The sequence below is a fragment of the Streptomyces sp. NPDC054786 genome, from assembly GCF_053611685.1.
Map to the genome: position 1 here is coordinate 1 of NZ_JBSHAW010000037.1, position 56127 is coordinate 56127.

Annotated in this window: 54 protein-coding genes and 1 pseudogene (1 of these 55 only partly in view); 38 read left to right on the top strand and 17 right to left on the bottom strand. The window is 72.8% G+C overall.

From position 1 onward, the window contains the following. Positions 1–44 precede the first annotated feature (44 nt). Positions 45–1646: an oxidoreductase gene (locus tag ACWGI6_RS27875; protein ID WP_453270070.1), complete on the bottom strand. Its 1602-nt coding sequence runs from the start codon at positions 1644–1646 to the stop codon at positions 45–47. Positions 1647–1909: 263 nt separating this feature from the next. On the opposite strand from ACWGI6_RS27875, the gene hisD reads away from it, so the two are divergent. Genes hisD through ACWGI6_RS27930 form a run of 11 tightly spaced genes read left to right on the top strand, consistent with a single transcriptional unit; the run spans position 1910 to position 8838 of the window. After that, complete coding sequence (gene hisD, locus ACWGI6_RS27880) at positions 1910–3232, top strand: histidinol dehydrogenase (protein ID WP_453270071.1); 1323 nt, start codon at positions 1910–1912, stop codon at positions 3230–3232. Positions 3233–3240: 8 nt separating this feature from the next. Then, the gene (locus tag ACWGI6_RS27885; RefSeq protein WP_453270126.1) at positions 3241–4359 is read left to right on the top strand and encodes a histidinol-phosphate transaminase; all 1119 of its coding nucleotides are present in this window, start codon (positions 3241–3243) and stop codon (positions 4357–4359) included. Beyond that, entirely contained in the window at positions 4356–4949 is a 594-nt protein-coding gene (gene hisB, locus ACWGI6_RS27890) for an imidazoleglycerol-phosphate dehydratase HisB (protein ID WP_393909661.1), read from the top strand. The genes ACWGI6_RS27885 and hisB overlap by 4 nt, the downstream gene beginning before the upstream one ends. After that, the gene (locus ACWGI6_RS27895; RefSeq protein WP_388194714.1) at positions 4946–5110 is read left to right on the top strand and encodes a hypothetical protein; all 165 of its coding nucleotides are present in this window, start codon (positions 4946–4948) and stop codon (positions 5108–5110) included. The genes hisB and ACWGI6_RS27895 overlap by 4 nt, the downstream gene beginning before the upstream one ends. After that, positions 5101–5757, top strand: a complete 657-nt coding sequence (gene hisH, locus ACWGI6_RS27900) for an imidazole glycerol phosphate synthase subunit HisH (RefSeq protein WP_453270072.1) — start codon at positions 5101–5103, stop codon at positions 5755–5757. Before ACWGI6_RS27895 ends, hisH begins: the two co-directional genes overlap by 10 nt. Then, entirely contained in the window at positions 5757–6488 is a 732-nt protein-coding gene (gene priA / locus ACWGI6_RS27905) for a bifunctional 1-(5-phosphoribosyl)-5-((5-phosphoribosylamino)methylideneamino)imidazole-4-carboxamide isomerase/phosphoribosylanthranilate isomerase PriA (RefSeq protein ID WP_393909659.1), read from the top strand. Before hisH ends, priA begins: the two co-directional genes overlap by 1 nt. A gap of 21 nt (positions 6489–6509) precedes the next feature. Continuing rightward, a complete protein-coding gene (locus ACWGI6_RS27910; RefSeq protein WP_393909706.1) occupies positions 6510–6917 on the top strand; it encodes a RidA family protein in 408 nt (135 codons plus the stop codon). Further along, entirely contained in the window at positions 6914–7678 is a 765-nt protein-coding gene (hisF, locus tag ACWGI6_RS27915) for an imidazole glycerol phosphate synthase subunit HisF (protein WP_393909658.1), read from the top strand. Before ACWGI6_RS27910 ends, hisF begins: the two co-directional genes overlap by 4 nt. A gap of 26 nt (positions 7679–7704) precedes the next feature. After that, entirely contained in the window at positions 7705–7974 is a 270-nt protein-coding gene (locus tag ACWGI6_RS27920) for a hypothetical protein (protein ID WP_393909657.1), read from the top strand. Next, positions 7967–8251: an SH3-like domain-containing protein gene (locus tag ACWGI6_RS27925; protein ID WP_030988647.1), complete on the top strand. Its 285-nt coding sequence runs from the start codon at positions 7967–7969 to the stop codon at positions 8249–8251. Before ACWGI6_RS27920 ends, ACWGI6_RS27925 begins: the two co-directional genes overlap by 8 nt. Further along, complete coding sequence (locus tag ACWGI6_RS27930) at positions 8248–8838, top strand: nitrile hydratase subunit alpha (RefSeq protein WP_453270073.1); 591 nt, start codon at positions 8248–8250, stop codon at positions 8836–8838. The genes ACWGI6_RS27925 and ACWGI6_RS27930 overlap by 4 nt, the downstream gene beginning before the upstream one ends. Before the next feature lies 1 nt (position 8839). Here the strand turns inward: ACWGI6_RS27930 and ACWGI6_RS27935 are convergent, their stop codons facing one another. From ACWGI6_RS27935 to ACWGI6_RS27945, 3 genes are read right to left on the bottom strand one after another with little or no spacing between them, the layout of a single operon-like run. Further along, positions 8840–9622 (bottom strand): succinate dehydrogenase/fumarate reductase iron-sulfur subunit, encoded by a 783-nt coding sequence (locus ACWGI6_RS27935; RefSeq protein ID WP_453270074.1) that lies wholly within the window; start codon positions 9620–9622, stop codon positions 8840–8842. Then, positions 9619–11595, bottom strand: coding sequence for a fumarate reductase/succinate dehydrogenase flavoprotein subunit (locus ACWGI6_RS27940; protein ID WP_453270075.1), 1977 nt, complete (start codon positions 11593–11595; stop codon positions 9619–9621). Before ACWGI6_RS27940 ends, ACWGI6_RS27935 begins: the two co-directional genes overlap by 4 nt. Position 11596: 1 nt before the next feature. Further along, complete coding sequence (locus ACWGI6_RS27945; protein ID WP_453270076.1) at positions 11597–12334, bottom strand: succinate dehydrogenase; 738 nt, start codon at positions 12332–12334, stop codon at positions 11597–11599. Between the two features lie 95 nt (positions 12335–12429). Between ACWGI6_RS27945 and ACWGI6_RS27950 the strand changes: the two genes are divergently transcribed. Beyond that, positions 12430–13326, top strand: coding sequence for a LysR family transcriptional regulator (locus ACWGI6_RS27950; protein ID WP_453270077.1), 897 nt, complete (start codon positions 12430–12432; stop codon positions 13324–13326). 85 nt (positions 13327–13411) lie between these two features. Continuing rightward, positions 13412–14044, top strand: coding sequence for a TIGR03085 family metal-binding protein (locus tag ACWGI6_RS27955; protein WP_453270078.1), 633 nt, complete (start codon positions 13412–13414; stop codon positions 14042–14044). Between the two features lie 28 nt (positions 14045–14072). Here ACWGI6_RS27955 and ACWGI6_RS27960 read toward each other — a convergent pair whose 3' ends face one another. Then, positions 14073–14216, bottom strand: a complete 144-nt coding sequence (locus tag ACWGI6_RS27960) for a hypothetical protein (protein ID WP_393909649.1) — start codon at positions 14214–14216, stop codon at positions 14073–14075. A gap of 33 nt (positions 14217–14249) precedes the next feature. On the opposite strand from ACWGI6_RS27960, the gene hisI reads away from it, so the two are divergent. The 11 genes from hisI to lgt all read left to right on the top strand — a co-directional run bounded on the left by hisI (position 14250) and on the right by lgt (position 23753). Beyond that, positions 14250–14639 (top strand): phosphoribosyl-AMP cyclohydrolase, encoded by a 390-nt coding sequence (gene hisI / locus ACWGI6_RS27965; RefSeq protein ID WP_453270079.1) that lies wholly within the window; start codon positions 14250–14252, stop codon positions 14637–14639. An 11-nt stretch (positions 14640–14650) separates the two neighbouring features. Beyond that, the gene (locus ACWGI6_RS27970) at positions 14651–16195 is read left to right on the top strand and encodes an anthranilate synthase component I (protein ID WP_453270080.1); all 1545 of its coding nucleotides are present in this window, start codon (positions 14651–14653) and stop codon (positions 16193–16195) included. Positions 16196–16250: 55 nt separating this feature from the next. Beyond that, a complete protein-coding gene (locus ACWGI6_RS27975; protein ID WP_453270081.1) occupies positions 16251–16916 on the top strand; it encodes a TIGR02234 family membrane protein in 666 nt (221 codons plus the stop codon). An 84-nt stretch (positions 16917–17000) separates the two neighbouring features. Further along, complete coding sequence (locus ACWGI6_RS27980) at positions 17001–17246, top strand: HGxxPAAW family protein (protein WP_393909646.1); 246 nt, start codon at positions 17001–17003, stop codon at positions 17244–17246. A 159-nt stretch (positions 17247–17405) separates the two neighbouring features. Then, positions 17406–17852, top strand: a complete 447-nt coding sequence (locus ACWGI6_RS27985) for a DUF2752 domain-containing protein (RefSeq protein ID WP_453270082.1) — start codon at positions 17406–17408, stop codon at positions 17850–17852. Between the two features lie 183 nt (positions 17853–18035). Then, positions 18036–18845, top strand: coding sequence for an indole-3-glycerol phosphate synthase TrpC (gene trpC / locus ACWGI6_RS27990; protein WP_393909644.1), 810 nt, complete (start codon positions 18036–18038; stop codon positions 18843–18845). 115 nt (positions 18846–18960) lie between these two features. Continuing rightward, positions 18961–19146: a tryptophan biosynthesis modulator TrpM gene (trpM, locus tag ACWGI6_RS27995; protein ID WP_453270127.1), complete on the top strand. Its 186-nt coding sequence runs from the start codon at positions 18961–18963 to the stop codon at positions 19144–19146. A 241-nt stretch (positions 19147–19387) separates the two neighbouring features. Then, positions 19388–20674, top strand: a complete 1287-nt coding sequence (gene trpB / locus ACWGI6_RS28000; protein WP_453270083.1) for a tryptophan synthase subunit beta — start codon at positions 19388–19390, stop codon at positions 20672–20674. Then, the gene (gene trpA, locus ACWGI6_RS28005; protein WP_453270084.1) at positions 20671–21489 is read left to right on the top strand and encodes a tryptophan synthase subunit alpha; all 819 of its coding nucleotides are present in this window, start codon (positions 20671–20673) and stop codon (positions 21487–21489) included. The genes trpB and trpA overlap by 4 nt, the downstream gene beginning before the upstream one ends. Before the next feature lie 115 nt (positions 21490–21604). Beyond that, positions 21605–22522 carry a DsbA family protein gene (locus tag ACWGI6_RS28010; protein WP_453270085.1) on the top strand — a complete coding sequence of 306 codons (918 nt, stop codon included), beginning with the start codon at positions 21605–21607 and terminating at the stop codon, positions 22520–22522. Between the two features lie 130 nt (positions 22523–22652). Next, positions 22653–23753, top strand: a complete 1101-nt coding sequence (gene lgt / locus ACWGI6_RS28015) for a prolipoprotein diacylglyceryl transferase (protein WP_453270086.1) — start codon at positions 22653–22655, stop codon at positions 23751–23753. Between the two features lie 109 nt (positions 23754–23862). On the opposite strand, the gene ACWGI6_RS28020 is transcribed toward lgt, so the two are convergent. The 6 genes from ACWGI6_RS28020 to ACWGI6_RS28045 all read right to left on the bottom strand — a co-directional run bounded on the left by ACWGI6_RS28020 (position 23863) and on the right by ACWGI6_RS28045 (position 31363). Beyond that, positions 23863–24885, bottom strand: a complete 1023-nt coding sequence (locus tag ACWGI6_RS28020) for an HpcH/HpaI aldolase/citrate lyase family protein (RefSeq protein WP_453270087.1) — start codon at positions 24883–24885, stop codon at positions 23863–23865. After that, entirely contained in the window at positions 24882–26114 is a 1233-nt protein-coding gene (locus ACWGI6_RS28025; protein ID WP_453270128.1) for a CaiB/BaiF CoA transferase family protein, read from the bottom strand. Before ACWGI6_RS28025 ends, ACWGI6_RS28020 begins: the two co-directional genes overlap by 4 nt. A gap of 20 nt (positions 26115–26134) precedes the next feature. Beyond that, positions 26135–27586, bottom strand: a complete 1452-nt coding sequence (locus tag ACWGI6_RS28030) for an ADP-ribosylglycohydrolase family protein (protein ID WP_453270088.1) — start codon at positions 27584–27586, stop codon at positions 26135–26137. Then, the gene (locus ACWGI6_RS28035; protein WP_453270129.1) at positions 27583–28779 is read right to left on the bottom strand and encodes an ADP-ribosylglycohydrolase family protein; all 1197 of its coding nucleotides are present in this window, start codon (positions 28777–28779) and stop codon (positions 27583–27585) included. Before ACWGI6_RS28035 ends, ACWGI6_RS28030 begins: the two co-directional genes overlap by 4 nt. A 125-nt stretch (positions 28780–28904) precedes the next feature. After that, positions 28905–30209, bottom strand: a complete 1305-nt coding sequence (locus ACWGI6_RS28040) for an ADP-ribosylglycohydrolase family protein (protein ID WP_453270089.1) — start codon at positions 30207–30209, stop codon at positions 28905–28907. Continuing rightward, complete coding sequence (locus ACWGI6_RS28045; protein ID WP_453270090.1) at positions 30206–31363, bottom strand: ADP-ribosylglycohydrolase family protein; 1158 nt, start codon at positions 31361–31363, stop codon at positions 30206–30208. Before ACWGI6_RS28045 ends, ACWGI6_RS28040 begins: the two co-directional genes overlap by 4 nt. Positions 31364–31729: 366 nt before the next feature. Between ACWGI6_RS28045 and ACWGI6_RS28050 the strand changes: the two genes are divergently transcribed. From ACWGI6_RS28050 to ACWGI6_RS28060, 3 genes are all read left to right on the top strand, one after another. Next, positions 31730–32461, top strand: a complete 732-nt coding sequence (locus ACWGI6_RS28050) for a VIT1/CCC1 transporter family protein (protein WP_453270130.1) — start codon at positions 31730–31732, stop codon at positions 32459–32461. A 289-nt stretch (positions 32462–32750) separates the two neighbouring features. Beyond that, positions 32751–37355 carry a glutamate synthase large subunit gene (gene gltB / locus ACWGI6_RS28055; RefSeq protein ID WP_453270091.1) on the top strand — a complete coding sequence of 1535 codons (4605 nt, stop codon included), beginning with the start codon at positions 32751–32753 and terminating at the stop codon, positions 37353–37355. Further along, positions 37348–38808: a glutamate synthase subunit beta gene (locus ACWGI6_RS28060; protein WP_453270092.1), complete on the top strand. Its 1461-nt coding sequence runs from the start codon at positions 37348–37350 to the stop codon at positions 38806–38808. The genes gltB and ACWGI6_RS28060 overlap by 8 nt, the downstream gene beginning before the upstream one ends. A 123-nt stretch (positions 38809–38931) precedes the next feature. On the opposite strand, the gene ACWGI6_RS28065 is transcribed toward ACWGI6_RS28060, so the two are convergent. Then, on the bottom strand, positions 38932–39504 hold the full coding sequence (locus tag ACWGI6_RS28065; protein ID WP_453270093.1) for a hypothetical protein: 573 nt from the start codon (positions 39502–39504) through the stop codon (positions 38932–38934). Positions 39505–39571: 67 nt separating this feature from the next. On the opposite strand from ACWGI6_RS28065, the gene ACWGI6_RS28070 reads away from it, so the two are divergent. Continuing rightward, complete coding sequence (locus ACWGI6_RS28070; RefSeq protein ID WP_393909633.1) at positions 39572–40333, top strand: winged helix-turn-helix domain-containing protein; 762 nt, start codon at positions 39572–39574, stop codon at positions 40331–40333. 209 nt (positions 40334–40542) lie between these two features. Further along, positions 40543–40754 (top strand): annotated as a pseudogene (locus ACWGI6_RS28075) (SDR family oxidoreductase); the annotation flags it as partial. A 40-nt stretch (positions 40755–40794) separates the two neighbouring features. Here the strand turns inward: ACWGI6_RS28075 and ACWGI6_RS28080 are convergent. After that, the gene (locus ACWGI6_RS28080) at positions 40795–41271 is read right to left on the bottom strand and encodes a PPOX class F420-dependent oxidoreductase (protein WP_453270094.1); all 477 of its coding nucleotides are present in this window, start codon (positions 41269–41271) and stop codon (positions 40795–40797) included. Between the two features lie 77 nt (positions 41272–41348). Then, positions 41349–41837, bottom strand: coding sequence for a hypothetical protein (locus ACWGI6_RS28085; protein ID WP_453270095.1), 489 nt, complete (start codon positions 41835–41837; stop codon positions 41349–41351). A gap of 162 nt (positions 41838–41999) precedes the next feature. Here ACWGI6_RS28085 and ACWGI6_RS28090 point away from each other — a divergent pair, with 162 nt between their 5' ends. Then, positions 42000–42734: an MBL fold metallo-hydrolase gene (locus ACWGI6_RS28090; RefSeq protein WP_453270096.1), complete on the top strand. Its 735-nt coding sequence runs from the start codon at positions 42000–42002 to the stop codon at positions 42732–42734. 114 nt (positions 42735–42848) lie between these two features. Here the strand turns inward: ACWGI6_RS28090 and ACWGI6_RS28095 are convergent, their stop codons facing one another. Beyond that, a complete protein-coding gene (locus ACWGI6_RS28095) occupies positions 42849–43895 on the bottom strand; it encodes a LacI family DNA-binding transcriptional regulator (RefSeq protein ID WP_453270097.1) in 1047 nt (348 codons plus the stop codon). Positions 43896–44063: 168 nt separating this feature from the next. On the opposite strand from ACWGI6_RS28095, the gene ACWGI6_RS28100 reads away from it, so the two are divergent. Beyond that, positions 44064–44759: an alpha/beta fold hydrolase gene (locus ACWGI6_RS28100; RefSeq protein WP_453270098.1), complete on the top strand. Its 696-nt coding sequence runs from the start codon at positions 44064–44066 to the stop codon at positions 44757–44759. A gap of 48 nt (positions 44760–44807) precedes the next feature. Here the strand turns inward: ACWGI6_RS28100 and ACWGI6_RS28105 are convergent, their stop codons facing one another. Beyond that, entirely contained in the window at positions 44808–45704 is an 897-nt protein-coding gene (locus ACWGI6_RS28105; protein WP_453270099.1) for a hypothetical protein, read from the bottom strand. A 264-nt stretch (positions 45705–45968) separates the two neighbouring features. Between ACWGI6_RS28105 and ACWGI6_RS28110 the strand changes: the two genes are divergently transcribed. From ACWGI6_RS28110 to ACWGI6_RS28130, 5 genes are all read left to right on the top strand, one after another. Further along, the gene (locus ACWGI6_RS28110; protein WP_453270100.1) at positions 45969–46778 is read left to right on the top strand and encodes a S1 family peptidase; all 810 of its coding nucleotides are present in this window, start codon (positions 45969–45971) and stop codon (positions 46776–46778) included. 217 nt (positions 46779–46995) lie between these two features. Continuing rightward, on the top strand, positions 46996–47172 hold the full coding sequence (locus ACWGI6_RS28115) for a hypothetical protein (RefSeq protein ID WP_453270101.1): 177 nt from the start codon (positions 46996–46998) through the stop codon (positions 47170–47172). A 116-nt stretch (positions 47173–47288) separates the two neighbouring features. Next, the gene (locus ACWGI6_RS28120; protein WP_453270102.1) at positions 47289–47969 is read left to right on the top strand and encodes a response regulator; all 681 of its coding nucleotides are present in this window, start codon (positions 47289–47291) and stop codon (positions 47967–47969) included. Next, complete coding sequence (locus ACWGI6_RS28125; protein ID WP_453270103.1) at positions 47966–49198, top strand: sensor histidine kinase; 1233 nt, start codon at positions 47966–47968, stop codon at positions 49196–49198. Before ACWGI6_RS28120 ends, ACWGI6_RS28125 begins: the two co-directional genes overlap by 4 nt. Positions 49199–49349: 151 nt before the next feature. Beyond that, positions 49350–52433 carry an endo-alpha-N-acetylgalactosaminidase family protein gene (locus tag ACWGI6_RS28130; protein ID WP_453270104.1) on the top strand — a complete coding sequence of 1028 codons (3084 nt, stop codon included), beginning with the start codon at positions 49350–49352 and terminating at the stop codon, positions 52431–52433. Between the two features lie 39 nt (positions 52434–52472). Here the strand turns inward: ACWGI6_RS28130 and ACWGI6_RS28135 are convergent, their stop codons facing one another. Beyond that, positions 52473–54260 carry a glycoside hydrolase family 35 protein gene (locus ACWGI6_RS28135; protein ID WP_453270105.1) on the bottom strand — a complete coding sequence of 596 codons (1788 nt, stop codon included), beginning with the start codon at positions 54258–54260 and terminating at the stop codon, positions 52473–52475. 165 nt (positions 54261–54425) lie between these two features. On the opposite strand from ACWGI6_RS28135, the gene ACWGI6_RS28140 reads away from it, so the two are divergent. Together ACWGI6_RS28140 and pepN are read left to right on the top strand one after the other, a co-directional pair. After that, positions 54426–55313, top strand: a complete 888-nt coding sequence (locus tag ACWGI6_RS28140; protein WP_453270106.1) for a helix-turn-helix domain-containing protein — start codon at positions 54426–54428, stop codon at positions 55311–55313. A gap of 94 nt (positions 55314–55407) precedes the next feature. Continuing rightward, a protein-coding gene (pepN, locus tag ACWGI6_RS28145) for an aminopeptidase N (RefSeq protein ID WP_453270107.1) crosses the window boundary here: on the top strand, positions 55408–56127 show its start. The gene runs 1851 nt beyond the window's last position; the window shows 720 of its 2571 coding nt (coding positions 1–720); it begins with the start codon at positions 55408–55410; its stop codon lies beyond the right edge, outside the window.

The window sequence follows — 56127 nt, forward strand, 5'->3', positions numbered from 1 at the left end:
CCGCCGTGGCGCGGGCGCGGCGGGACGGCCGGCAACGGGGACAGCTACTGCCTTCGCAGCAGCCGGGACGCGCCCGCCGCGACCGTCGTGGCGAGCACCCAGCCCGCCAGGATCAGGACGGCGGCCACCCACTGCGCACCGCCGCCCGGCTTCCAGGCGGCGCCCTGATTCAGGTCGATCACCGGCAGCAGCAGGTCCAGGGAGTAGAGATACGGATTCCAGGGCGGCGCCTCGTCCCCCTTGAGGGGCGGCGGCGGGGACATCGAGAAGTAGAGCGTGCCGATCGCCCACAGGATGGCCATCCACACCGCGGCCCGCCCCGGGCGGTAGCCGTAGGCCACCGTCCAGTCCTGCAGGAACCCCCAGGCCTTGGCCGCCAGCGGCAGCGTCTCGCGGCGCCGCCGCTGCTTGGCCAGCAGCACCTCGCGCGCGTCGGAGTCCTCACCGGTGGTGCGCAGCGAGGCCGCGAGCATCTCGTACGGTTCGGGCGCGTACTCGGGGGTCGCCGCCGCCACCCACTGCAGCCGCAGCGCCAGCGGGAAGTGACCGCGCGGGATCAGCGTCTCGTAGGCGAAGCCGGCCATCCACAGCCCGCCCAGCCCCGGCCAGCTCGCCGACTTGTCGATGAGATTGACGACCCGGGCGCCCGAGAGGATCACCCGGCCGCGCTGCGGCCGCTCGCCGAGGAACCGCAGCTCGGGCGTCTGGATACGGCGCAGCGACAGCTCCTGGTCGGACTCCATGATGAAGCGGGCGTGCTCGAAGTCGACCGCGTCGCCGAACCGCCCGTCGTCCAGCCGCATCCCGCCCTCGCACTCGAAGCGCTGCATCCGGGTGCCGCGCGAGGGGGTGTGCGCGATGCCGTACGGGGGCGTGGCGCTGCTGGAGAAGGGGGAGTTGGCCAGGCCGGCCGCGGTCAGATAGAGGGTGCGCTCGACGGTCAGCTGCGGGGCGTTCAGTGCCCGGCGGCCGAAGGGGTTGCTCAGCCGGCTGCCGCGCAGGCTCAGCGACACGCCGATGGTCGCGCCGCGCAGCGACAGCTCGCCGTACGACTCCATCATCTCGGCCTGCAGGTCCTGGGCGACGGTCATCCCGTCCGCCATGATCGACCGGCCCTGCCGGTCCTTGTGCACCACGGTCTGGTTGAGCATCAGGTCCGTGCCGATGTGCGCGTCGGTGAGCCGGATGCCGGAGTGCACCACACAGCGCGGCAGATGGAGATCGCCCTCGGTGTGCAGTCGGGCCGCCTCCAGCCGGGGTATCGCACAGTTCACCAGCCGCAGCGTGGTGAACCGGCTCTCCGGCAGCACCACCTCGGCCTCGAAGCGGCAGTCCCGCAGCTCGATGAATGGCTTGATCGTGCCGCCCGCAAGGTCGAGAGTGTCCGTGATGTAGGCGCCGGTGAGCTGGAGCGCGGAGACCCGGCCCGGCTGCGCGGGCGGCCCGTCGAGCAGCAGGAGTGCCACGACCCGGGCCCGCACCCGGCGCTCCGGGCCCCACAGATGCTGCCCGTGCGGATCGTCGCGGGCCGGGTCGCCGATGTGCAGATCGCAGGTGCTGCCGTTGCGGAAGGCCTGCCACATGCTCCATTCCGCCGATGTCAGCTGCAGGTCGGCGGGCGCGTCGCCGTCCCCGGGCTCGGTCACAGTGGATCCCCCTTGCTCTCCCGTGGTGTGTCGCAACCTGTTCGGACGCATTTCGTGCACCGGTCGTGATGCGTCCCACAGATGTCCCCGTACGCCGTTACGTGGCCCTTGCCCGCCCCGTGACTGCTTGAACACGCGTGGTCAGGGCCAACTCCGGTCAACTTCCGGCGGCCGCGTCACGGGCTGTTCAGGGCGTGTGCCGCTGTGTATCACTGAGTGATACGGCCGCTCGGGCGCAAGAGCAGGTCTGAGACACTGGGAGGGTGATCTCCCGAATCGATCTGCGCGGTGACGCCCTCCCCGAGGGCGGCGCCCTGCGCGACCTGCTGCCCCGTGCCGAGTTCGACGTGGAAGCCGCCCTGGAGAAGGTGCGGCCCATCTGCGAGGACGTACGCCATCGTGGCACCGCGGCGCTGATCGATTATGCGCGGCGGTTCGACGGCGTCGAGATCGAGCGCGTACGGGTGCCCGCGGAGGCCCTGCACAGCGCCCTCGACGAGCTGGACCCGGCCGTACGGGCCGCCCTGGAGGAGTCCATCCGGCGCGCCCGGATCGTCCACCGCGAACAGCGCCGCACCGACATCACGACCAAGGTCGTCCCCGGTGGCACGGTCACCGAACGCTGGGTCCCCGTCGAGCGGGTGGGCCTCTACGTCCCCGGCGGTCTGGCGGTCTACCCGTCCTCCGTGGTCATGAACGTCGTCCCGGCACAGGAGGCCGGCGTCACGGGCATCGCCGTCACCTCCCCGCCGCAGAAGGAGTTCGGCGGCCGGCCGCACCCGACCATCCTCGCCGCCTGCGCCCTGCTCGGCGTCGACGAGGTCTACGCCGCCGGCGGCGCCCAGGCCATCGCGATGTTCGCGTACGGCACCGAGGAGTGCCTGCCGGTCAACCTCGTCACGGGCCCCGGCAACATCTTCGTCGCCTCCGCCAAGCGCCTCCTCAAGGGCCGTATCGGCATCGATGCCGAGGCCGGACCCACCGAGATCGCGGTGCTCGCGGACGCCACCGCCGACCCCGAGCACGTCGCCGCCGACCTGATCAGCCAGGCCGAGCACGACACCCTCGCCGCCGCCGTCCTGGTCACCGACTCCACCGAGCTCGCCGACGCCGTCGAGGACGCGCTCAAGCAGCAGGTCGCGGCCACCAAGCACATCGAGCGGATCACCGAGGCGCTGGCCGGACGGCAGTCCGCCGTCGTCCTCGTCGACGGGATCGACGAGGGCCTCAGGGTGGTGGACGCCTACGGCGCCGAACACCTGGAGATCCAGACCGCCGACGCCTCGGCCGTCGCCGCCCGGGTCCGCAACGCGGGCGCCGTCTTCGTCGGCCCCTACGCCCCGGTCTCGCTCGGCGACTACTGCGCCGGCTCCAACCACGTCCTGCCCACCGGCGGCTGCGCCTGCCACTCCTCGGGGCTGTCCGTGCAGTCGTTCCTGCGCGGCATCCATGTCGTGGACTACTCGCGTGACGCGCTGGCCGAGGTCACCCACCATGTGGTGACCCTCGCCGAGGCCGAGGATCTCCCGGCACACGGCGCCGCGCTGAAGGCCAGGTTCGACTGGAAGGTCCCGCAGAGCAAGTGAGCAGGCACGTGACCCGTATCGACGATCTCCCCATCCGGGACGAGCTGCGCGGCAAGTCCCCCTACGGCGCACCGCAGCTGGACGTCCCGGTGCGCCTGAACACCAACGAGAACCCCTACCCGCTGCCCGAGCCGCTGGTCCGGCGGATCGCCGAGCGGGTGACCGAGGCCGCCCGGCGGCTCAACCGCTACCCCGACCGGGACGCGGTCGAGCTGCGCGCCGAGTTGGCCCGCTACCTCACCCGCACCGCCGGCCACGAGGTCACCGGCACCCAGGTCTGGGCCGCCAACGGCTCCAACGAGGTCATCCAGCAGCTGCTGCAGACCTTCGGCGGCCCCGGCCGCAGCGCCATCGGCTTCGAGCCGTCGTACTCGATGCACGGGCTGATCTCCCGCGGCACGGGCACCGGCTGGATCTCCGGCCCGCGCAACGAGGACTTCACCATCGACGTCGAGGCCGCGGTGGCAGCCATCGCCGAGCGGCGGCCCGACGTGGTCTTCATCTGCTCGCCGAACAACCCCACCGGCACCGCCGTCGGGGAAGCCACGGTGCTCGCGCTGTACGAGGCGGCGCAGGCGGCCCGGGCCGACGGCGCCGGCGCCCTGGTGGTGGTCGACGAGGCCTACGGCGAGTTCAGCCACCAGCCCTCGCTGCTGCCGCTGATCGAGGGCCGGCCGAATCTGGTCGTCTCCCGGACCATGTCCAAGGCCTTCGGCGCCGCCGGACTGCGGCTGGGCTACCTTGCCGCCGACCCCGCCGTGGTCGACGCGGTGCAGCTGGTCCGGCTCCCGTACCACCTCTCGTCCGTCACCCAGGCCACCGCGCTGGCCGCGCTGGAGCACACCGACACGCTCCTGAAGTACGTCGAGCAGCTCAAGACCGAGCGGGACCGCCTGGTCACCGAGCTGCGGGCGGCGGGCTGCCAGGTCGTCGCCTCCGACGCCAACTTCGTGCAGTTCGGCCTCTTCGACGATGCGCACGCCACCTGGCAGGCGATCCTCGACCACGGCGTGCTGGTCCGTGACAACGGCGTACCGGGCTGGCTGCGGGTCACCGCCGGCACCCCGGCCGAGAACGACGCGTTCCTCGACGCGGTTCGCGCAGTACTGAAGGAGAGCAAGCGATGACCCGCGTAGGACGCGTGGAGCGCACAACCAAGGAAACGTCCGTGCTCGTCGAGATCGACCTCGACGGCAGGGGCGAGGTGGACGTGTCGACCGGTGTGGGCTTCTACGACCACATGCTCGACCAGCTCGGCCGGCACGGCCTGTTCGACCTCAAGGTCAAGACCGACGGCGATCTGCACATCGACACCCACCACACCATCGAGGACACCGCCCTCGCCCTGGGTGCCGCCTTCAAGCAGGCCCTCGGTGACAAGTCCGGGATCTACCGCTTCGGCAACTGCACCGTCCCGCTGGACGAGTCGCTCGCCCAGGTGACCGTGGACCTCTCCGGCCGCCCGTATCTGGTGCACACCGAGCCGGAGAGCATGGCGCCGATGATCGGCTCCTACGACACGACGATGACCCGGCACATCTTCGAGTCCTTCGTCGCCCAGGCCCAGATAGCGCTGCACATCCACGTCCCGTACGGCCGCAATGCCCACCACATCGTGGAGTGCCAGTTCAAGGCGCTGGCCCGCGCCCTGCGCTACGCCAGCGAACGCGACCCGCGCGCAACCGGGATCATCCCCTCCACCAAGGGAGCCCTGTGAACGGTCTGTCCACCGTCTTCATCCTTCTCGGGCTCTTTCTCCTGGGCGGTGTCTACTCGTTCTGGAAGCAGCAGCTGCCCAAGGGGCTGATCGTGCTGCTGTCCCTCGGTTCGGCGCTGTGTCTGCTCGCCGGCGTGCTGCGGCTGGAGGTATGGAATTGACCGCCCCGGCTTCCCGCAAGAAAGTCGTCGTCTTCGACTACGGCTTCGGCAATGTCCGCTCCGCCGAGCGCGCCCTGGCGCACGTCGGCGCCGATGTGGAGATCACCCGTGACTTCGACCGGGCGATGAACGCCGAGGGCCTGCTGGTCCCCGGCGTCGGCGCGTTCGCCGCCTGCATGGCCGGTCTCAAGGAGGCACGCGGCGACTGGCTGGTCGGGCGCCGGCTGTCCGGCGGGCGCCCCGTCCTGGGCATCTGCGTCGGCATGCAGATCCTCTTCGGCCGCGGCATCGAGCACGGAGTGGAGACCGAGGGCCTGGACGAGTGGCCCGGCACGGTCGGCCCGCTCAAGGCCGAGGTCGTCCCGCACATGGGCTGGAACACCGTCGAGGCCCCCGAGGGCAGCCAGCTCTTCGCCGGGCTGCCCGCCGACGCCCGCTACTACTTCGTGCACTCCTACGCGGTGCACGACTGGGAGCTGGAGGTCGGCAACCCGCACCTCGCGGTGCCGAAGGTCACCTGGGCCACGCACGGCGAGCGGTTCGTGGCCGCGGTCGAGAACGGCCCGCTGTGGGCCACCCAGTTCCACCCCGAGAAGTCCGGCGACGCCGGTGCCCAGCTCCTGACCAATTGGATCGAGACCCTGTAATGCCGAACGCATCGAAGCTCGAACTGCTCCCCGCCGTCGATGTCCGCGACGGCCAGGCCGTCCGCCTCGTGCACGGCGAGTCCGGCTCCGAGACCTCCTACGGCGACCCGCTGGAGGCGGCCCACGCCTGGCAGCGGGCGGGCGCCGAGTGGCTGCACCTCGTCGACCTCGACGCGGCCTTCGGCACCGGTGACAACCGGGCGCAGATCGCCGAGGTCGCCCGGTCCATGGACATCAAGGTCGAGCTGTCCGGCGGCATCCGCGACGACGACACGCTCGCCGCGGCCCTGGCCACCGGCTGCCGCCGGGTCAACCTCGGCACCGCCGCGCTGGAGACCCCCGAGTGGGTCGCCAAGGTCATCGCCGAGCACGGCGACAAGATCGCGGTCGGTCTGGACGTGCGCGGTACGACGCTGCGGGGCCGCGGCTGGACCCGCGACGGCGGCGACCTCTACGAGACGCTGGCCCGTCTCGACGCCGAGGGCTGTGCCCGCTACGTCGTCACCGACATCAACAAGGACGGCACCCTCCAGGGCCCCAACGTCGAGCTGCTCAGGAACGTCTGCGCGGCCACCGACCGGCCCGTGGTCGCCTCCGGCGGTGTCTCCTCGCTCGACGACCTGCGGGTACTGGCCTCGCTGGTACCGGAAGGTGTCGAGGGCGCGATCGTCGGCAAGGCGCTCTATGCGAAGGCGTTCACCCTCGAAGAGGCGCTGGCAGCAGTGTCGTAACGGCGAACGAAAGGCCGCATGATGACCATCGAGCGCGTACGGACCGACAGTCCCTGGGAAGAGAAGATCGGATTCGCACGTGCCGTGGCGGCCGGCGACCGGGTCCTGGTCGCCGGCACGATGCCACTGGTCGACGGCGTCCTGCAGGGTGAGGGTGACCCCTACGAGCAGACCAGGGCCGCCTTCACCAACGCGCTGGCGGCGCTCAAGCCCTTCGGCCTCGGCGCCGACGCGGTCCTGCGCACCCGTATGTACCTCACCCACCTGCGCGATGTGGACGCGGCCGGCCGCGCCCACCGGGAGCTCTTCGAGGCCGAGCCGCCCGCCTCGACCCTGGTCGTGGTCTCCGGCTTCGTCGACTCGCGCGTCCTGGTGGAAGTAGAACTGGAAGCCTTCCGAGAACTGTCAGAGAGGCCTGAACCGACATGACCCTGGCGGTCCGAGTCATCCCTTGCCTGGACGTGGACAACGGCCGGGTCGTCAAGGGCGTCAACTTCCAGAACCTGCGGGACGCGGGCGACCCCGTCGAGATGGCCAAGATCTACGGTGACGAGGGCGCCGACGAGCTGACCTTCCTCGACATCACCGCCTCCTCCGGCAACCGCGAGACCACCTACGACGTGGTGCGCCGCACCGCCGAGCAGGTCTTCATCCCCCTCACGGTCGGCGGCGGCGTCCGCACCCCCGAGGACGTCGACAAGCTGCTGCGGGCCGGTGCCGACAAGGTCGGCGTCAACACCGCCGCCATCGCCCGCCCCGACGTGATCCGCGAGATCGCCGAGCGCTTCGGCAGCCAGGTCCTGGTCCTGTCCGTCGACGCCCGCCGCACCGACGCCGGGACGCCGTCCGGATACGAGGTCACCACCCACGGCGGTCGCCGCGGCACCGGCATCGACGCCGTGGAGTGGGCCCACCGCGCCGCCGAACTGGGCGCCGGCGAGATCCTCCTCAACTCCATGGACGCCGATGGCACCAAGGACGGCTACGACGTCGAGATGATCGAGGCCGTCCGCAAGCACGTCACCGTCCCGGTGATCGCCTCCGGCGGGGCCGGCAAGCTGGACGACTTCGCCCCGGCCGTCGTCGCCGGTGCCGACGCGGTCCTGGCCGCCTCCGTCTTCCACTTCGGTGATCTGCGCATCGGCCAGGTCAAGGACGCCCTGCGGGGCGCGGGACACGCGGTGCGCTGACCGGCTCGCGCCCGTAGGCTCGCCCTATGAGCCGTGTCAACGACGTGGGTGGCCAGGCCGGGTTCGGGGCGCTGGAGATCGAGGCTGACGAGCCGCCGTTCCATGCCGACTGGGAGGCGCGGGTGTTCGCGCTGAACTCCGCGCTGGTACGGAACGGTGCCTACCGGCTCGACGAGTTCCGGGACGCCGTCGAGCGGATGGCCCCGCAGGAGTATCTGGCGGCGTCGTATTACGAGCGGTGGCTGTACGCGATCGAGACCCTGCTGGCCGAGCGGGGGCTGCTCGGCGATGGCTGAATTCCGGGCGGGGGAGCGGGTGCGGGTGCGCGCCGTCGACCCCGTGGGGCATACCCGGGTGCCGCGGTATGTGCGCGGCCAGGTGGGGCGGATCGTCGAGTGCCAGGGGCGCTGGGCGCTCGCCGACGAGAGCGCGGCGGGTGTTGCCGAGCCGCGGGTGGAGCCCGTCTACACCGTGGCCTTCGCCGCGGGCGACCTGTGGGGCGAGGGCGGCCACGAGGTCACGGTCGACCTCTGGGAGTCCTACATCGAGCGGGTGCGGAAGGACGGGGCATGAGCGGCGAGCACACGAGTGTGCCGGTGGCGGCGCGGGTCAGGCAGCTGGAGGAGCGGCTGATCGAGGCCGGAGTGGTCGGACAGGAGCAGCTGGACGAGGCGCTCGCGACGATGCTGCGGGGGGCCTCGCCGGTCAACGGCGCGCGGATCGTGGCGCGGGCCTGGAGTGACGCGGGGTTCCGGGAGCGCCTGCTGGCGGATGCGAACGCGGCGCTGCCCGAGGTGGGGCTCTCGATGGCGGGCGGTATCCAGGAGCAGCGGCTCAAGGTCGTCGAGAACACCGCCGGCGCGCACCACGTCATCGTGTGCACGCTGTGCTCCTGCTATCCGATCGGGCTGCTGGGACCGTCGCCGTCCTGGTACAAGAGCGAGGCCTACCGCTCGCGGGTGGTGCGCGAACCGCGTGCCGTGCTGGCCGAGTTCGGGCTGGAGCTGCCGGACGACACCGCGATCACGGTGTGGGACTCCAGTGCGGAGAGCCGCTATATGGTCCTGCCCCGGCGGCCCGAGGGCACCGCGGGCAGGAGCGAGCCGGAACTGGCCGCGCTCGTCACCCGCGAAGGGCTCATCGGGACCGCCGCGGTCTGACTCAGCGCCCCTTCCGTGCCGCCCGGACGAACTCGCGGTTCATCGTGGCGATGCTGAAAAGGGGAATCCCCTTGGGACAGGCCGTCGCGCACTCACCGGTATTGGTGCACCCGCCAAAGCCCTCCGCGTCCATCCGGTCCACCATGTCCAGGACGCGGCTCTCCCGCTCCGGGGCACCCTGGGGAAGGGAGTTGAGGTGGACGACCTTGGCGGCGGTGAAGAGCATCGCCGAGCCGTTGGGGCAGGCCGCCACACATGCGCCGCAGCCGATGCACTCGGCGTGCTCGAACGCGGCGTCGGCGGCCGGTTTGGGCACGGCGGTGGCGTGGGCCTCGGGGGCGGCGCCGGTCGGGGCGGTGATGTAGCCGCCGGATCCGATGATGCGGTCGAAGGCGGAGCGGTCGACGACCAGGTCCCTGACGACCGGGAAGGCGGCGGCCCGCCAGGGCTCGATGTCGATCGTGTCGCCGTCCCGGAAGGACCGCATGTGCAGCTGGCAGGTGGTGGTGCTTCCCCAAGCTCTCGAATCCGCTCGAGCAGGGGAGACCCCATTGGGGCCGTGCGGCTCGCCGTTGATGACGAGCGAGCAGGCGCCGCAGATGCCCTCGCGGCAGTCGTGGTCGAAGGCGACCGGGTCGTCGCCGCCCAGGAGGAGCTCCTCGTTGAGGGTGTCGAGCATCTCCAGGAACGACATGTCCTGCGAGATGCCGTCCACCTCGTACGTGGACAGGGCGCCGGGGGCGTCGGCGTTCTTCTGGCGCCAGATGCGCAGGGTGAGCTTCATGCGTAGCTCCGCTGGGTGGGGTGGACGTACGCGAAGACCAGGTCTTCCTTGTGCAGGGTGGGGGCCGCGCCGGTGCCGGTGAACTCCCAGGCGGCCGCGTAGGAGAACGCGTCGTCCCGGCGGGTGGCCTCGCCGTCCGGGGTCTGCGACTCCATACGGAAGTGGCCGCCGCAGGACTCGGCGCGGTGCAGGGCGTCGAGGCACATCAGCTCGGCGAGCTCCAGGTAGTCGACGACGCGGTTGGCTTTCTCCAGGGACTGGTTGAACTCCTCCCCGGTGCCGGGCACCTTGATGCGGCGCCAGAACTCGTCGCGGATCTGCGGGATCCGGTCGAGGGCCTTGCGCAGCCCCTCGTCGGTGCGGGCCATCCCGCAGTACTCCCACATGAGCTCGCCGATCTCGCGGTGGAAGGAGTCGGGGGTGCGGTCGCCGTCGACGGCCAGCAGCAGGTTCAGCCGGTCCTCGGTCTCGGCCAGCACTTCCTGAACGACGGGGTGCTCGGCCGTGAGCGTGTCGTGATGCGGGTTGCGGGCCAGATAGTCGCTGATGGTCGAGGGGAGGACGAAGTAGCCGTCGGCGAGGCCCTGCATCAGGGCGGAGGCGCCGAGGCGGTTGGCGCCGTGGTCGGAGAAGTTGGCCTCACCGATGGCGAACAGGCCGGGGACGGTGGTGTGCAGGTCGTAGTCGACCCAGAGACCGCCCATCGTGTAGTGCACGGCTGGGTAGATCCGCATCGGCACCTCGTACGGGTTCTCCGCGGTGATCCGCGCGTACATGTCGAAGAGGTTGCCGTACTTCTCCTCGACCGCGGCCCGGCCCATCCGGGCGAGGGCGTCGGCGAAGTCGAGGTACACGCCCTGGCCGCCCGGTCCCACGCCACGGCCCTCGTCGCAGACGTTCTTGGCGGCGCGGGAGGCGATGTCGCGGGGGACGAGATTGCCGAAGGAGGGGTAGAGGCGCTCCAGGTAGTAGTCGCGCTCCTCCTCGGGGATCCGGTCCGGCGGGCGGGTGTCGCCCTTGGCCTTCGGGACCCAGATGCGTCCGTCGTTGCGCAGCGACTCGCTCATCAGCGTGAGCTTGGACTGGTGGTCGCCGGTGCGCGGGATGCAGGTGGGGTGGATCTGGGTGAAGCAGGGGTTGGCGAAGTACGCGCCGCGGCGGTGCGCCCGCCAGATCGCGGTGGCGTTGGAGTTCATGGCGTTCGTCGACAGGTAGAAGACGTTGCCGTAGCCGCCGGACGCCAGGACCACCGCATCAGCGAAGTGGCTGTCGATGCGGCCGGTGACCAGATCGCGGGCGACGATACCGCGGGCCCGGCCGTCGACGACGATCAGATCGAGCATCTCGGTGCGGGCGTGCAGCCGCACGGTTCCGGCCGCGATCTGCCGGGAGAGCGCCTGGTAGGCGCCGAGCAGCAGCTGCTGTCCCGTCTGGCCGCGGGCGTAGAACGTACGGGAGACCTGGACACCGCCGAAGGAGCGGGTGTCGAGCAGCCCGCCGTACTCGCGGGCGAACGGCACGCCCTGGGCCACGCACTGGTCGATGATCTCGACGGAGATCTGTGCGAGCCGGTGCACATTGGACTCACGGGCGCGGAAGTCGCCGCCCTTGACGGTGTCGTAGAAGAGCCGGTGGACGGAGTCGCCGTCGTTGCGGTAGTTCTTCGCGGCGTTGATCCCGCCCTGGGCGGCGATGGAGTGTGCCCGGCGCGGGGAGTCCTGGTAGCAGAACTGCTCGACGTGGTAGCCCTGTTCGGCGAGGGTGGCACCGGCCGCGCCGCCCGCGAGTCCGGTGCCGACGACGATGACGGTGTGCTTGCGGCGATTGGCCGGGTTGACGAGCCTGGCCTCGAAGCGGCGGCGGTCCCAGCGCTCGGCGACCGGCCCGCCGGGGGCCGCCGCGTCGGCGACGGGCGCGCCGGTCGTGTAGTCGGCGTAGCTTCCGTCCGGCGTCGTATCAGCGGTCGAAGTCATGTCAGCTCACTACTCCGGTCATCACGGAGACGGGGACGGCGAGGAAGCCCGCGGTCAGGGCGGCGGCGAGAGCGTTCGCGAGGGTCTTGAGCGTCCGGTCGCGGCCGGGCCGGTTGGCGCCGAGCGTCTGCGCGGCGCTCCAGAAGCCGTGCCGGACGTGCAGGCCGAGGGCGAGCATCGCCACGATGTAGACGGTGTTGCCGTACCAGGTGGAGAAGGTCGCCAGCACGTTCGCGTACGGGTGGCCGGCCTCGGCGCGCGGATTCACCGTCAGCGTCGTCAGGTCCAGGATGTGCCAGACGAGGAAGAGGCCGAGGATGACACCGCCCCAGCGCATCGTCCGGGTGGCATAGCTCGCGCGGCGCCGCAGAAGGCGGGGCGGTGCGAATCGCCTCGGCCAGGGGTGGGCGTAGGCGACCGGCCGGGCGGCGATGTCGCGGCGGCTGAGCTGGTACGCGGCCACCGCGTGCACCACGACCGCGGCGAGCAGCACCACCCGCGCGATCCACAGGAACCACGCGTGGTGCAGGAACGGCTCGCCGATGGTGCGCAGCCAGGCGGCGTACGCGTCGAAGTCCACCGCCCCGAAGAAGATCTTGAGATTGCCCAGCATATGGACGACCAGATACAGCAGCATCACGATGCCGCTGACGGCCATTGCCGTCTTCTTGCCGACGGTCGAGCGCCACAGAAGGCCCGCGAAGGACGGCCGTCGGTCCGTCCGTGTGTCCAGTGCCATGAGTCCCGACGGTAAGGACCGGATCTCTCATCAGTCCAAGACATGGTCCGGCTCATCTCCATAGGCTGTGGCTATCACCGCCTACCATGCCCCTTATGCAGCTGCAGCAGCTCCGCTACTTCACCGCCGTGGCCGACACTCGGCACTTCACCCGCGCCGCCGAGCGCGAACATGTCGCCCAGCCCTCCCTTTCCCAGCAGATCCGGTCGCTGGAGCGGGAGTTGGGCGCGGACCTCTTCCACCGTGCCCGCGGCCACATCACCCTCACCGACGCCGGCGAGACGCTGCTGCCGCTCGCCCGGCGCATCCTCGCCGATGCCGAGACCGCCCGCCGGGAGGTCCAGGAGGTCGCCCAGCTGCGCCGCGGGCGGCTGCGCCTCGGCGCCCCGCCCAGCCTGTGTGCCAGCCTCGTCCCCGACGTGCTGCGGGCCTTCCACGCCGCCTACCCGGGCGTGGATCTGATCGTGACCGAGGACGGCTCGCAGGATCTGGTCCGGGCGCTGGCCGACGGCGCCCTGGACCTGGCCCTGATCATCACCCCGCTGCCGGTCCAGGCCCCCGCGCTGACCACCTCCGACCTGCTGCGCGAGGAACTCGTCGTGGTCTCCGCGCCCGACCGCCCGGCCCCCGTCGGCCGGCGCACCCGCATCCGGGTGGAGGATCTGCAGGGCCGGCCGCTGGCCATGTTCCGCCGCGGCTACGACCTGCGGGAATTCACCACCGCGGCGTGCCGGGCGGCCGGGTTCGAGCCGGCCTTCACCGTCGAGGGCGGCGAGATGGACGCGGTCCTCGGCTTCGTCCGGGCCGGGCTGGGCATCGCCGTGGTCCCCGCCATGGTCGCCGAACGCTCCGGCCTGCGCATCACCCGCTTCTCGACGCCCGGAATGCACCGCGTGGTGTCCGTCGCCCACCGGGGCGATGTCTCCCCGCCGCGGGCCGCCCGGGAGCTGGAGCGCATCCTGATGGCCCACCTGGAGCCGGGCCGGCCCTGAGGGTACGGCCCGGCGGGCGGGGGAGAGGAGCCAGGGCGGGCGCGGCCCCGTGGCAGGGGGCCCCGGCCGGTCGTAGGCTGGCCGCATGTCGACCCATGCGAAGCGTGAACGGCTCCTTCTCGCCGACCTGTTGGAGAGCGCCGGCCCCGAGGCGCCGACGCTGTGCGAGAACTGGAACGCGCGGGAACTGGCCGCGCATGTGGTGGTGCGCGAGCGGCGCGCCGACGCGGCCGGCGGGATCCTCGTCAAACCGCTGGCCGCACGGCTGGAGCGGGTGCAGGCCGAGTTCGCCGACAAGCCGTACGAGGAGCTGATCCGGCTGATCAGGACCGGGCCGCCGCGGATGTCGCCGTTCGCGCTCAAGCAGATCGACGAGGCGTCCAACACCGTCGAGTTCTACGTCCACGCCGAGGACGTCCGGCGCGCCCAGCCGGACTGGGCCCCGCGCGAGCTGGACCCCGTGTTCGCGGACGCCCTGTGGTCCAGGATCGAGCGGATGGCCCGTGTGCTGGGCCGGAAATCGCCGGTGGGCCTGGTGCTGCGGCGCCCGGACGGGCGGACGGCGGTGGCCCATCGCGGCACCCCGGTGGTCACGGTCGTCGGCGAGCCGGGCGAGCTGACGATGTTCGCCTTCGGTCGGCAGGAGGTCGCCGACGTGGACCTGGACGGCGACAAGGACGCCATCGAACGGCTGACGGCGGCGAAGCTGGGGGTATGAGCCCGCCGGCTCCTCCGGCCCCCCCGGCTCACGAACGGAACACCACCACCACGAGCACCACGCCGACCACCACCGCCGCCACGAACACCGCCACCAGCACCCGCGCCGCCACCCGCGCGGCGCGGTCCGGGTCCGGCGGCGGTGGCGGCACGGGCGGCTGCTGATGATGCATGTCTGCAGGATGCCGCACGGCACAATGGACACCATGAGCAGCCGCGCCGCCACCCCGGACACCACCCCCGCCCTGGACCCCGCCATCGCCGCCCGCCTCAAGCGCGGCGCCGACGGTCTGGTCCCCGCCATCGCCCAGCAGTACGACACCGGCGAGGTGCTGATGCTCGGCTGGATGGACGACGAGGCGCTGCACCGCACCCTGACCACCGGCCGCTGCACGTACTGGTCCCGCAGCCGCCAGGAGTACTGGGTCAAGGGCGACACCTCCGGCCACGTCCAGTACGTGAAGTCGGTGGCGCTGGACTGTGACGCCGACACCGTCCTGGTCCAGGTCGACCAGGTCGGGGCCGCCTGCCACACCGGCGACCGCACCTGCTTCGACGCGGATGTACTGGCCACCGGGACCGGTCAGGACCAGTAGGCTCCGCTGCCATGACCACGGGAACCACCGGCACCGCCACTCCGGACCTCGACACCTTCCGCACCCTCGCCAAGGACCGGCGGGTCATCCCCGTCACCCGGCGCCTGCTCGCGGACGGTGACACACCGGTCGGGCTCTACCGCAAACTCGCCGACGAACGCCCCGGCACCTTCCTCCTGGAGTCCGCCGAGAACGGCCGTACGTGGTCGCGCTACTCCTTCATCGGTGTCCGCAGCGCCGCCACGCTCACCACCCGCGACGGGCAGGCGCACTGGCTCGGCACCCCGCCCGTCGGCATGCCCACCGGCGGCGACCCGCTCGCCGCGCTGCGCGCCACCGTCGAGGCGCTGCACACCCCCCGGGACCTCATCGAGGGCGAGGGGCTGCCGCCGTTCACCGGCGGCATGGTCGGCTACCTGGGCTACGACATCGTGCGCCGCCTGGAGAAGGTCGGCGAGCAGACCGAGGACGACCTCCGGCTGCCCGAACTGACCATGCTGCTCACCTCCGATCTCGCCGTCCTCGACCACTGGAACGGCACGGTCCTGCTGATCGCCAACGCGATCAACCACAACGACCTCGACACCGGTGTCGACGAGGCCTACGCGGACGCGGTGGCCCGCCTGGACACCATGGCCGACGACCTCGCCCGGCCCGCGCACACCGGTGCCGCCGCGCTGCCGCCGTCCGAGGTCCCCCCGTACACCGCCGAGTGGGGCGGCCCCGCCTTCCAGGAGGCCGTCGAGGACATCAAGGAGCGCATCCGGGCCGGCGAGGCCTTCCAGGTCGTGCCCTCCCAGCGCTTCGAAACCCCCTGTACGGCCAGCGCGTTGGACGTCTACCGGGTGCTGCGGGCCACCAACCCCAGCCCGTACATGTACCTTTTCCGCTTCGAGGGCTCCGAGGACGGTGAGCGGCCGGCCTTCGACGTCGTCGGCTCCAGCCCCGAGGCGCTGGTGAAGGTCGAGGACGGCCGGGCCATGGTCCACCCCATCGCCGGCACCCGCCCGCGCGGAGCGTCCGTCCAGGAGGACCAGGCCCTGGCCGACGAGCTGATGGCCGACCCCAAGGAGCGCGCCGAGCATCTGATGCTGGTCGACCTGGGGCGCAACGACCTGGGCCGGGTGTGCGAGCCGGGCAGCGTCGAGGTCGTCGACTTCATGTCCGTCGAGCGCTACAGCCATGTGATGCACATCGTCTCCACGGTCACCGGGCAGGTGGCCGAGGGCCGTACCGCCTTCGACGTGCTCACCGCCTGCTTCCCCGCCGGCACGCTCTCCGGCGCCCCCAAGCCGCGCGCCCTGCAGATCATCGAGGAGCTGGAGCCGACCCGGCGCGGTCTGTACGGCGGCTGTGTCGGCTACCTCGACTTCGCCGGCGACTCCGACACCGCCATCGCGATCCGCACGGCACTGCTGCGGGACGGCACCGCCTACGTCCAGGCGGGCGCCGGAGTGGTCGCCGACTCCGACCCGGTGGCCGAGGACACCGAGTGCCGCAACAAGGCGGCCGCCGTGCTGCGCGCCGTGAACACCGCGAACCACCTGGGCAGGTAGCCGACCACCACCCCGCGCGCCGGTCCCCGCCGGCCGGTGCGCGATAGTGGTACGCGTGAGTGCCGTACCCCAGACCCCTGCCGAGACCGAGCCCCCGGGCGTGCCCGCGCCCCCGCCGGCCCGGCCCGCGCCGCGCGCCACACGCAGTCTCGCCCTGGCGCTGCCGGCCGGCGCGGTCGGCGCCGCCCTGGCGCTGCTGGCCTCCGGCCGCACCTGGGCCGAGGGCACCGCGGTGCTGGCCCAGGGCGAGCTGCCGCGCAGCGTGACCGGCGCCGATGTGACCGGTGTGCCCGGCGCGCTGGCCGTCGTCGGCCTGGCCGCGCTGGTCGCCGTCTTCGCGGTGCGCCGGGCCGGCCGGATCGCGGTCGCCGCTCTGCTCACACTCAGCGGGGTGGGCATCGTGGTCGCCGCCGCGCTGGGCAACTCCGACACCTCGGCGCTGCGGGAGAAGGCCGCCACCGCGGTCGGACTGACCGGAGCCGATGTGCATCACGTCACGCACACCGGATGGCCGTGGGTGGCCGCCGCCGGCGGTCTGCTGCTGCTGGTCGCCGGGCTGCTGGCGCTGGCCCGGGGACGCCACTGGCCTGCAATGTCGGGCCGGTACGAGCGCACGCCCGGTGGCGCCCGCGGCCCGCGGCGTGCTCCGGCCGCGCCGGATCTGGACCGACCGGAGGAGATCTGGAAGTCCCTGGACCGCGGTGAGGACCCCACCCGGTAACGGTGCTCCGCCCGGCATCGGTGACAATGGGCGCGAGGATCACCGCGCCCCGACCCCGGCGCGAGAGAGCAACGAGGAGCATTCATGTCGAGCAGTGGCCACGGACACACCCCCGCCGCCTGGACCGGCGTCATCATCTCGTTCATCGGCTTCTGTGTCTCCGGAGCCTTCATCGTGCTGGCGAATGTGCCCGGCTTCTGGGCCGGCATCGTGCTGATCGGCCTCGGCGCCGTGGTGGGCGGTCTGATGCGCTCGGCCGGCCTGGGCCAGGAGCCCAAGCGCTCGGCCACGCCGCGCCCCCAGGCGCAGGCGCAGCCGCAGGAGGGCTGAGCTCCCGCTCCCGTGGCGCCGCCCGGCGCCACCCTCGTGGCACCCCTCGAAGGCGCCGCTTCCCGGCCCGTACGCACCCTGGTGCCGTACCCGCCGTCCGTGCCCGTTCCGGGCGGCCGAGAAGCTGCGCCTTTGCGTGTGCGGCAGCACACTCAGCACGTGAGCGAACCCGCGGTGCGGCCCCGGCCCGAAGCCCCACTCCACGGGGGCCTGCCACGCCGTCTCGCGGCACCCCTGGGCGCCCTGGCCGCCGCCACCGCCGCCTTCGGCTACCTCGGCGCCGTCGACCCGAACGAGCCCGGCCACTACCCGGTGTGCCCGCTGCTGCACCTCACCGGCCTCTTGTGCCCGGCCTGCGGCGGCCTGCGCAGCGCCCATGCCGTCGTCCACGGCGATCTCGCCGCGGCGCTGGGCGCCAACGCCCTCGCGGTGACCGGGTACGCCGCCTGTGCGGTCTTCTGGGCCCTCTGGCTGGGCCGTGCGGTGCGCGGACGCCGTACGGCGGGCCCGCGGCCGCGGGCCGTCCACTGGTGGGCGCTGGGCGGCCTGCTGCTGGTCTTCACGGTCGTCCGCAATCTCCCCTTCGGCAGCGGGCTGGCACCGTGATCCGCCGGTGTGCGGACCGGCGGTGCATCCCACTACGCAACCCGGAAATGTCCAGGTCGTGGGACCGCGGTCCACCGGATGTGAGACCTGCATCCCTTGGCGGATACCATCGGAGTGCCGGGTGGGTCAGCTTGTCCCACAGGCCACTGTTCACCTCCACCGCTCAAGAAGGAGGCCGCTCGCGTGAGTGTGCTCGACGAGATCATCGACGGCGTCCGTGCCGACCTCGCAGAGCGGCAGGCGCGCGTCGGCCTCGACGAGCTCAAGGAACGGGCCCAGAAGGCACGCCCCGCCAAGGACGGCGTCGCCGCACTCAAGGGCGAGAGCGTCACGGTGATCTGTGAGGTCAAGCGCTCCAGCCCCTCCAAGGGCGCGCTCGCCGCGATCGCCGACCCGGCCGGCCTGGCCGCCGACTACGAGGCGGGCGGCGCGGCGGTCATCTCCGTCCTGACCGAGCAGCGCAGGTTCGGCGGTTCGCTGGCCGACCTGGAGGCCGTCCGCGCCAAGGTCGACATCCCCGTCCTGCGCAAGGACTTCATCGTCACCGCCTACCAGCTGTGGGAGGCCCGTGCCTACGGCGCCGACCTCGCGCTGCTGATCGTCTCCGCGCTGGAGCAGGAAGCGCTGGTCTCGCTGATCGAGCGGGCCGAGTCGATCGGGCTGACGCCGCTGGTCGAGGTGCACGACGAGGACGAGGTCGCCCGCGCGGTGGACGCCGGTGCCAAGATCATCGGTGTCAACGCCCGCAACCTGAAGACCCTTGAGGTCGACCGCGGCAACTTCGCCCGGATCGCCCCCGAGATCCCCGACCACATCGTCAAGATCGCCGAGTCCGGGGTGCGCGGACCGCACGACCTGATCGCGTACGCCAATGACGGCGCGGACGCGGTGCTGGTCGGCGAGTCCCTGGTGACCGGCAAGGACCCCAAGACCGCGGTCGCCGACCTGGTCGCCGCGGGCTCCCACCCGGCGATCCGGCACGGCCGGTCCTGAGCGCCCGGGGACGGCACACACCGACATGACCGCCATCGCCGCAGGCATCCGCTGCCGGGCCCGGGTTCCGTACCCGGGCCCGGTCGGCGTGCCCGCCGCGGCGGGGGCCGCCCGCATGCCCTACCCGGTGCTCGGCGTGGCCCGCCACCGCCCCGAGCCGCAGCGCTGTGCGCTGCCCCCCTGGCATCGCGGCTGCCGGGCGCCCGCACGGCGGGTCCACGGACGCCGGGTGAGGTATCACATCGGATCCGAGCCGGGACAGATCAACGGCATGCGATGGCGACCGGGGTCCGCGCGCTGACGCGTCGGCCCCGGGCCGGCGCCGGGTCGCTCCGGGGCACGGCGGTCCGCTGACCGCCGGCCGACGGCGTCCCGTGACGACCGCCGGTCCCCGCACCGCCCGTCCGCAGAACCGGTCCCGCCGGCTCTGCGGCGGCAGCGACCCCGCAGCGTGCGCGCCGAATACCGTGATGCTCGAATCCCGAATATCTCCGACATAACCGGACTTCCGGGGCAGTTGCCCCGGCCTAGGAGTGCGTCTGATGTCCTCCGATTTCTTCCTTCCCGACCTCGAGGGGCGCGTGCCCGGCCCCGACGGCTATTTCGGTGCCTACGGCGGCAAGTTCATCCCCGAGGCGCTGGTCGCCGCGGTCGACGAGGTCGCCGTCGAGTACGAGAAGGCCAAGGCGGACCCCGCGTTCGCCGCCGAGCTCAACGACCTGATGGTCAACTACACCGGGCGCCCCAGCGCGCTCACCGAGGTATCGCGGTTCGCCGAACACGCCGGCGGGGCCCGGGTGTTCCTCAAGCGCGAGGACCTCAACCACACCGGCTCGCACAAGATCAACAACGTGCTGGGGCAGGCGCTGCTCACCAAGCGGATGGGCAAGACCCGGGTCATCGCCGAGACCGGCGCCGGCCAGCACGGCGTCGCCACCGCCACGGCCTGTGCGCTCTTCGGCCTCGACTGCACCGTCTACATGGGCGAGATCGACACCCGGCGCCAGGCCCTCAACGTCGCCCGGATGCGGATGCTCGGCGCCGAGGTCATCGCCGTGAAGTCCGGCAGCCGCACCCTCAAGGACGCCATCAACGAGGCCTTCCGCGACTGGGTGGCCAATGTCGACCACACCCACTACCTGTTCGGGACCGTCGCGGGACCGCACCCGTTCCCCGCGATGGTGCGCGACTTCCACCGCGTCATCGGCGTCGAGGCGCGCCGCCAGATCCTGGAGCGCGCAGGCCGTCTGCCCGACGCGGCCGTCGCCTGTGTCGGCGGCGGCTCCAACGCCATCGGGCTCTTCCACGCCTTCCTCCCGGACGCCGGCGTACGGCTCATCGGCTGCGAGCCGGCCGGCCACGGCATCGAGAGCGGGGAGCACGCCGCCACGCTCAGCGCCGGCGAGCCCGGAATCCTGCACGGCTCCCGGAGCTACGTCCTCCAGGACGAGGAGGGCCAGATCACCGAGCCGTACTCCATCTCGGCCGGTCTCGACTACCCGGGCATCGGGCCCGAGCACGCCTTCCTCAAGGACAGCGGCCGCGGTGAGTACCGTGCCGTCACCGACGACGCGGCGATGCAGGCGCTGCGCCTGCTCTCACAGACCGAGGGCATCATCCCGGCCATCGAGAGCGCCCACGCCCTCGCCGGGGCCCTGGACCTCGGCAAGGAGCTCGGCACGGACGGACTGATCGTCGTCAACCTGTCCGGGCGCGGCGACAAGGACATGGACACCGCCGCCCAGTACTTCGGCCTGTACGACACCGACGCCGCCGTCGAGGCGGACACCGACACCGCTGACGCGGAGATCGAGGGGGACGTCAAGTGAGCGGGAACATCAAGCTGTTGAGTGACACCCTCGCCGCCACGAAGGCCGAGGGCCGCTCCGCCCTCATCGCCTATCTGCCGGCCGGGTTCCCGACCGTCGAGGGCGGCATCGAGGCGGCCAAGGCCGTCTTCGACGGCGGCGCGGACGTCGTGGAGATCGGGCTGCCGCACAGCGACCCGGTACTCGACGGACCCGTCATCCAGACCGCCGACGACATCGCCCTGCGCGGCGGCGTGAAGATCGCGGACGTGCTGCGGACCGTGCGCGAGGCGCACGAGGCCACCGGCAAGCCCGTCCTCGTCATGACGTACTGGAACCCGATCGACCGCTACGGCATCGAGCGTTTCACCGCCGAGCTCGCCGAGGCGGGCGGCGCCGGCTGCATCCTGCCCGACCTGCCGGTCCAGGAGTCCGCGACCTGGCGGGAGCACGCCGACAAGCACGGCCTCGCCACCGTCTTCGTCGTCGCCCCCAGCAGCAAGGACGCGCGACTCGCCGAGATCACGGCGGCGGGCTCCGGCTTCGTGTACGCCGCGTCGCTGATGGGCGTCACGGGCACCCGCGAGTCGGTGGGCGCGCAGGCGCAGGATCTCGTACGGCGCACCAAGGCGACCACCGGCCTGCCGGTCTGCGTCGGCCTCGGCGTCTCCAACCCCGAACAGGCCGCCGAGGTGGCCCGGTTCGCGGACGGTGTGATCGTCGGCTCGGCGTTCGTCAAGCGGCTGCTGGCGGCGGACGGCGATCTGGCGGACGGTCTCGCCGGGATCCGCGCCCTGGCGGGCGAGCTGGCCGAGGGCGTGCGCAAGCGGTCCTGAGCGGATGCGTGCGGCCGGGCCTGCGGGTACGCGGGCCCGGCGCGCTGTCCCTCGATAGGGCGAACATCGGTGCGGAGGGGTGCGGGAGCGCCCCTCCGCTTCGTTGTCCAGGGGCGTGAGCCAGAAGAACCATGAGGGTAAGAGAACCGCCCGCGAGCGGCTGCAGGAACAGCGGGAAAAGGAGAGGGTGCGCGCCCGGCGCCGCCGTCAGGCCGTCGTCGCCGGATCGGTGCTGGTGGTGCTGGCGATCGCCGGCGGCATCGCCGTCTGGGCGACCTCGTCGGGCGGCAGTGGCGGGAGCAGCTCCGACAACGAAACCGCCCGTCCGAAGCAGGCCAGCGGCGGCAGCAGACCCGCCATTCCCGTCGGTGCAGCCGGCGCCCCTTCCACACTCACGGTGTGGGAGGACTTCCGCTGCCCCGCCTGCCGGCAGTTCGAGACCGGCTTCCGCCCGGCCGTCCACGAGCTGGAGGACTCCGGCCAGCTCAAGACCGAGTACCACCTCGTGACGATCATCGACGGGAACTCCGGCGGCAAGGGATCGGTCAACGCCGCCAACGCCGCCCTGTGCGCCCAGGACGCCGGGGAGTTCCGCGAGTACCACGACGTCCTCTACTCCCACCAGCCGCCCGAGCCGCAGGACAAGTTCGCCGACAAGAAGTACCTCCTCCAACTGGCCGGCAAGGTCAAGGGACTGGCGACCCCGGCCTTCACCACGTGCGTCAACGACGGGAGGTACGACCACTTCGTGCAGAAGTCCAACGACGCCTTCGCCAAGTCCGGATACCGCGGCACCCCGACCGTCCTGCTCAACGGCAAGGACCTCTCGAAGGAGAAGGGCGGCCGGTTCACGCCCGCGGACCTGAAGAAGATGGTGCAGGACGCCAACAAGGGCAAGCAGCCGGGGAAGAGCTCCTCGCCGCACACCGGCGCCGCACCGCGCACGCACGGCTCACCCCAGGGAAAGCAGGCCGGACGGAGCGCCTCGCCCCAGGGGAAGCAGCCCGGAGTGGGGGTCACACCGGGGTCCTAGGGCCCCGCCCCGAGAGGCGCTGCGGTCTTCCCGGACACGCAGCGTCATGGCGTGAATGCGGGGTCGTTACGCAGCCGTTGCCGGGCGGGTTGTCGTCGACCCCGCCCGGCGCGGTAGCGTCGACCCTGCCATGGACCTCGCATTCATTCCCAGCCCGTCGGTCGGCGTCGTACATCTCGGCCCGATCCCGCTGCGCGGCTACGCATTCTGCATCATCATCGGCGTCTTCGTCGGCGTCTGGCTCGGCAACAAGCGCTGGGTGCAGCGTGGCGGCCGCTCCGGCACCGTCGCCGACATCGCCGTGTGGGCCGTGCCCTTCGGGCTGGTCGGCGGCCGCCTCTACCACGTCATCACGACGTACGAGCCGTACTTCGGCCCGAACGGCCACCCGCTGGACGCCTTCAAGGTGTGGGAGGGCGGCCTCGGCATCTGGGGCGCGGTCGCGCTCGGCGCCGTGGGCGCCTGGATCGGCTGCCGCCGGCGCGGCATCCCGCTCCCCGCGTACGCCGACGCGCTGGCGCCCGGTCTGGCCCTCGGGCAGGCGATCGGCCGCTGGGGCAACTGGTTCAACCAGGAGCTGTACGGCAGGCCGACCGATGTCCCGTGGGCGCTGAAGATCAGCTCCGACCCGGCCATCGGACGGGTCGGCGGCACCTACCACCCGACCTTCCTCTACGAGTGCCTGTGGTGCATCGGCGTCGCGGCGCTGGTGATCTGGGCCGACAAGCGCTTCCGGCTCGGCCACGGGCGGGCCTTCGCGCTGTATGTCGCCGCCTACTGCGCCGGCCGCGCCTGGATCGAGTACATGCGGGTCGACGAGGCGCACCACATCCTGGGCCTGCGGCTGAACGTCTGGACCGCGCTGATCGTCTTCGTCCTGGCCGTCGCCTACCTGGTGATCTCCGCCAAGAAGGCACCCGGCCGGGAAGCGGTCGTCGAGCCGGGGGCGCAGCCCGCGGAGGGTGAGGACGGCGAGGGCGCCGACAGCGCCGACAGCGCCGATGAGGCCAAGGTGTCGGTCGAGAAGCCGTCGACGACGGGGTCCGGCGATGACGGCGGGACGGAGCCGGACGCCGACGGGGCCGCAAAGTCCGCGGAGTCCGCAAAGGCCGCGGAGTCCGCGGAGGCCGCGAAGGACGAGCCCGGCGAGGAGAAGGCCGAGGACGCGGCGGACGCGCCTGCGGCGGATGCCTCCAAGCCCGCCGGCAGCGGCAGCACCAAGAAGACCTGAGGCGGCCACCGGCCGCCGACCGCGCCGGGCGGACCCGATACGTCGGATCCGCCCGGCGCTGTGCTGTCCGGACCCGGACCCGGAAACCGGACCCGGCGGCGGCGCGCGGTCAGCGCCGGCGCTCGGCCAGCTCCAGCACCCGCCGCGCCCCCGCGACCACCGCCGCATCCACGAACCGGCCGTCCGGCAGCGCCAGCGCCCCGCCGCCCTCCGCCGCGGCCGCCCGCACCGTCTCCCGTGCCGCCGCGATCTCCTCCGCCGAGGGCAGATACGCGGCCTCGATGACCGGGAGTTGGCGGGGATGGACCGCCGCCCGGCCCAGGAACCCCAGGGCGCGGCCCCGGTCGCAGGACCGGGCCAGCCCGTCCAGATCGTGGATGTCGGGGTAGACCGACTGCGGCGGCGGGGCCAGCCCCGCCGCGCGGGCGGCGACCACGGTCCGGCTGCGCGGCCAGGCCAGCCCGGTGTCGTCCCGCACCCCCAGCTCCCCGCACAGATCGGCCTCGCCGAGCGCGATCCCGCGGAGCGCCGGGTGCGCGGTGGCGATGGCGAAGGCGTGCTCGATGCCCAGCGCGGATTCGAGCAGGGCGTACAGGGCCGGGGTGGCGGGGAGCGCGCTCGCGGTGGCCGCGGGGGCGAGGGTGGCGGTGGTGGTTCCCGCGGCCGTACGGGAAGAGGCCCGGTGGCCCGCGAGGGTGCGCCCGGCCGGGCGCACGGACCCTTCCGCGGCGTAGGGGAGGTGCCCGGGGACGGGCCGGGCCGCCGCCGTCGCCCAGCCGGCGGCGCGGTGGACATCCGCCGGGCTCTGCACCTTGGGCAGCCGCAGACCGGCCAGGCCCGGCAGCGTGGCGAGCGTGCGGACCTCGGTCTCGGCGAGCGGGCCGTCCAGCGCATTGACGCGGACATGGACCGGGGAGGGGCCCGGGGACGGGTCGCTCAGCAGCTCGGCGGTGGCGCGCAGCGCGTGCTCCTTGCGGTCCGGGGCGACCGCGTCCTCCAGGTCGATCACGACCACATCGGCCCCGGAGCCGAGCGCCTTGGCGACCACCTCGGGGCGGTCCCCGGGAACATACAGCCAGGTCAGCGGCGTGGGGATGGCGGTCTGCCGAGGCGTCGGGGGAGCCGGCTTCACAGTGCACCCGCCGTGCGCAGCCCGTCGATCTCGGGACCGGTCAGCCCGATTCCGGCGAGCACCTCGTCCGTGTCCGCGCCGTGCGGGCGGCCCGCCCACCGGATGGCGCCCGGCGTCCGGGAGAGCCGGAAGAGGACGTTCTGCATCCGGATGGTGCCGAGTTCGTCGTCCGGGACCTCGGTGATCGAGCCCAGCGCCTGGTACTGCGGATCCGTCATCACCTCGCGGATGTCGTAGATGGGCGCCACAGCCGCCTCGGCCTTCTCGAAGGCGGCCGTCACCTCGGCCCGGTCGTGCCGGGCGATCCAGTCCGCGACCGCCGTATCGAGCTCATCGGCGTGCCGGGCGCGTCCCGCGCCGGTCGCGAACCAGGGCTCGTCGATCACCTCGGGCCGGCCGACCAGCCGCATCACCCGCTCGGCGACCGACTCGGCCGAGGCGGAGACCGCCACCCAGGAGCCGTCGGCGGTGCGGTAGGTGTTGCGCGGCGCGACATTGGCGGAGCGGTTGCCGGTCCGCGGCTGGACATGGCCGAGCTGGTCGTACCAGAGCGGCTGCGGGCCGAGGACGGTCAGCATCGGTTCGATCAGCGCCAGGTCGATGACCTGGCCGTGGCCGGTGGCCGCCCGCCCGTGCAGCGCGGCCATCACGGCGTACGACGTGGTCAGCGCGGCGATCGCGTCGGCGAGACCGAACGGCGGCAGGGTCGGCGGCCCGCCCGGCTCACCGGTGATCGCGGCGAAGCCGCTCATCGCCTCGGCCAGGGTGCCGAACCCGGGGCGGCGGGCGTACGGGCCGAACTGCCCGAAGCCGGTGACCCGGGCCAGCACCAGCCGCGGGTTGGCGGCGGACAGCTCGTCCCAGCCCAGCCCCCATCGCTCCAGGGTCCCGGGCCGGAAGTTCTCGACGACTACGTCCGCCCCGGCTGCCAGCCGCAGCAGGACGTCCCGGCCGTCCGGGTGGGAGAGGTCGAGCGTGATGGTCTTCTTGTTGCGGCCCAGCAGCTTCCACCACAGCCCGATGCCGTCCTTGGCGGGGCCGTGGCCGCGCGACGGGTCGGGCCGGTGCGGATGCTCGACCTTGATCACCTCGGCGCCGTAGTCCCCCAGCAGGGTGGCGGCGAGCGGACCGGCGAACAGCGTGGCGAGGTCGAGCACCCGCAGCCCGGCGAGCGGACCGCCGGAGGGGGGCTCAGCGGCGGTGCGGTCGCCGGCGGCGGGCCCGGTCATCCCGGACAGGGACGGGTCGGTCATGGCGCGGGTGCCTCCGGTCGGTCGGGGGAGTGGCGTGGCACGGCCAGGGCGGCGGTACGTGCCGCGAGGGTGTCGAAGCCGATGCCGTCCAGCCCGCCGACGCCGGTGGCGAGCCGGTTGCGCAGCGGTGCCGTCCAGCGGGCGGGCAGCGCCCGGGGTGATCCGGCGAGCAGCCCCGCCAGCGAGCCGGCCGTGGCGCCGTTGGAGTCGGTGTCCCAACCCCCGGACACCGCACGGCAGATGGAGCCGGTGAAGTCGCCGTCGGCGTGGGTGAGCGCGGCGGCCAGCAGTGCCGCGTTCGGCACGGCGTGCACCCAGTGGTGGTGCCCGTACGCGGTGTGCAGCCGGTCGACGACGGCCGCGAAGCCGGCCGGCGTACCGGTGGGCTCGTCGTGCGCCGCCGCGATACCGCAGCGGACGGCCTGCGCGAGCCGGGAAGGCGCCGGGATCACGGCCAGCCCGGCCCGCAGCGCGCCGTGCACGTCGGCGGTGCCGCCGGCCGCCTCGGCGAGCGCGGCGGCCGCGAACATCGAGCCGTACACCCCGTTCGCGGTATGGCTGAGCGTGGCGTCCTTCCAGGCCTCGGCCGCGGCGGCCGCCGGATCGCCGGGGTGCGTCCAGCCGAAGATGTCGGCACGGATCTGCGCGCCGATCCACTCCCGGAACGGGTTGCGGTGCCGCGCGGTGTGCGGCGGCTCGATGCCGTCCAGGAGATTGCGGTACGCGAGGCGCTCGGCGGTGAAGGTACGGCCGGCCGGGAGTTCGTCCAGCCACAGCCGCGCCACATCGGCGGTGGTGAAGCCGTGGCCGTGGCGTTCGAGGAGCAGCAGACCGAGCAGCGGGTAGTTGAGGTCGTCGTCCTCGGGCATACCGTCGATGTTCCCGGCGAGCGAGGTGGTGCGGCTGCGGCGGTTCCACGGGTAGCGCGCGGCCACCGCCGGATCGAGTCCGCTGTCGGTGAAGTACGCGGCCAGTGGCCAGTTACCGGTCGAGCGGGCGAGCGCGCGCACACCGCTGAGCGGCAGCTTCTCGACGGGCTTGCCGAGCAGACAGCCGGCCGCCCGCCCGAGCCAGGCTGCCTCCAGGCGGGCGGTCAGGGTGCGGTCGTCCGGCCGGGGCCCGCGGCTCACCGGCGCCCAGGTTGCCTGAATGGCCGTCAGTCCGGTGGGCTCGTCGTCCTCCGACGGGCAGGGCAGCAGCGCGAGTTCGTCGAGCAGCGTCCCGGCGAGGGCCCGAAGTGCCGGGTCCGCGGGGCCGGGGGAGGCGCCCGCCCGGCCGGTGGCCGTCGTGCCGCCCGCCGCCCGCCACCGCCGGGCGATCCCGGCGGCGTCCCGGCCGTCCTCCGCCGCCTGCCGCAGCTCATGACCGATCAGGTCCTCGGGCTGCACCCAGGTCACCCGGAGCGGGGCCGCGGAAACGGGCCGGGCGACGGCCGCCGTGGCCGTCACCGCTCGCCCGCCTCCGTCATCGCCGGGATGGCCGAGATGGCGGTGAAGGCCTGCTCATGGGTGCGGGCGCGGGCCCGGTCACGGGTGAAGATCTCGCGGGCGACGGCGGCCAGCGCGGTCCCGGGCGCCTGCAGGTCGAGACGGCTGGCGCGGGCGACCTCCTCGCTCCACTCGGCCGGCACCGCCGCCGCGCCGCGCAGGGCGCCGACGAGCGCGCCGCTCATCGTGGCGATCGAGTCGCAGTCACGGCCGTAGTTGACCGCGCCGAGGACCGTGGCCCGGAAGTCGCCGCCACCGATCAGCAACATGCCCAGGGCGATGGGGAGTTCCTCGATGGCGTGCAGCCGGGAGGGGCGCCGGGCACCGAGCGACGGGTTGCGGTAGTCCGGGCCCACCGTGTCGAAGGGGGCGATCGCCGCACGCAGCGGCACCAGCGCCGACTCGGGGTCGGTGAGCGACGCCGCGGCCTCGCAGACCGCCTCGATCGCGGCGCGGGTGCCGTCCTTGGCCAGCCGCAGCGCCTGGACGACGACCGAGGACGGGGTGGCGTCCGGCGTGAACGCGGCGGCCACCGCCGCGGCGAACACCCCCGCCGCCTCCCGCCCGTAGGAGGACTGATGGGCGCCGGAGATGTCCAGCGCCTCGGCGTACGCCCGGTCCGGATTGCCGGCGTTGACGATGCCGACCGGTGCCATGTACATCGCCGCACCACAGTTGACGATGTTTCCGACGCCCGCCTCGCGCGGGTCCGCATGCCCGTAGTGCAGCCGCGCCACGATCCACTTCTCGGCGAGGAAGATCCGCTGCAGCGGCAGCGCCTCGGTCTCCAGCTCGGGGATCCAGCGCGGGGTCCCGATCAGATCCGGTACGAGGTGGTCGGCGATGTCATAGGCGTCGAGGTGATCGCGCACGGTCTCGTAGACCCGCACCAGCGCGTGCGTCATCAAGGTGTCGTCGGTGACGTGGCCGTCGCCCTTGTGGTACGGCGCGATCGGGCGGGCGGTGCGCCAGTCGTCGTGGAACGGTCCGACGATGCCCCCGACCCGGCCGCCGTGCCGCTTGACGATCTCCTGCGGCGACCAGCCCTCCACGGGCCCGCCGAGCGCATCGCCCACGGCGGCGCCGACCAGCGCGCCGGCCGCCCGGTCCTCCAGGGACGGCGGGGCGGAGACGACGGGAGGCACCGGGCTCATGGGCGAGGGCGTGGCGACCGGGGTGACCGCGATGCCCGGCAGGACCCGGGTGGCCTGGGCGGCCTCCGCGCCGGACGCGTCCGCCGTGCCCGGCGTCGTGGCCGGTGTCTGCTCGCTTGCGTAGGTCATGTGCGGGTGAGTCCTTCCACGGTGGGGGAGAGGGAGGCGGCCACAAGGGCGCCGGGGACGGCTTCCGGGAGGGCCGGCGGGACGGCCGCCCCCGCGGCTTCGGGGGCGGTCAGCTCCGTACCGGCGAGCAGCCCGGCCAGCTCGACGAGGTCCGTGCCGGCCAGCCGTGGCAACGCGCAGCCGGACAGCACCCGGCAGGCGTCGCGCCAGGTGCGGGGCAGGGCGTGGGCGCCGCCGAGCACTCCGGTCAGCGCCCCGGCCAGGGCCGGGGCGGAGTCGGCGACCCGGGAGAGGCAGGCGGCGGCCGGTACCGCCTCGGCGACCAGCCCGTCCGACGCCAGCGCGAGCGCCAGTGCCACCGGGACGGTCTCGGCCGCGGCGATGCCGTAGCTGTAGACGTGGTCGACGATCTCGTGCTCCAGCACGGGCACCAGGGCGAAGGCGGTGCCGGGGCGGCAACAACGGCCACGACCGTCGGTGGCGAAGGCCTGGGCGAGCCGGACCGCATGCAGCGCGTTGCGGCGGATCTCGGTGCCCTCGGGGAGCTGGTCCAGCGCCGCGTCCACACAGCCGCCGGCCCCCGCGCCGCCCAGCGCGGCCGCGACCGCGGCGGCCATCGCACGGGCGCCGTGCACCCCGTCGCCGTCCTGGGTGTAGCGCGCGTCGTACTCGGCCAGGTCGGCCGCCGCGGACGGTTCTCCCGGATGCACCACCGCCAGCACGACGGCGCGCACACAGGCCGCGTCGTCGAAGAAGTGCGGGTTGTCGTGGCCGGTGGCGGGCGGCCGCAGCCCGGCGGCGAGGTTGCCGAGCCCGGCCCGTACGGAGATCCGGGCGCGCAGCGGCAGCACGGCGGACTCCACCTCGGGTGCCCGGTCGGCGGCCGCGGCGACCTCGCCGGCCAGCGCGTTCCAGGCGAGGTCGATCGCGGCCCGCATCCGGCGGTCGCGGCCCAGGTCGCTGAGGAGCGCATCGGCCGCGGTGAGCACCGATTCGGCGGTGAAGGCCGCCCACTCGGCGTCGTCGGAGGGGCCCAGCCGCAGCGGCTCGGGCGGCTGGTTCAGCGCGATCGGCACCGGCAGGGTCGTGGTCGCGTTCTGCTCGGCGAAGGTGTCGAGTTCACGGGTCAGCCGCCGGGTCCACTCCGGCATCCGCGCCGCCCGGTGCCGGGCCGCGGGCCACCCGGCGGCGTCGCCCGAGGCCAGCCCGAGCAGCAGCCCTTCGATACGGTCCCGTGCGTCGGCGGTGTCCGGGGGGCCGTCCGGGGCGGCGGCGTCCCGCGGGGCGCGCCCGCCGTTCATCCGGCCCCCACCCCGGCGCCCGTTCCGGCCCCGACGTCCCTCCCGGTCCCCGGCCGCACCGCGGTACGGGCCCAGGCCCCCTGCGGCGTCAGCAGTTCCGCGATGTCCAGGACGTGATAGCCGGCCATCGACGGCAGACAGCTGCCGCGCGCCGGGCCGATGGCACCGGCCCAGTCCTCGGGGATCGCGGCGCCGCCGCAGAGCGCACCGGCCAGCGCGCCGGCCACGGCCGCCGTGGTGTCGGCGTCGCGCCCCATGTTGACCGCGGTCAGCACCGAGCCGGAGAAGTCGCCGCGGGCCGCCGCGAAGGCGCCGAAGGCCAGGCCGACGGCCTCGGGCGCCAGATCCGTCCAGGGGTAGCCGCCGACCACGACCGCGGAGCGCACCGCGCGCTCGGTGCCGAGCTGGGTGATGCCCGGGTCGTAGCGGGAGCGCTGGGCGGCGCCGACCGCCCGGCGCAGCGAGCGGGCGGTCCAGGAGTCCTCCGGTACGACGGACAGCGCGGCGGCGATCACCGCATCGGTGTTGGGGGTCCCCCCTGGAGCGGAGCCTGTCGAAGGTCCTTGGGGGAGGGCGACCATGGCGGTGGCGACCCCGGCGGCCACCGCCATGCCGCCGTAGATGCCCTCGCCGTCGTGGCTGACGGTGCCGTCGATGGCGACCAGCCGGGCGGCCTCGGCGGGCCGCCCGGCGGCGAACACCCCGAACGGCGCGGCGCGCATCGCCAGCCCGTCGCTCCAGGCGTGCCGGTGCTGGGCGGAGATGGGGGCGGCCAGGCCCCGGCGCAGGTTCTCCAGGGTGCCGCGCTCGCTGAAGCCCGCGCCGCGGAACGGCCCCTCGTCGCGGTCGGCGATCCACTGGTGCCACGCGGCCTCGACGTGGGCGACGGTCAGCGCCGAGCCGTGCCCGGCGAGCAGCAGCCCCGAGAAGATGGCGTACTCGGTGTCGTCGGTGCCGGCCGGGTCGTCCTCGACATACCCCTCGATCCGGCCCCAGCGGTGGCGGATCTGCGAGGGCTTCATGTTCTCCGCCGGGGCGCCGAGCGCATCACCGACGGCGAGCCCGAGCATCGCGCCGCGGGCCCGGTCGCGCCCACCGTCGCCCGCGGCGGCGGGCACGGCCGGATCCGCGGGCGGGGAGTGCGCTGCGCTCATGGTGCGTGCCGTTCTGTCGTACGGGCCGGACCGCCGCCCGGGGACGGCGGGGGCGCCGGCCGGGCTTCGGACCGCTGCGCTGTATCCGTGCCACGCGGCGGCCCGGCTCTCCTCTCCGGGGCGGCAGGGTCACCCGGTCGACTCCCTCGGGCGGCCCGCCGGACCGGACCGCCCGAGGACCCGAAAAGGGCGTGTGACCCGGATCTCATCACCGGGTCCGCGGAAAAACCGCAGGTCAGCGCGGTAAGTTCGGCCTTCCTTGCTAGCGGCGGAGGGTAATGCGCGCATAACTTCGAGGTGTTGGAGGGGGAAGTGCCGCCATCGGCCCACACCTCGTTGCAGGGAGTAGGTACCGATATGTCCGTCATGGAGATCATGGATGCCGCGGCGCCGACGCATGTGGCCCACCGCGACAACCACACCCACCGTGATGTCAACGGCGGCTGGCTGCGCCCCGCGGTCTTCGGCGCGATGGACGGGCTGGTCTCGAACCTCGCCCTGATGACGGGTGTCGCCGGCGGTGCGCTGTCGCAGCAGACGATCATCATCACCGGCCTCGCGGGCCTGGCCGCCGGCGCCTTCTCGATGGCCGCGGGGGAGTACACCTCGGTCGCCTCGCAGCGGGAGCTGGTGGAGGCCGAGCTGGATGTCGAGCGGTCCGAGCTGCGCAAGCACCCGAAGGACGAGCTGGAGGAGCTGGCGGCCCTCTACGAATCGCGCGGGGTCGAGCCGGCGCTCGCCCGGCGGGTCGCGGAACAGCTCTCCAGGGACCCGGAGCAGGCCCTGGAGATCCATGCCCGCGAGGAGTTGGGCATCGACCCGTCCGACCTTCCTTCGCCCACCGTTGCCGCGGTTTCCTCCTTCGGATCGTTTGCGCTGGGCGCGCTGCTGCCTGTCCTTCCTTATCTGCTGGGGGCGTCCGAGATCTGGCCCGCGGTGCTGCTCGCGCTGGCCGGGCTGTTCGCCTGCGGGGCCGTGGTGGCACGGGTGACGGCGCGCTCCTGGTGGTTCAGCGGGCTGCGCCAACTGGCCCTCGGCGGCGCCGCGGCGGGTGTGACGTACGCCCTGGGAGGACTGTTCGGAACCGTCGTAGGCTGAGGTGTCATACGAGTGACTGCATAATTACCGCGTTACCCAGCGGTTTCGGTTTGTTGACGACCGGGCATAAGGCCCAGGCGTCGCGGGCAATGTCGCTCGCCGAACGCCGCCTTGTGGGACGGCCCCGATTCCGTCCGCGTACTGACTCACCGCATGTGCGGTGTCCGCATGTTGGAAGCCCCTTTTCGCTTTTTGGGAAGGGAGCCATCCTGTAACCTGCACGAAATTTCGCGGAGGGCCAACGTCGTCCCTCGGCAATGCCTATGCCACGACGACGTTGGGAGAGCCGATGCGTTTCGCGTCCACGCACTCCGCGACCACCAGCAGCGCCAGCGCCGCCGCCTGGTCGCCCATGGACGGCCGCCCTGCCCAGCAGGGCATGTACGACCCGCGCAATGAGCACGACGCCTGTGGCGTCGGCTTTGTGGCCACCCTCACCGGCGAGGCCAGCCACGCACTGGTCGAGCAGGCACTCACCGTCCTGACGAATCTGGAGCACCGCGGTGCCACCGGCTCGGAACCCGACTCGGGTGACGGCGCCGGCATCCTGCTCCAGGTGCCGGACGCGTTCCTTCGCGAGAACGTCACCTTCGAGCTCCCCGAGGCCGGCGCCTACGCCGTCGGCATCGCCTTCCTCCCGTCCGAGGCCCAGGAAGCGGCCGAGGCCGTCTCACGCATCGAGACGATCGCCGGTGAGGAGGGCCTGGACGTCATCGGCTGGCGCGTCGTTCCCGTCGCCCCCCAGCTGCTCGGCAACGGCGCCCGCGCCACCATGCCGGCCTTCTCCCAGATCTTCGTCAGCGATGGCAGGAACACGGGCCTGGCGCTGGACCGCAAGGCCTTCGCGCTGCGCAAGCGCGCCGAGCGGGAGGCCGGGGTCTACTTCCCCTCGCTGTCCGCCCGGACGATTGTCTACAAGGGCATGCTGACCACCGGCCAGCTGGAGCCCTTCTTCCCGGACCTGTCCGACCGCCGCTTCGCCACCGCCATCGCGCTGGTCCACTCGCGGTTCTCCACCAACACCTTCCCGAGCTGGCCGCTCGCGCACCCCTACCGCTTCGTCGCGCACAACGGCGAGATCAACACGGTCAAGGGCAACCGCAACTGGATGCGGGCACGTGAGTCGCAGCTGGCCTCGAAGCTCTTCGGCAGCGAGGACCTGGAGCGGATCTTCCCGGTCTGCACCGCGGACGCCTCCGACTCCGCCTCCTTCGACGAGGTCCTGGAGCTGCTCCACCTCGGCGGCCGTTCGCTGCCGCACTCCGTGCTGATGATGGTCCCCGAGGCGTGGGAGAACTCCCCCTCCATGGACCCGGCCCGGCGTGCCTTCTACCAGTACCACTCCACGATGATGGAGCCCTGGGACGGCCCGGCCTGTGTCACCTTCACCGACGGCAACCAGGTCGGCGCGGTCCTCGACCGCAACGGTCTGCGCCCCGGCCGGTACTGGGTCACCGACGACGGCCTGGTCGTGCTCTCCTCCGAGGTCGGCGTCCTGGACATCGACCCCGCCAAGGTCGTCCGCAAGGGACGTCTGCAGCCCGGCCGGATGTTCCTCGTGGACACCACCGAGGGCCGCATCATCGAGGACGACGAGATCAAGGCGCAGCTCGCCGCCGAGCAGCCCTACCAGGAGTGGCTGGAGTCCGGTCTGATCGAGCTCGCGGACCTGCCCGAGCGTGAGCACATCGTGCACACCCACGCCTCGGTCACCCGCCGCCAGCAGACCTTCGGCTACACCGAGGAAGAGCTGCGCGTCATCCTCGCCCCGATGGCCAAGGCCGGCGCCGAGCCCATCGGCTCGATGGGCACCGACTCGCCGATCGCCGCGCTCTCCGAGCGCCCCCGGCTGCTGTTCGACTACTTCACCCAGCTCTTCGCGCAGGTCACCAACCCGCCGCTGGACGCCATCCGCGAGGAGCTCGTCACCTCGCTGATCTCCTCCCTCGGCCCCCAGGGCAACCTCCTGGAGCCGACCCCGTCCTCCTGCCGCAGCGTGACCCTGCCCTTCCCGGTCATCGACAACGACGAGCTGGCCAAGCTCGTGCACATCAACGCCGACGGCGACATGCCCGGCATGAAGGCCGTGACCCTCTCCGGCCTCTACCGGGTCTCCGGCGGCGGCGAGTCGCTGGCCGCCCGGATCGAGGAGATCTGCGCCGAGGCCGACGCCGCCATCGACGACGGTGCCCGGCTGATCGTGCTCTCCGACCGCCACTCCGACGCCGAGCACGCCCCGATCCCGTCGCTGCTGCTCACCGCCGCGGTCCACCACCACCTCATCGGCACCAAGGAGCGCACCCAGGTCGGTCTGCTCGTCGAGGCCGGCGATGTGCGCGAGGTGCACCATGTCGCGCTGCTCATCGGCTTCGGTGCCGCGGCCGTCAACCCGTACCTGGCCATGGAGTCCGTCGAGGACCTGGTCCGCGCCGGCACCTTCCTGCCCGGCATCGAGGCCGAGGCCGCCATCAAGAACCTCATCAAGGCGCTCGGCAAGGGCGTCCTGAAGGTCATGTCCAAGATGGGCATCTCGACCGTCGCCTCCTACCGCGGCGCGCAGGTCTTCGAGGCCGTCGGTCTGGACGAGGCGTTCGTCGAGAAGTACTTCCACGGCACCGCCACCAAGATCGGCGGCGCCGGCCTGGACGTCATCGCCAAGGAGGTCGCGGCGCGGCACGCCAAGGCCTACCCCGCCTCTGGCATCGCCGCCACGCACCGCGCGCTGGAGATCGGCGGCGAGTACCAGTGGCGCCGCGAGGGCGAGCCGCACCTCTTCGACCCGGACACCGTCTTCCGGCTCCAGCACTCCACCCGCTCGCGCCGCTACGACATCTTCAAGCAGTACACGGAGCGGGTGAACGAGCAGTCCGAGCGGCTGATGACGCTGCGCGGCCTGTTCTCCTTCGCCTCGGAGCGCCCCTCGATCCCGATCGAGGAGGTCGAGTCGGCGTCCGACATCGTCAAGCGCTTCTCCACCGGCGCCATGTCGTACGGCTCCATCTCCCAGGAGGCGCACGAGACCCTGGCCATCGCCATGAACCAGCTGGGCGGCAAGTCCAACACCGGTGAGGGCGGCGAGGACCCGGACCGTCTCTACGACCCGGCGCGCCGTTCCTCCATCAAGCAGGTCGCCTCCGGCCGCTTCGGTGTGACCAGCGAGTACCTCGTCAACTCCGACGACATCCAGATCAAGATGGCCCAGGGCGCCAAGCCCGGTGAGGGCGGTCAGCTGCCCGGCCACAAGGTCTACCCGTGGGTGGCCAAGACCCGGCACTCCACTCCCGGCGTCGGGCTGATTTCGCCGCCGCCGCACCACGACATCTACTCCATCGAGGACCTGGCTCAGCTGATCCACGACCTCAAGAACGCCAACCCGCAGGCCCGCATCCACGTGAAGCTGGTCTCCGAGGTCGGCGTCGGCACGGTCGCCGCCGGTGTCTCCAAGGCGCATGCGGACGTGGTGCTGATCTCCGGCCACGACGGCGGTACGGGTGCCTCGCCGCTCACGTCGCTGAAGCACGCGGGCGGCCCCTGGGAGCTGGGCCTGGCCGAGACCCAGCAGACGCTGCTGCTCAACGGCCTGCGCGACCGGATCGTGGTGCAGACCGACGGTCAGCTCAAGACCGGCCGCGACGTGGTCATCGCCGCCCTGCTGGGCGCCGAGGAGTACGGCTTCGCGACCGCACCCCTGGTCGTCTCCGGCTGCATCATGATGCGCGTCTGCCACCTGGACACCTGCCCGGTCGGCATCGCCACCCAGAACCCGACGCTGCGCGAGCGGTTCAGCGGCAAGGCCGAGTACGTCGTCAACTTCTTCCAGTTCATCGCGGAAGAGGTCCGTGAGATCCTCGCCGAGCTGGGCTTCCGCAGCCTCGACGAGGCCGTCGGCCACGCCGAACTGCTGAACACCTCCCGCGCCGTGGACCACTGGAAGGCGCAGGGCCTGGACCTGGCCCCGCTGCTGCACGTCCCCGAGCTGGCCGACGGCGCCGTGCGCCACCAGGTCATCGAGCAGGACCACGGCCTGGAGAAGGCGCTCGACAACGAGCTGATCAAGCTCGCCGCCGACGCCCTGGCCGCGGAGAACGCCGAGGCCGCCCAGCCGGTCCGGGCACAGATCGCGATCCGGAACATCAACCGGACCGTCGGCACCATGCTCGGCCACGAGGTCACCAAGAAGTTCGGCGGCGCCGGTCTGCCCGACGACACCATCGACATCACCTTCACCGGCTCGGCCGGCCAGTCCTTCGGCGCGTTCCTGCCGCGCGGCATCACGCTGCGCCTGGAGGGCGATGCCAACGACTACGTCGGCAAGGGCCTGTCGGGCGGCCGGGTCATCGTCCGCCCGGACCGCGGCGCCGACCACCTCGCCGAGTACTCCACCATCGCCGGCAACACCCTCGCCTACGGCGCCACCGGCGGCGAGCTGTTCCTGCGCGGCCGGGTCGGCGAGCGCTTCTGCGTCCGTAACTCCGGTGCCACGGTGGTCTCCGAGGGCGTCGGCGACCACGGCTGCGAGTACATGACCGGCGGCCATGCCGTCGTCCTGGGCGAGACCGGCCGCAACTTCGCGGCGGGCATGTCCGGCGGCATCGCCTACGTCATCGACCTCGACCCGGACAACGTCAACCGTGAACTGGCCGATGCGGTCACCACCCCGGACGACACCGACAAGCAGTGGCTGCACGACGTCGTGCGCCGCCACCAGGAGGAGACCGGCTCCACCGTCGCCGAGAAGCTCCTCGCCGACTGGGACGCGGCCGCCGCCCGCTTCAGCAAGGTCGTCCCGGCCACTTTCCAGGCAGTGCTCGCCGCCAAGGACGCCGCCGAGCGAGCCGGACTCTCCGAGTCCGAGACCCACGAGAAGATGATGGAGGCGGCGACCAATGGCTGACCCCAAGGGCTTCCTGAACCACGAGCGCGAGATCGCCAAGACCCGCCCCGTCGAGGAGCGCGTCAACGACTGGAACGAGGTCTACCAGCCCGGCTCCCTGCTGCCGATCATCAGCAAGCAGGCGTCGCGCTGCATGGACTGCGGTATCCCGTTCTGTCACAACGGCTGCCCGCTCGGAAACCTCATCCCCGAGTGGAACGACTACGCCTACCGCGAGGACTGGACCGAGGCCAGCGAGCGGCTGCACGCGACCAACAACTTCCCGGAGTTCACCGGTCGTCTGTGCCCGGCGCCCTGTGAGGCCGCCTGTGTGCTGGGCATCAACCAGCCGCCGGTGACCATCAAGAACGTCGAGGTCTCCATCATCGACAAGGCGTGGGACAACGGGGACGTCACCCCGCAGCCGCCCGAGCGCCTCTCCGGCAAGACCGTCGCCGTCATCGGCTCGGGCCCGGCCGGTCTGGCCGCCGCCCAGCAGCTGACCCGGGCCGGCCACACCGTCGCCGTCTACGAGCGCGCGGACCGTCTCGGCGGCCTCCTGCGCTACGGCATCCCCGAGTTCAAGATGGAGAAGCGCCACATCAACCGCCGCATCGAGCAGATGCGCGCGGAGGGCACCAAGTTCCGTACCGAGGTGGAGATCGGCCGCGACCTCGACGCCAAGAAGCTGCGCAAGCGCTACGACGCCGTGGTCATCGCCGCCGGTGCCACCACCTCCCGCGATCTGCCGGTGCCCGGCCGCGAGCTGACCGGCATCCACTTCGCGATGGAGTACCTCCCGCTCGCCAACAAGGTGCAGGAGGGGGACCTGACGGTCGCCCCGATCACCGCCGAGGGCAAGCATGTCGTGGTCATCGGCGGCGGCGACACCGGCGCGGACTGCGTCGGCACCGCCCACCGCCAGGGCGCGGCCTCCGTCACCCAGCTGGAGATCATGGGCAAGCCGGGCGACGAGCGGAACCCCAACCAGCCCTGGCCGACCTTCCCGATGCTCTACAAGGTCACCTCCGCGCACGAGGAGGGCGGTGAGCGGCTCTACTCCGTCTCCACCACCCACTTCGAGGGCGACGAGGACGGCAACGTCCAGTGGCTGCACCTGACCGAGGTGGAGTTCAAGGACGGCCGCCCGGAGCCGAAGCCGGGCACCGAGCGGAAGATCCCGGCCCAGCTGGTCACCCTCGCCATGGGCTTCACCGGCACCGACCGGGAGAACGGCCTGGTCGAGCAGTTCGGCCTGGAGCTCGACGAGCGCGGCAACGTCGCCCGCGACACGGACTTCGCCACCAACGTCCCCGGCGTGTACGTCGCCGGTGACGCCGGCCGCGGCCAGTCGCTGATCGTGTGGGCCATCGCCGAGGGCCGTTCCGCGGCCAAGGGCGTGGACCGCTTCCTGACCGGAGCCAGCGCCCTGCCGGCTCCCATCAAGCCGACGGATCGCGCACTGACCGTGTGACCCGTCCCCTGATGTCCCGTACAACGTCGTACGGAACAGCCGCGGCGCCTGTCCCCTCCCCCCGACCGGAGGGCAGGCGCCGCGGATTTTTGCCACCGGGCCCGCTGCGCCGCGGCAGGCGCCCTACGAGCCGCCGCGGCCGGCGGGGAAGCGCCGCCCCAACTGCCGTGCCATCTCCCGCGCGGGCGCCGGCACGGCCGGTGGCGGGGGAGTGCCCGACGGCCGGAAATCGTGCACCGGCGGATGCCAGGACTCCAGGTCGATCCGCCGGCCGCCCAGCGGCAGCACCCACCGCGGGTCGGCATGCACCCGCAGCACCTGCGCCTCGATCTGCGTCCACGCCCCGTCGGTGACCGTCCGCTCCCCGACCCGGCGCGCCTCCAACTGCACCGGACAGTGCACCAGTCGGGGCGGCCGCACCAGTTCGGACGGCTCCGTCCACGGCGGGTCCGTGGCGCGGGGCATGACGCTCGACCCCTCCTCGGCTCCCGTCCCGTCCGGCGGCAGATGGAAGACCACGTCCGGGCGCACCGCGAGATTCTGCGCGGTCCGCCCGCGGGCCGGCAGCCAGACGCTGACGACCGGTCCGAGCTCCCATCGGATGCGCAGCTCGACCAGCACGAATGTCCCGTCGTCATTCTCCGTGGACAGCAGCGCCGGGACGACCGAACTGCTCTTCTCCAGCGCGACCTTCATGGTCCCGAGGATAGAAGCCGGATGATTCGGTGCTCACCGAAATGTTATCAGAGGTTACTCTGTGTACATGAAACGATGGGACGCCGATCTGGAAAGCGTCGCGGAAACCCCCGATCTGGCCGCCCTGGCGGCGCTGCTCGCGGACCGCACCCGTGCCGCCATCTGCATGGCCCTGCTCGACGGCGGCTCCTGGACCGCCGGCGAACTGGCCGAGTACGCCGCGGTCGCACCTTCCACCACCACCGAGCACCTCAACCTCCTGGTCTCCGGCGGCCTGCTCGCCGAGGAGCGCCGGGGGCGGCGGCGCTACGTACGCCTGGCCGGAACGGAGGCCGCGGAAACCCTGGAGAACCTCGCCGCCCTGGCCCCCTACCGCCAGGTCCCGATCCGCTCCCTGGCCGAGGCCAACCACCGCAGGGCCCTGCACCACGCCCGGACGTGCTACGACCACATCGCCGGTGCGCTCGGCGTCGCCATCGTCGAGGCGATGATCGAACGCGGCCTGCTGGGGCGGGACTACGGCCCGGTGCTGACCGGCGCCGGCGCCGGCTGGCTGACCGCCCTCGGCATCCCCGACGCCGGTCCTTCGGCCGTCCACCGGGCCCATGTCCGCACCTGCCTCGACTGGACGGTGCGCCGCCGGCATCTCTCCGGCGCGGTCGGCGCCGCCCTCTACCGGCACGCCCTGGAGCAGGGCTGGATCGTCAAGGCCGTCGCCACCCGCATCCTCACCGTCACCGCGACGGGCCGTACGGCCTTCCGTGCGCAGCTCGGGCTGTCCGACGAGGCGCTGTTCCCCTCCCTCGCCCTCGCTCCGCCCCGCACCTGACCGGCCGGGTTCTCAGTCCTCGCCGACCTGGCCGATCCGGTCGTCGCCGAGCTTGCGCCGGGTGTCCTGGAGCAGGATCCGCAGCAGAGCGGCGAGCTGTTCCTGCTGCTCGGGGGTGAGTCCGTCGCACCATCCTGGTCACCGGCGGCGGCACCGGCATCGGGCGCGCCGTCGTCCACCACTTCTCGGACGCCGGCGACGACGTCATCCTCGTCGCGCCCGGCTGTGTCGCCGGCACCGACTTCTTCCGCGACCGGCTCACCGACGAGCGCCGCGACCGCCTGGTGGCGGCCTCGGCGGTGGGTCGCCCGGGGTCCCGGGCCACATCGCCGGGACCGTGGCCTTCCTGGCGTCACCGGCGGCCCGGCACCTGACCGGCCAGGTGCTGAACGTCAACGGCGGTACCCGCACCACCCGTTGACGCCCGCCCGGCCGGCGCACCGGACCGCGACGGGCGCGGGTCAGGCGTCGCCGTCCTCCGTGAGCCGGGCCGGGAAACCGCCGGTCGCGACCGGCCCCCAGCGCAGCGGCGTCACCCGGATCAGCGACTTGCCCTGCTTGCGCATCGCCTCCCGGTACTCGTCCCAGTCCGGGTGCTCCCCGGCGATGTTGCGGTAGTACTCGACGAGCGGCTCGATCGAATCCGGGGCGTCGACGACCTCGGCCTCGCCATCGATCTGCACCCACGGCCCGTTCCATTCGTCGGACAGCACGATGACGCTGACCGACGAGACCCGGCGGGCGTTACGGACCTTGGCGCGCTCCGGATACGTCGACATGACCAGCCGCCCGGAGTCGTCCACCCCGCAGGTCAGCGGCGAGCCCTGCGGGGTGCCGTCGCTGCGGCGGGTGAGCAGGATCGCGCGATGACGGGGGCGGACGAACTCCAGCAGTTCGGGCAGCTCGACACGGGTGTTGCTGGCGGTGGAAGGGCTCATACGGACGAGCCTAGGTGTTGGAGTGCGCTCGAAACGCGCACCGCGCAGCGGACGCGCTGTCCTGCCGCGCGCGCCGGTCAGCCCTTGAGGAGCTGCTTGCCGGTCGCCGCGTCCACGACCTTGCGGCCGTCCAGCGCGCTCTTGAGGTGCACCGTCACCTTGTCGGTGGCCAGTTGCTCGGTGCACATCCCCTTGGCGCTCTTCCGCTTGCCCCAGCCGGTGATCACCACGAGGTCCTTCGACTCATGACTGCGCGCACCGAAGCGGACGTCGCAGGCGCTGTGCCCGACGGTGACGGTGATCTCCCGTACCCCCGTGTTCTTGGGGCGCTCCGCGGCGACCAGCGGCAGCAGCGCCTGCTGCCGGCCGTGCACCGGGGAGACCTTCGGCCAGTCCTGCACTATCTGGTCCGCCCGCCGGTCGAACGCATCCTGCTTCTTCGGCGGCGACGCGGGGGTCACCTTCTGCTGATTCTGGCCACAGCCGGACAGCGCGACGGCACCGGCCGCCGCCAGCGCGAGCACGGTGGTGAGGGTACGGGTGCGGGAGAGGTGGGATCCTCGCATGACATTGCCTCCTTGTGTCACGGATGGGACGCGCCAGGCGCAAGACAGGTTCCGGCCGCATTCCGTCGATGCCGTCGGGGCCGGGGGAGAGGGCCCTTCGCCCGGTCCGCCCACGGCGAAACAGCGGCGGCGGCGGACCGTCCGCCCGCTAGCGTCCGGGTCATGGACGCACTGACCGAGATCACCCCCACCGTCTGGCACCTGCCCTTCCCCGTCGGGCATGTGTATGTCGTCGCCCTCCCCGACGACGGCTACGCGGTGGTCGACACCGGCATCCCCGGCTCGGCCCCCGCCATCCTTGACGCCCTCGCCCGGCTCGGCGGCCGGCCGGAACAGCTGCGGCAGATCGTGCTCACCCACTTCCACCTGGACCACATGGGCTCCGCCGCCGACCTGGCTGCCGCCACCGGCGCCCGCGTCCTGGCCGGCGCACTGGACGCCCCGTACATCCGTGGCACCGCCCCCGAACCCACGCCGGTGCCGACCCCCATGGAACGGTCCCTGCACGAACGGGTCATGGCGGACCTGGCGGCTGCCGGGACACCGCCGCTGCGCCACGCCGAGGTCGATGTCGCCCTGCACGACGGAGACACCCTCGACGGCTGGCGGGAGACGGTGCGGGTGCTGCACGTCCCCGGCCACACACCCGGCGGCATCGCACTGCACCTGCCCGCGAGCCGGCTGCTCTTCCCCGGCGACATCATCGCCACCAGCCCCGACGGCGGCCGAGCGGTCCTCGGCCCGTTCAACGTCGCACGGGAGGAAGCCGTCGCGTCCTTCCGGCGGCTCGCCGCGCTCGACGACGTGGACACGGTGTGCGTACCGCACGGCGTACCCCTGCGCGCCGGCGCACGGGACGTCCTGGCCGCGGCCACGCCGGAGAAGGACTGGCTGTGAGGGCGCGGACCGCCCGGGGCCGGACGATGCGGTGACCCGTACGGGGAGAGGTGCGCGCCCAGGCACCCGAGGCACATGACGGTCCGCGAGGTGCCGCGTGACGGGCCCCGGCCGTCAGCCCGAGTCGCGTGCCTCGACGTGGAAGGTGCCCAGCCGGTGGGTGGTGGGCGCGGTGGCGGGGTCGCGGATCAGGGCGGCGACCAGACCGGCGATCTGCTCCGGGGGCGTCATCTCGGCGCGGACGCTGGTCAGCCGGGGCCGCAGCAGCCGGGCCAGCAGCAGATCGTCGGCGCCGACCACCGCGAGGCGGTCCGGGCCGTCGGCGCCGATGAGGTGGCCGGCGTCCTGGAGGGCGCGCATCAGCAGCATCGCGTACTCGTCGTCGTAGGCGAACACCGCGTCCAGGCCCAGCTCCGGCCACGCCGCCGCCAGCGCCGCCGCGGACTCCTCGGTGCGGGCGAGGCCGAGCGGGCGCACCTCGGCGCCGGGGTGCCCGGCGACCGCGGCCCGTACGCCCGCCAGGCGGGGCTCCGACCGGTCCGCCAGGCCCGGTTCGGCCGGCCGCACCACACCGATCCGGCGGCGGCCGCGGGCCAGGAGGTGCTCACCGGCACGGAGTCCGGCCTCGCGCTGGTCGAGGAGGAGGGCGTGGGCGCCGGGGGGTGGCGACGGGCCGTGGGTGAGGACCGCGGCGGTGCCGGACCGGTGCAGCAGCTCGACGGCGGGCGCGTCCAACGGCGGGCCGTGCAGGGTCAGCACGGCGGCGGGGCGCAGTTCGGCCCAGGCGCGGGCGGCCGCCAAGGGGGAGCCGGCGGGTGCGCCGTGCAGCACGCCGGTGTAGCCGAGGCGGTCCAGCGCGGTCTGGAAGCCGGCCAGGAAGCGGGTGAAGAGGGGGCCGAAGACCGGGGCCGTGTCGGCGGGGGCGGCCAGCACCACGAGGCTGCCCCGGCCGGACCGCAGACTGCGGGCGGCGGCGTGCGGCACATACCCCAGCTCCTCGGCGGCCGCCCGCACCCTGGCCTGGGTGCGCTCGCCGACCCGCCCGGCGGTCTGCCCGTTCAGTACGTAGGAGACCGTGGCGCGCGACACCCCGGCGCGGCGGGCAACAGCCGCACTGGTCGGGGGAGTTGAGGTGGCCCGAGGGCCGGCTCGGTCAGTCATGCTGCTGGGCATCCTCGCACAGGGATTTGGTACGGCGGGCCGGGGCGGGGCGCATCCCTCCACGCTACTTACACGTGTAATCTCGCGCGGGTGCGGCCCGGCCCGGGGGCAACCGGACCGGAGAACATCGGCAGGCGGCGAGCGCGGGAACCGAGGAGAGGCACGGGCATGCAGCTGCACACCCACGAATGGGGCTCCGGTGAACGCACCGCGGTGCTGGTCCACGGGCTGATGTCCGATCACCGCACCTGGCACCGCGTCGGTCCGGCGCTCGCCGACCGGGGCTATCGCGTCCTCGCCGTCGATCTGCGCGGCCACGGCCGCAGCCCGCGCGGCGACTACGACACCGAACTGTTCGCCGAGGACCTCGTGGAGACCCTGCCCGCCTCTCCCGAGGTCGTCATCGGGCATTCACTGGGCGGCCTGGCGCTGTCCCTGGCGGTGGAGCGGCTGCAGCCGCGGCGGGCGGTCTACAGCGATCCGGCGTGGTCGTTCCCCCAGTTCCAGGAGCCCGTCGACCCGGCCCTGTTCGTCACGTTCAAGCGGGCGGACCGGGCGATGCTGCGCACCTTCAATCCGCGCTGGAACGAGGCCGACCTCGACATCGAGCTGGCCACGGTCGCGGAGTGGGACACCGCTACCGCCCTCGCGCTGTCCGCCGTGCACCGGCAGGACCACGTGCCCGAGAAGCCGGTCGTCCCCTCGCTGGTGCAGTTCGCGGGGGAGGGGTTCCTCTTCTCCGAGCGGGCGGCGGACGAGCTGACCGGCCGCGGCTTCGAGGTCCGTACGGTGCCCGGCGTCGGACACACCATCCACCGCGACGACTTCGACGGCTTCATGGCGGGTCTGGAGGGGTGGGTCTAGGGACCGGCCCACCGAACGGCGGCCGGTCCCGAACGGCGCTGCCCGCCGTCACGTATCGCAGTCCAGCAGCGTCTTGCACAGCCCGCAGCGGGCTTGGAGCCGGCCGCGGACCGGGACGCGGATCCGCTGGTGGCAGGCGGGGCAGGGGAAGGACACCCGCAGGGGCGGCGGGCCCTCGAAGGCGTAGTCGCCGGCGGTGGGCGGGTGACCGGCCCGCCGTGGGTCCTGCGCCGCCCGGCGGTCCTTGGCGTAGCGCAGCCGGGCGGCCCAGCCGGCGGCGGCGAGCGGTGGCCGGCGCGCGTCCTGCCGGGCCCGCGCCGCGCCCGCGGTGTACGCGTCGTACCCCTGCGGGCTGGTGAACCACGGTGACGGGTCCTCGCCGAAGAACTCGGCCCGCTTGGCGAGGACGTAGCCGAACTCCTCCGGCGTCAGATAGCCGAGTTTCTGCGAGAACGGGCCGTGCTCACGGTAGGCGTCCAGCAGCAGCCAGCCCGCGCCGAGGTAGGCGGCGGCGGTGTCGGTGAGGATCTCGTTGTCGCGGGTGCCGGGGAACGACAGGTCCAGACGGTGCAGGTACAGATGCATCACCTCATGGGCCAGCGCGGCGCCGATGTCCTTGCGGTGCTTCTTGAAGCGGTCGTTGAGCTCGATGAAGTACTCGGGGCCCGCGGTGAGTTCGACGGCGGCGGCGTGTTCCATCTCGCGGAAGGTGATGACCGTCCGTGCGTCCGGCAGATGCAGCCGGCGGACCATGGCGCGGGCGACCCGCTGTGCCCCCAGGTGCAGATCCTCGGTCTTGTCGAAGGCCACATCGACCGGCAGCACGCTGGTGGCGAAAGTGTTCACCGTGTCGTACGACAGGCGTTTGAACAGCGCATGGACGGCCGCGCGCACCGTGTCGAGATGAGGGTATCCGTGCTCGATCTCACTGCCGCCCGTGGTCACCCGGCCACTGTACGGGGGGCCGGGAAGGTCCGGTATGGGCCGTACGGGGCCTGTGTGGCAGGCGAGTTGGCCGGATGCGCACTCTTGTCACCCTGATCGGCCACTCCACATAATCACAGGGCGCTTTACGGACTCATCCCCCACTGGGTCCGGACGCCTTGCGGCGTGCTGCCGTCCTCCACGCACCTTCTGCGGCGGCCACGTCCGGCTCCGGTGTTGGCATGGGCTCGTCAGCGACGGCAACCCCCCACGAAAGGAAGCCCGTTGCGCAGCTACCGGAAGTACCTCAAGAGAACCACTGCCCTCGGCGCGGTCGCCCTGGCCGCCTTCAGCCTCCAGCCCGGATCGGCCTCGGCCGTCCCCTCGCCGGGCCCGTCCGGCTCCGTCCACACCAAGGTCGTCGGCGGCACCAAGGCCGACCAGGGTGAATTCCCCTTCATGGTCCGGCTGTCGATGGGCTGTGGCGGCGCCCTGTACGCCAAGGACATCGTGCTCACCGCGGCGCACTGCGTCGACGGCAGCGGAGCGAACACCTCCATCACGGCCACCGCGGGCGTGGCCGACCTCGAGGACTCCCACGCCGTCAAGGTGAACTCCACACAGGTCCTGCAGGCACCCGGCTACAACGGCAAGGGCAAGGACTGGGCGCTCATCAAGCTCGCCAAGCCGATTGACCAGCCCACGCTGAAGATCGCCGAGGACGACAAGCTCAACAACGGCGACTTCACCATCGCCGGCTGGGGCGCCGACAAGGAAGGCGGCAGCCAGCAGCGCTACCTCCTCAAGGCCACCGTGCCCTTCGTCGACGACGCCGCCTGCCAGAAGGCCTACGGCGACCAGTTGACGCCCGGCGACGAGATCTGCGCGGGCAAGCTGGACACCGGTGGCGTCGACACCTGCCAGGGTGACTCCGGCGGCCCGATGTTCCGCAAGGACGACGGCGGGCAGTGGCTCCAGGTCGGCATCGTCTCCTGGGGCGAGGGCTGCGCACGGCCCGGCAAGCCCGGTGTCTACAGCGAGGTGAGCACCTTCGCCGCGAACATCAAGAAGGCCGCGGGCGAACTGGGCGGCTGACCGCACCACGCACACGAAGGGCCCGGGGAGCCGCTCCCCGGGCCCTTCGCCGGGTCCGGAGTCCCGGACCTTGGTCCCGGCCGTTGGTCCCTTCGCCCCACGGCCGTTGGTCCGCCCGCCGCGGGACCAAGTTCGTGCTTGTGGACGGGCCTTGTGCCGTCACGGATGACCGGACGGCCTATGGGCTGCCGCGGCACGGCTCCCTAACGTGAACGGCATGACCACCGAGACCCGCCCCCGGCGCCCGGCGCGCGACCGCGACCACCGTGCGACGGTCGTCGCCGCACTGCTCCTCACCGCTTCCGCCGCGACCCTCGCCTATGTGCTGCTCGGCGGCCCGCACGAGCCCGTCGAGTTGCCGGCCGACGAGCCCCCGAACGCGGTCCGGAGCTGACCGGGGACCCGGCGCCGGTCCACCGGACCGCCCCCGGCCGCGGCCCGCGCGCACGGCCGGCCGGCCGCAGGGACGGATACGGGCCCGCGACCCCGATGGCGCCGAGGAGGAACGACATGCCGATCAGTGTGGTGATCGCGGACGATCAGGAAGTGGTCCGCATGGGCTTCCGGATGGTCCTGGAGAGCCAGGACGACATCGACGTCGTCGCCGATGTCACCGACGGCGAGGCCGCCCTCGCGGCCGTCGAACGGCTGCGCCCCGACGTGCTGCTGCTGGACATCCGGATGCCCAGGACCGACGGTCTGGAGGTCACCCGCCGGCTGACCGGGCGCGCGGCCGGCCACCCCGGGTACCGGCACACCCCCCGGATCGTCATCGTCACCACCTTCGACCTGGACGAATATGTGCACGCCGCGCTGCACGGCGGTGCCTCCGGCTTCCTCCTCAAGGACGCCAGCCCTGCGCTGCTCGTGGAGGCCGTACGGGCCGCCGCCGTCGGCCACTTGCTGCTCTCGCCCGCGATCACCGCCCGGCTGCTGCGCGAGCCGGCCCCGGCCGGCGGCCCGAGCCGGGCGGCCCGCACCCCCTCCGAGCCGCTCACCGACCGCGAACGGGACGTCGTGTGCGCGCTGGCCGGCGGCCGGACCAACGCCGAGATCGCCGGCGCCCTGTATCTGTCGCTGTCCACGGTCAAGTCCCATCTGGCGAACGTGCAGACCAAGCTGGACGCCCGCAACCGGGTCGAGGTCGCCTTCTGGGCCTGGGAGAGCGGTCTGGGCTCCGGCAGCTCGTGAGCGAGCACGGTGCGGGCACCGGAAGGCGTCGCGTCCCGGGCGGCGGACCGGGGCGCGCCCGGCGGGCCGCGCGCCGGAGCCCGGCGGAGTGGGCGAGGACCCATCCGCGGAAAGCCGTTGCCACCCGGGCCGGCCTGGCGGTGGCACTGCTGCTCCTCGTCGGCATCGAGGCCCTGGCGCTCGCCCGCCGGCCCACCCACGCGCACCTGATCGTGGTGGCCTCCGGCATCGTGGTCTGTCTGTGCGCGGTGCCCGCCGCCCGGATCCCGCTGACCGCCCGGGCCCGGACCGCGGCCGTGGTCTCCCTCTCCGCGTCGGCGGTGCTGATCGCCGGGCAGCACGCGCGGGAGGTGTGGGGCCTGGGCGAGGGCATCGCCCTGCTCGTCCTGCTCACCGCCGTGATCCGCCGCGCGCCCGGCCGCACCGCCGCCGTCCTCGGCCCGATGCTGGGCCTGGCCTGCGTCCTCGCCCCGGTACGGGACACCCGGCCGGGCCTCTTCACCGTCGTCTTCGTCGTGCTCACCGTGGTCGTCGCCGCCTATTCGACGATCCTGCGCCGGCAGGACGCCCGGCGGCTGCGCGATCTCGCGGCCGTCCGGGCCGCCGAGCGGCTGGAACTGGCACGGGAGTTGCACGACCTGGTCGCCCACCACGTCACCGGCATCGTCGTCCAGGCCCGCGCCGCCCGCTTCACCGCCCCCGAAGGCCGTCAGGCCGGCGCCACCCTCGAACGGATCGAGGCCTCCGGCAGCGAGGCGCTGGGCGCGATGCGCCGGCTGGTGCGGGTGCTGCGCGAGGACGGGGTGCACCCCCACCCGGTCGCCGGGCTCGCCGAGGTCTGCGCGCTGACCGAGGCATTCGCCCGCACCGGCCCGCCGGTCGTCCTCTCCCTCGACAAAGGCCTGGCACAGGCGCTGCCGGACGATGTGGCCGCGGCGGTCTACCGCATCGTGCGCGAGGCGCTGACCAACGTCCGCAAGCACGCGGCGGACGCCACGGCGGTACGGATCGGCCTGCGGCCGGTATCCGTCGGGGCGGAACTGCGTATCGCCAACGACGGCGGCAGCCCGGCGCGCCTGTGCGAACAGGCCCGCGGCGGCGGCTTCGGCCTGGCCGGCCTCACCGAACGGGCCGAGGCGATGGGCGGACGGCTCAGCGCGGGCCCCGCGGCGGAGGGCGGCTGGGAACTCACCGCCGTACTGCCCCTCGACGGCGGGGCGACGGTCTGAGGCCACCCGGCCGGACCGGCTTCCCGCCGCCACCCGCGGGCGCCCCACATCTGTCCAACACCTGTCCCTCCTTTGTCCATAGGCGCACACCCCGCATGCGCAGCACGCTGTCCGCCGACAGGCAGTGCAGGCACGAAGGAGGACAGCGCGCGTGAACGAACAGACAGGCGCCCCGCGCGGGCCCAGCCGCAGAACGGTCGTCGCCGCCACCGCGCTCGCCGGGGTCACCGGCGCCCTCCCGCTCGGCGCGCCCCCCGCCGCCGCCGCACCCCGCGCCGGCGAGGCGGTACTCCGCTCCGACGCGCTGGAGGTCCGGGTCGACACCGCCTTCCCCCGCATCGTCTCCTACACCGACCGCGGCACCGGCGCCGTCCTGCACGGCCAGGACACCCCGGTCACCCAGGTCCTCATCGACGGCACCGCCCGCACCCCCCACGTCACCCACCGCACCCGCGCCGACCGCGCCACCTACACCCTCGGCTTCGACGGCGGCACCAGGATCACCGTCGAGGTCGCGGTCCGGGGCCGGCAGACGACCTGGCGGGTCACCGGCATCACCGACACCCCGGCACTGCGCATCGGCACCCTGGAGATCCCCGGCCTCGCCCTGCTGAGCGTCCGCAGCGACCAGCCCGGCGCCGCTCTGCTGGCCGCCCGGATCGAACTGGACAAGGCCAAGAGCGGCGACACCCTGGTGCAGGTCACCGGCACCACCCCCGCCGACGCCGCACCCACCGGATGCGCCTACGCCGTCGTTGCCACCGACGAGCTGGCCGCCGCCGTCGAGACCAACACCTCCTACGACAAGCCCGCCGGAGCCACCACCTGGGAGAACGGCCGGTTCTGGCGGCAGACCGTCAAGGGCGACGGGTTCGTCAAGGCGCAGCTGTCCTGCGGCCAGTGGACACACCGGGCGGCCGGGCAGCCGTCCCCCCTCGCCACCGACCCGCTGCCGTACGCGACCGTCATCGTCACCCGCGACCGCAACGGCGACGGCAAGACCGACTGGCAGGACGGCGCCCTCGCGCTGCGCGACATCATGGTCGTGCCGCTGGGCGCCGACGAACAGCATCTGCGGGTCGTCCCGCACATCCCGTTCAACTTCGCCAGCCAGGCCACCAACCCGTTCCTCGCCACCCTCGACCACGTCAAGCGGATCTCCCTGGCCACCGACGGGCTGCGGCAGTTCACCCTCCTCAAGGGCTACCAGTCAGAAGGCCACGACTCCGCACACCCCGACTACGGCGGCAACTACAACTCGCGGGCCGGCGGACTCGACGACCTCAACACCCTGCTCCGCGCCGGAAAGAAGTGGAACAGCGACTTCGCGGTGCACGTCAACGCCACCGAGTCCTACCCCGTCGCCCACGCCTTCTCCGAAACGCTCGTCGACAAGGACGACGAGCAGTGGGACTGGCTCGACCAGTCCTACCGCATCGACGCCCGCCGCGATCTGGTCTCCGGCGATATCGCCCGGCGCTTCGCACAGCTGCGCAAGGAGACCGACCCCGCTCTGAACACCCTCTACCTCGACGTCTTCCGCGAGTCCGGCTGGAACTCCGACCGGCTGCAGCGCCATCTGCGCGACCAGGGCTGGCAGATCGCCACCGAATGGGGGCACGGCCTGGAGCGCTCCGCCCTCTGGTCGCACTGGGCGAACGAGACCGACTACGGCCCCGACACCTCCCGCGGCATCAACTCCCGGCTGATCCGCTTCCTGCGCAACCACCACAAGGACGTCTTCGCCGACAAGTGGCCCACCCTGCTCGGCAACGGCCGGATGGGCAACTTCGAGGGCTGGGTGGGCAAGACCGACTGGAACGCGTTCCACACGATCATCTGGACCGACGCCCTGCCCGCCAAGTACCTCCAGGCGTACCCGATCAGGACCTGGGGCGCACACGAGATCACCTTCGAGGGCCCCACCAAGACCTCCGTCAGCGACGCCGACGGCACCCGCAAGATCACCACCGACGGCCGCCTCGTCTACGACGACGGCACCTATCTGCTCCCCTGGGAACCCCGCCGGGCCACCGACCCGCACCGGCTCTACCACTACAACCCGCACGGCGGCACGACCACCTGGACCCTGCCCCGCGGCTGGTCGGGCACCGCGGCCGTTTACGCCTACCGGCTCACCGACCAGGGCCGTACCCAGGAAACCCGGGTCCCCGTCAGCGGCGGCAGGATCACCCTCACCGCCCGGCCCGGCGTCGCCTACGTCGTCCACCGCGGCAGGGCCCCGGCCCGGAGGGACCCCGCCTGGGGCGAGGGCACGCCCCTGACCGACCCCGGCTTCCACTCCGGGAACCTGGCCGGCCGGCAGGTCACCGGCCCGGCCTCCGTCCAGCTCAGCAAGCTGGGCGACTACGAGCTGGTCATCGAGGCGGGCGCGGCCGCCACCGTCGCCCAGTCACTCGCCCGGCTCGCCCCCGGCAGCTACGCCGCCTCGGTACAGGTCGAGGTCGGCGTCACGGCGGGCGAGCGGCGGCGGGCCGCCCTGGAGATCCGTACCGCCGACGGCGTCGGTGCCGCCAACTGGACCGACACCTCCACCGCCGGCAACTACGTCGCCGCCGACCGGAAGTCCGGCACCCGCTTCCAGCGCCTCTTCACCCACTTCACCGTCCCCGAGGGCGGCGGCCCGGTCACCCTCGCCCTCACCGCGGCGGCGGGCCGGGCCCGGGTCAGATTCGACAGCCTCCGCGTCGTACCCGCCCGGCCCACCACCAGGAAGGGCGCCCTGGCCTACGAGGACTTCGAGCATGTGCCCCAGGGCTGGGGCGTCTTCGTCAAGGGCGACGCGGGCGGCGTCACCGACCCCCGCACCCATATCGCCCAGCGGCACGCCCCGTTCACCCGGCGCGGCTGGAACGGCAAGGCCGTCGACGATGTCATCGACGGCGGCCAGTCGCTCAAGTCGCGCGGCGAGAACACCGGGCTCGTCTACCGGACGGTCCCGCACACCGTCCGCTTCCTCCCCGGCCGCCGCTACCGGATCACCTTCCGCTACGAGAACGAGAAGGCCGGCCAGTACGCCTGGGTCACCGCCGTCGACGCGCCCGCACCCCGCGAACTGACCCGCACCCCGCTGCCCGTCGCCACCGAACCGGCCGCCCACACCTATGAGTTCACCGCACCGGCCGACGGCGAGGCATGGGTGGGGCTGCGCAAGATGGCCGACGACGGGAAAGCGGAGTTCGTCCTGGACACCTTCGAGGTACGCGAGATCTGACGGGACCGTGGGGCGGCGGCCCGCCGCCCCACGGACCGCTCAGCCCCCCGTCGCGCAGGGATACAGTCCGGGCGCCCCCGCCTCGTCCCCCACCAGGGCCGGGGCGCCCTCCCACTCCCACAACAGCAGCTCGTTGTCTCCCTCGCGCAGCACCGGGCCCGGCACATACAGGGTCCGCTGCGGCCCGAGCGCCCAGTAGCGCCCCAGACAGAAACCGTTGATCCAGGCGAAACCGTGGCTCCAGCCCGGCAGCGCAAGATCGGCATCACCGGGCCGCCCGTCCACCGTCACCGTCCCCCGGTACAGCCCCACGGCCCCGCCGGCCCCCTCCGCCGCACGGAACGGAACCTTCGCCAACGCCCCGGCATCCTCCATGGCGTCCAGCCGCAGCCCCCGCGACCGTACGCCGTGCAGATACTGCCGCTCGTGCAGCAGCCCGCCCGTGATCCCCTTGGATTCGCCGAGCCGCGGACCGTAGTTGACCCGCCCCAGCGACGCCACCCACACCTCCACCGACGCGGGCCCGGCCACCTCCCCGAGCACGGCGTCCTCGCCTTCCACCACGGGCCCGCGCACCCCGTCGACGTACACCACCGCCCGGTCCCGCAGCCCGCTCACCCGCAGCGGATAGCGGCCGCGCGGCCCCGGCACCGCCACCCGGTAGCGCACCACCCCCCGGTCCACCCCCAGCTCCTCGAACGTCGCGGGACCGCCCCCCTCGGCCTCCTCGCCCCCCAGCGCCTCCATCACGTCCTTCGCGCACGCCCACTCCCCGACCACCGCACGTACCGGTGCCGGCAGCACCCGCAGCGGCTCCGGCACCCGGGGCAGCGGCCCGTCCGCCCACTCGGCGAGCACCTCCCGGAACCGCCAGAACTTCTCCGTGGGGCGCCCGCGTTCGTCGACCGGCGCCCCGTAGTCGTACGAGGTGACCGTCGACCGCAGCGCCCCGTCATGCAGCTCACCGGCGCGGTTCGCCCCCGCCCACCCACCGAAATTCGTCCCGCCGTGCGCCATGTAGACATTGACCGACGCACCGCACTCCAGGATCTCGCGCAGCGCCGCAGCGGCATCCTCCGGAGCGCGCGGCGCCTGTGCCTGCCCCCAGTGCGCGAACCACCCGCACCAGAACTCCATACACATCAGCGGCCCGTCCGCCTGATGGCGCCGCAGCGCCGCCAGCGCCTCGCGGGCCCCGGAACCGAAGTTGGCGGTGGCCGGCAGGCCCGGCACCGCACCACCGCTCAGCATGTGGTCCTCGGGCCCGTCCGAGGTGAACAGCGGCACCCGCACCCCCAGCTCACGCAGCCGGTCCACCAGGTGCGCCAGATAGACGCCGTCGCTGCCGTACGAGCCGTACTCGTTCTCCGCCTGCACCATGATCACCGGTCCGCCGGCCGTACACTGGCGCGCCACGACCTGCGGCAGCAGCCGCGCGAACCAGGCGTCCACGGCCCGCAGATACTCCGCATCCCGCGTCCGCACCCGCCGCCCCAGCGGCCCGGTCAGCCACTGCGGCAGCCCGCCGTTCTCCCACTCCGCGCAGATGTAGGGCCCCGGCCGGACGATGGCCCACAGCCCCGCCGCCCGCACCGCGTCCAGGAACCGCCCCAGCGCCTCCGGATCCCGGAACTCACCGGGCCGCGGCTCGTGCAGATTCCACGGCACATAGGTCTCCACGCAGTTCAGGCCCATCGCCCGGAGCATCGCCAGCCGGTGGTCCCACTGCGCCTCGTGCACCCGGAAGTAGTGCAGCGCCCCGGACAGCAGCCGCACCGGCCGCCCGTCCAGCACGAAGTCCCGCTCGCCCACCTCGAACTGCGTCACGTCACCCGCCCTCGCCTCGTCTCCCGTGCGCCACCGGCCGGGCGCACACGGTCACCGGTCACCCTTGCCCTCTGGCGGTGTGACGGTCCATGGACAAAGATCGGTTGTGTTTGGACGGTTCGACGGAGCGGCACCGAGCGGTACGGAGCGACGGGAGGTCCGGGCGTGTACCACACCTGGATGCGCTACTTCACTCCGAGCCCGGTCCACCACCGGCTCGGCCTGGTGTGCCTGGGCGTCGGCCTCCAGCACGGCACCCTGCCCACGGTTGGCCCGCGCACCCTCGACCACCATGTCGCCATCGTCATCAGCGCCGGCCGCGGCTGGTTCACCGACCCCGACGGCCGGCGTCATGCGGTGACCGCCCCCGCCCTGTTGTGGATCCTGCCGGGGGTGCCCCACCACTACGGCGCCGACCCGGAGACCGGCTGGGACGAGAGCTTCGTCGACTTCACCGGGCCGGCCGCCGCGACCTACACCGAACTCGGCTATATCGAGGCGGACCGCCAGCTCGTCCCCCTCGCCGACACCGGGCCGGCCCGGACCGCCATCGGGCGGATCGCCCGCGCGGCGCGGCGCGGCAATCCGCTGCTGGAGGTCGAGACCTCGGCCGCGGTCCACGAACTCCTGGTCGCACTGCGCAGGGCACGGGCCGATACCGACGCCGACGGCGACCCGGTCCTCCAGGCACTCGCCCGGGACGCCTTCCTGCCGCTCTCGGTCGCCGAGCACGCCGCCCGGCACGGCATGACCCCCGCGGAACTCCGCACCGCCGTACGGCGCGGCGCCGGCTGCAGCCCCAAGGATTACCTGCTGGGCATACGCCTGGGCCGTGCCAAGGAGCTCCTGGTGGGAACGGAGCTCCCGGTGGCGGCGGTGGCCCGCCGGGTCGGCTACGACGACCCCGCGTACTTCAGCCGCCTGTTCACCCGGCGGGTGGGGACCGCCCCGGTGCGCTTCCGCGACCGCCAGGTCCGCAATGTGCCCGGCGGCTGGTCCACCCAGATCCCGGATCCGGACGATCCGCCGCTGGTCAGCGGAGGGAACGGCTGACCGGGGGAGCCCGGGTCAGCCGCGGCGGGCACTCGCCCGTCCGCTTCCCCCAACCCCCGTGCACCGGTCACCGACCGTACGGCAGCATGAAGTCATGCCCGCACTGCAGCGCGACGAGGCGCAGACCCGAGCCCGACTCATCGACGTCCACCGCTACGACATCGCACTCGACCTCACCCACGGTGAGGACCGGTTCGGCTCCCGTACGGTCATCCACTTCACCGCGCACGCGGACGGCGACACCTTCGTCGAGCTCAAGCCCGCCGAGCTGCACTCCGTCACCCTCGACGGCCGCCGCCTCGACCCCGCGGCCCTGGACGACAACCGCCTCCCGCTCACCGGCCTCACCCCCGGCGCCCACGAACTGCGCGTGGACGCCACCATGCGCTACTCCCGCACCGGCGAGGGCATGCACCGCTTCACCGACCCCGCCGACGGCGAGACCTACGCCTACACCCAGCTGTTCATGGAGGACGTCCAGCGCGTCTTCGCCGCCTTCGACCAGCCCGACCTCAAGGCCGTCTTCGCCCTCACCGTCACCGCCCCCACCGACTGGACCGTCCTCGGCAACGGCATCGCCACCCGGCGCGACCCCGGCCACTGGACCCTCGCCCCCACCCCCCTCATCAGCACCTACCTCGTCGCCGTCGCCGCCGGCCCCTGGCACTCCGTACGCACCGAGCACGCCGGACTGCCCTTCGGCCTCCACTGCCGCCGCTCCCTGGCCCCGCACCTCGACGCCGACGCCGACGAGATCCTCGACCTCACCCGCCGCTGCTTCGACCGCTACCACGAGATCTTCGAGGAGCCCTAC

Coding starts and splice junctions, on each gene's coding strand:
- hisB (WP_393909661.1), top strand. CDS start 4,356: ATGACCCGCGTAGGACGCGTGGAGCGCACAACCAAGGAAACGTCCGTG.
- hisH (WP_453270072.1), top strand. CDS start 5,101: ATGGAATTGACCGCCCCGGCTTCCCGCAAGAAAGTCGTCGTCTTCGAC.
- priA (WP_393909659.1), top strand. CDS start 5,757: ATGCCGAACGCATCGAAGCTCGAACTGCTCCCCGCCGTCGATGTCCGC.
- ACWGI6_RS27910 (WP_393909706.1), top strand. CDS start 6,510: ATGACCATCGAGCGCGTACGGACCGACAGTCCCTGGGAAGAGAAGATC.
- hisF (WP_393909658.1), top strand. CDS start 6,914: ATGACCCTGGCGGTCCGAGTCATCCCTTGCCTGGACGTGGACAACGGC.
- ACWGI6_RS27920 (WP_393909657.1), top strand. CDS start 7,705: ATGAGCCGTGTCAACGACGTGGGTGGCCAGGCCGGGTTCGGGGCGCTG.
- ACWGI6_RS27925 (WP_030988647.1), top strand. CDS start 7,967: ATGGCTGAATTCCGGGCGGGGGAGCGGGTGCGGGTGCGCGCCGTCGAC.
- ACWGI6_RS27930 (WP_453270073.1), top strand. CDS start 8,248: ATGAGCGGCGAGCACACGAGTGTGCCGGTGGCGGCGCGGGTCAGGCAG.
- ACWGI6_RS27935 (WP_453270074.1), bottom strand. CDS start 9,622: ATGAAGCTCACCCTGCGCATCTGGCGCCAGAAGAACGCCGACGCCCCC.
- ACWGI6_RS27940 (WP_453270075.1), bottom strand. CDS start 11,595: ATGACTTCGACCGCTGATACGACGCCGGACGGAAGCTACGCCGACTAC.
- ACWGI6_RS27945 (WP_453270076.1), bottom strand. CDS start 12,334: ATGGCACTGGACACACGGACGGACCGACGGCCGTCCTTCGCGGGCCTT.
- ACWGI6_RS27950 (WP_453270077.1), top strand. CDS start 12,430: ATGCAGCTGCAGCAGCTCCGCTACTTCACCGCCGTGGCCGACACTCGG.
- ACWGI6_RS27955 (WP_453270078.1), top strand. CDS start 13,412: ATGTCGACCCATGCGAAGCGTGAACGGCTCCTTCTCGCCGACCTGTTG.
- ACWGI6_RS27960 (WP_393909649.1), bottom strand. CDS start 14,216: ATGCATCATCAGCAGCCGCCCGTGCCGCCACCGCCGCCGGACCCGGAC.
- hisI (WP_453270079.1), top strand. CDS start 14,250: ATGAGCAGCCGCGCCGCCACCCCGGACACCACCCCCGCCCTGGACCCC.
- ACWGI6_RS27970 (WP_453270080.1), top strand. CDS start 14,651: ATGACCACGGGAACCACCGGCACCGCCACTCCGGACCTCGACACCTTC.
- ACWGI6_RS27980 (WP_393909646.1), top strand. CDS start 17,001: ATGTCGAGCAGTGGCCACGGACACACCCCCGCCGCCTGGACCGGCGTC.
- trpM (WP_453270127.1), top strand. CDS start 18,961: ATGCCCTACCCGGTGCTCGGCGTGGCCCGCCACCGCCCCGAGCCGCAG.
- trpB (WP_453270083.1), top strand. CDS start 19,388: ATGTCCTCCGATTTCTTCCTTCCCGACCTCGAGGGGCGCGTGCCCGGC.
- lgt (WP_453270086.1), top strand. CDS start 22,653: ATGGACCTCGCATTCATTCCCAGCCCGTCGGTCGGCGTCGTACATCTC.
- ACWGI6_RS28025 (WP_453270128.1), bottom strand. CDS start 26,114: ATGACCGGGCCCGCCGCCGGCGACCGCACCGCCGCTGAGCCCCCCTCC.
- ACWGI6_RS28035 (WP_453270129.1), bottom strand. CDS start 28,779: ATGAGCCCGGTGCCTCCCGTCGTCTCCGCCCCGCCGTCCCTGGAGGAC.
- ACWGI6_RS28040 (WP_453270089.1), bottom strand. CDS start 30,209: ATGAACGGCGGGCGCGCCCCGCGGGACGCCGCCGCCCCGGACGGCCCC.
- ACWGI6_RS28045 (WP_453270090.1), bottom strand. CDS start 31,363: ATGAGCGCAGCGCACTCCCCGCCCGCGGATCCGGCCGTGCCCGCCGCC.
- ACWGI6_RS28050 (WP_453270130.1), top strand. CDS start 31,730: ATGGAGATCATGGATGCCGCGGCGCCGACGCATGTGGCCCACCGCGAC.
- gltB (WP_453270091.1), top strand. CDS start 32,751: ATGCGTTTCGCGTCCACGCACTCCGCGACCACCAGCAGCGCCAGCGCC.
- ACWGI6_RS28060 (WP_453270092.1), top strand. CDS start 37,348: ATGGCTGACCCCAAGGGCTTCCTGAACCACGAGCGCGAGATCGCCAAG.
- ACWGI6_RS28065 (WP_453270093.1), bottom strand. CDS start 39,504: ATGAAGGTCGCGCTGGAGAAGAGCAGTTCGGTCGTCCCGGCGCTGCTG.
- ACWGI6_RS28070 (WP_393909633.1), top strand. CDS start 39,572: ATGAAACGATGGGACGCCGATCTGGAAAGCGTCGCGGAAACCCCCGAT.
- ACWGI6_RS28080 (WP_453270094.1), bottom strand. CDS start 41,271: ATGAGCCCTTCCACCGCCAGCAACACCCGTGTCGAGCTGCCCGAACTG.
- ACWGI6_RS28085 (WP_453270095.1), bottom strand. CDS start 41,837: ATGCGAGGATCCCACCTCTCCCGCACCCGTACCCTCACCACCGTGCTC.
- ACWGI6_RS28090 (WP_453270096.1), top strand. CDS start 42,000: ATGGACGCACTGACCGAGATCACCCCCACCGTCTGGCACCTGCCCTTC.
- ACWGI6_RS28095 (WP_453270097.1), bottom strand. CDS start 43,895: ATGACTGACCGAGCCGGCCCTCGGGCCACCTCAACTCCCCCGACCAGT.
- ACWGI6_RS28100 (WP_453270098.1), top strand. CDS start 44,064: ATGCAGCTGCACACCCACGAATGGGGCTCCGGTGAACGCACCGCGGTG.
- ACWGI6_RS28115 (WP_453270101.1), top strand. CDS start 46,996: ATGACCACCGAGACCCGCCCCCGGCGCCCGGCGCGCGACCGCGACCAC.
- ACWGI6_RS28120 (WP_453270102.1), top strand. CDS start 47,289: ATGCCGATCAGTGTGGTGATCGCGGACGATCAGGAAGTGGTCCGCATG.